At 66.1% G+C, this 53,882-nt stretch carries 58 protein-coding genes (2 of these 58 only partly in view); 33 read left to right on the top strand and 25 right to left on the bottom strand.

Going from position 1 to position 53,882, the window contains the following annotated elements; all coding sequences use genetic code 11:
- Positions 1-697, top strand: the 3' portion of a protein-coding gene (gene glnA, locus CLN94_RS12070) for a type I glutamate--ammonia ligase (RefSeq protein ID WP_096434205.1). The gene continues 713 nt to the left of window position 1, outside the view; the window shows 697 of its 1,410 coding nt (coding positions 714-1,410); the start codon falls outside the window, past its left edge; it ends in the stop codon at positions 695-697.
- A 150-nt stretch (positions 698-847) separates the two neighbouring features.
- A complete protein-coding gene (gene fabD / locus CLN94_RS12065) occupies positions 848-1,789 on the top strand; it encodes an ACP S-malonyltransferase (protein ID WP_096434204.1) in 942 nt (313 codons plus the stop codon).
- A 5-nt stretch (positions 1,790-1,794) separates the two neighbouring features.
- On the opposite strand, the gene CLN94_RS12060 is transcribed toward fabD, so the two are convergent.
- Positions 1,795-2,442 carry a DUF2726 domain-containing protein gene (locus CLN94_RS12060; RefSeq protein ID WP_179300306.1) on the bottom strand — a complete coding sequence of 216 codons (648 nt, stop codon included), beginning with the start codon at positions 2,440-2,442 and terminating at the stop codon, positions 1,795-1,797.
- Between the two features lie 173 nt (positions 2,443-2,615).
- On the opposite strand from CLN94_RS12060, the gene fabG reads away from it, so the two are divergent.
- The 23 genes from fabG (at position 2,616) to cysE (ending at position 22,259) form a co-directional block, all read left to right on the top strand.
- Positions 2,616-3,353 carry a 3-oxoacyl-ACP reductase FabG gene (fabG, locus tag CLN94_RS12055; protein WP_096434202.1) on the top strand — a complete coding sequence of 246 codons (738 nt, stop codon included), beginning with the start codon at positions 2,616-2,618 and terminating at the stop codon, positions 3,351-3,353.
- A gap of 202 nt (positions 3,354-3,555) precedes the next feature.
- Positions 3,556-3,789, top strand: coding sequence for an acyl carrier protein (locus CLN94_RS12050; protein ID WP_096434201.1), 234 nt, complete (start codon positions 3,556-3,558; stop codon positions 3,787-3,789).
- 66 nt (positions 3,790-3,855) lie between these two features.
- On the top strand, positions 3,856-4,410 hold the full coding sequence (thpR, locus tag CLN94_RS12045) for an RNA 2',3'-cyclic phosphodiesterase (RefSeq protein ID WP_096434200.1): 555 nt from the start codon (positions 3,856-3,858) through the stop codon (positions 4,408-4,410).
- A gap of 130 nt (positions 4,411-4,540) precedes the next feature.
- On the top strand, positions 4,541-5,803 hold the full coding sequence (gene fabF, locus CLN94_RS12040) for a beta-ketoacyl-ACP synthase II (protein ID WP_096434199.1): 1,263 nt from the start codon (positions 4,541-4,543) through the stop codon (positions 5,801-5,803).
- A complete protein-coding gene (gene mltG / locus CLN94_RS12035) occupies positions 5,803-6,951 on the top strand; it encodes an endolytic transglycosylase MltG (protein WP_096434198.1) in 1,149 nt (382 codons plus the stop codon). Before fabF ends, mltG begins: the two co-directional genes overlap by 1 nt.
- A 218-nt stretch (positions 6,952-7,169) precedes the next feature.
- A complete protein-coding gene (locus CLN94_RS12030; RefSeq protein ID WP_096434197.1) occupies positions 7,170-7,496 on the top strand; it encodes a hypothetical protein in 327 nt (108 codons plus the stop codon).
- On the top strand, positions 7,420-8,793 hold the full coding sequence (locus CLN94_RS12025; protein WP_096434196.1) for a DNA-packaging protein: 1,374 nt from the start codon (positions 7,420-7,422) through the stop codon (positions 8,791-8,793). The genes CLN94_RS12030 and CLN94_RS12025 overlap by 77 nt, the downstream gene beginning before the upstream one ends.
- Before the next feature lie 174 nt (positions 8,794-8,967).
- Positions 8,968-10,146, top strand: coding sequence for a phage portal protein (locus CLN94_RS12020; protein WP_096434253.1), 1,179 nt, complete (start codon positions 8,968-8,970; stop codon positions 10,144-10,146).
- A gap of 1 nt (position 10,147) precedes the next feature.
- Positions 10,148-10,381 (top strand): GTA head formation protein, RCAP_rcc01685 family, encoded by a 234-nt coding sequence (locus CLN94_RS12015; protein WP_096434195.1) that lies wholly within the window; start codon positions 10,148-10,150, stop codon positions 10,379-10,381.
- Positions 10,382-10,391: 10 nt separating this feature from the next.
- Positions 10,392-10,949, top strand: a complete 558-nt coding sequence (locus CLN94_RS12010) for an HK97 family phage prohead protease (protein ID WP_096434194.1) — start codon at positions 10,392-10,394, stop codon at positions 10,947-10,949.
- A gap of 40 nt (positions 10,950-10,989) precedes the next feature.
- On the top strand, positions 10,990-12,189 hold the full coding sequence (locus CLN94_RS12005; protein ID WP_096434193.1) for a phage major capsid protein: 1,200 nt from the start codon (positions 10,990-10,992) through the stop codon (positions 12,187-12,189).
- A 199-nt stretch (positions 12,190-12,388) separates the two neighbouring features.
- Positions 12,389-12,982, top strand: coding sequence for a head-tail connector protein (locus CLN94_RS12000; protein WP_096434192.1), 594 nt, complete (start codon positions 12,389-12,391; stop codon positions 12,980-12,982).
- Positions 12,982-13,320: a head-tail adaptor protein gene (locus CLN94_RS11995; protein ID WP_096434191.1), complete on the top strand. Its 339-nt coding sequence runs from the start codon at positions 12,982-12,984 to the stop codon at positions 13,318-13,320. The genes CLN94_RS12000 and CLN94_RS11995 overlap by 1 nt, the downstream gene beginning before the upstream one ends.
- A complete protein-coding gene (locus tag CLN94_RS11990) occupies positions 13,317-13,724 on the top strand; it encodes a DUF3168 domain-containing protein (protein WP_096434190.1) in 408 nt (135 codons plus the stop codon). Before CLN94_RS11995 ends, CLN94_RS11990 begins: the two co-directional genes overlap by 4 nt.
- 81 nt (positions 13,725-13,805) lie before the next feature.
- Positions 13,806-14,219, top strand: coding sequence for a phage major tail protein, TP901-1 family (locus CLN94_RS11985; protein WP_096434189.1), 414 nt, complete (start codon positions 13,806-13,808; stop codon positions 14,217-14,219).
- Position 14,220: 1 nt separating this feature from the next.
- Positions 14,221-14,547 carry a gene transfer agent family protein gene (locus tag CLN94_RS11980; protein ID WP_096434188.1) on the top strand — a complete coding sequence of 109 codons (327 nt, stop codon included), beginning with the start codon at positions 14,221-14,223 and terminating at the stop codon, positions 14,545-14,547.
- The gene (locus tag CLN94_RS11975) at positions 14,544-14,768 is read left to right on the top strand and encodes a rcc01693 family protein (protein ID WP_096434187.1); all 225 of its coding nucleotides are present in this window, start codon (positions 14,544-14,546) and stop codon (positions 14,766-14,768) included. The genes CLN94_RS11980 and CLN94_RS11975 overlap by 4 nt, the downstream gene beginning before the upstream one ends.
- Positions 14,769-14,770: 2 nt before the next feature.
- Positions 14,771-15,433, top strand: coding sequence for a phage tail tape measure protein (locus tag CLN94_RS11970; protein WP_096434186.1), 663 nt, complete (start codon positions 14,771-14,773; stop codon positions 15,431-15,433).
- A 10-nt stretch (positions 15,434-15,443) separates the two neighbouring features.
- On the top strand, positions 15,444-16,076 hold the full coding sequence (locus tag CLN94_RS11965; RefSeq protein WP_096434185.1) for a DUF2460 domain-containing protein: 633 nt from the start codon (positions 15,444-15,446) through the stop codon (positions 16,074-16,076).
- Positions 16,076-16,966 (top strand): DUF2163 domain-containing protein, encoded by an 891-nt coding sequence (locus CLN94_RS11960; RefSeq protein ID WP_096434184.1) that lies wholly within the window; start codon positions 16,076-16,078, stop codon positions 16,964-16,966. Before CLN94_RS11965 ends, CLN94_RS11960 begins: the two co-directional genes overlap by 1 nt.
- Positions 16,963-17,400, top strand: a complete 438-nt coding sequence (locus CLN94_RS11955) for a C40 family peptidase (RefSeq protein WP_096434183.1) — start codon at positions 16,963-16,965, stop codon at positions 17,398-17,400. Before CLN94_RS11960 ends, CLN94_RS11955 begins: the two co-directional genes overlap by 4 nt.
- Before the next feature lie 12 nt (positions 17,401-17,412).
- Complete coding sequence (locus CLN94_RS11950) at positions 17,413-21,354, top strand: baseplate multidomain protein megatron (RefSeq protein ID WP_096434182.1); 3,942 nt, start codon at positions 17,413-17,415, stop codon at positions 21,352-21,354.
- Positions 21,355-21,437: 83 nt separating this feature from the next.
- Positions 21,438-22,259, top strand: a complete 822-nt coding sequence (cysE, locus tag CLN94_RS11945; protein ID WP_096434181.1) for a serine O-acetyltransferase — start codon at positions 21,438-21,440, stop codon at positions 22,257-22,259.
- 67 nt (positions 22,260-22,326) lie between these two features.
- Here cysE and CLN94_RS11940 read toward each other — a convergent pair whose 3' ends face one another.
- The 7 genes from CLN94_RS11940 to CLN94_RS11910 form a co-directional block, all read right to left on the bottom strand.
- Entirely contained in the window at positions 22,327-22,665 is a 339-nt protein-coding gene (locus CLN94_RS11940; protein ID WP_179300305.1) for a carboxymuconolactone decarboxylase family protein, read from the bottom strand.
- Between the two features lie 144 nt (positions 22,666-22,809).
- Positions 22,810-24,102, bottom strand: a complete 1,293-nt coding sequence (locus tag CLN94_RS11935; RefSeq protein WP_096434179.1) for a pyruvate dehydrogenase complex dihydrolipoamide acetyltransferase — start codon at positions 24,100-24,102, stop codon at positions 22,810-22,812.
- Between the two features lie 12 nt (positions 24,103-24,114).
- A complete protein-coding gene (locus CLN94_RS11930; protein ID WP_096434178.1) occupies positions 24,115-25,479 on the bottom strand; it encodes a pyruvate dehydrogenase complex E1 component subunit beta in 1,365 nt (454 codons plus the stop codon).
- 13 nt (positions 25,480-25,492) lie between these two features.
- Positions 25,493-26,512 carry a pyruvate dehydrogenase (acetyl-transferring) E1 component subunit alpha gene (pdhA, locus tag CLN94_RS11925; protein ID WP_096434177.1) on the bottom strand — a complete coding sequence of 340 codons (1,020 nt, stop codon included), beginning with the start codon at positions 26,510-26,512 and terminating at the stop codon, positions 25,493-25,495.
- Positions 26,513-26,674: 162 nt separating this feature from the next.
- Positions 26,675-26,968, bottom strand: coding sequence for an FtsB family cell division protein (locus tag CLN94_RS11920; RefSeq protein WP_096434176.1), 294 nt, complete (start codon positions 26,966-26,968; stop codon positions 26,675-26,677).
- 159 nt (positions 26,969-27,127) lie between these two features.
- Entirely contained in the window at positions 27,128-28,021 is an 894-nt protein-coding gene (locus tag CLN94_RS11915) for a fructose bisphosphate aldolase (protein ID WP_096434175.1), read from the bottom strand.
- A 201-nt stretch (positions 28,022-28,222) separates the two neighbouring features.
- Positions 28,223-29,419, bottom strand: coding sequence for a phosphoglycerate kinase (locus tag CLN94_RS11910; RefSeq protein ID WP_096434174.1), 1,197 nt, complete (start codon positions 29,417-29,419; stop codon positions 28,223-28,225).
- A gap of 156 nt (positions 29,420-29,575) precedes the next feature.
- Here CLN94_RS11910 and CLN94_RS11905 point away from each other — a divergent pair, with 156 nt between their 5' ends.
- On the top strand, positions 29,576-30,082 hold the full coding sequence (locus tag CLN94_RS11905; protein ID WP_096434173.1) for a peptidylprolyl isomerase: 507 nt from the start codon (positions 29,576-29,578) through the stop codon (positions 30,080-30,082).
- The gene (locus tag CLN94_RS11900) at positions 30,075-30,659 is read left to right on the top strand and encodes a peptidylprolyl isomerase (protein ID WP_096434172.1); all 585 of its coding nucleotides are present in this window, start codon (positions 30,075-30,077) and stop codon (positions 30,657-30,659) included. Before CLN94_RS11905 ends, CLN94_RS11900 begins: the two co-directional genes overlap by 8 nt.
- Before the next feature lie 155 nt (positions 30,660-30,814).
- On the opposite strand, the gene tyrS is transcribed toward CLN94_RS11900, so the two are convergent.
- On the bottom strand, positions 30,815-32,065 hold the full coding sequence (tyrS, locus tag CLN94_RS11895; protein ID WP_096434171.1) for a tyrosine--tRNA ligase: 1,251 nt from the start codon (positions 32,063-32,065) through the stop codon (positions 30,815-30,817).
- Between the two features lie 59 nt (positions 32,066-32,124).
- Between tyrS and CLN94_RS11890 the strand changes: the two genes are divergently transcribed.
- A complete protein-coding gene (locus CLN94_RS11890; protein WP_096434170.1) occupies positions 32,125-33,252 on the top strand; it encodes an anhydro-N-acetylmuramic acid kinase in 1,128 nt (375 codons plus the stop codon).
- On the opposite strand, the gene CLN94_RS11885 is transcribed toward CLN94_RS11890, so the two are convergent.
- From CLN94_RS11885 to CLN94_RS11860, 6 genes are all read right to left on the bottom strand, one after another.
- The gene (locus CLN94_RS11885; RefSeq protein WP_096434169.1) at positions 33,236-33,862 is read right to left on the bottom strand and encodes a DUF2238 domain-containing protein; all 627 of its coding nucleotides are present in this window, start codon (positions 33,860-33,862) and stop codon (positions 33,236-33,238) included. The two genes, CLN94_RS11890 and CLN94_RS11885, sit on opposite strands and share 17 nt — an antisense overlap.
- A gap of 144 nt (positions 33,863-34,006) precedes the next feature.
- Complete coding sequence (eno, locus tag CLN94_RS11880) at positions 34,007-35,281, bottom strand: phosphopyruvate hydratase (RefSeq protein ID WP_096434168.1); 1,275 nt, start codon at positions 35,279-35,281, stop codon at positions 34,007-34,009.
- 118 nt (positions 35,282-35,399) lie between these two features.
- Positions 35,400-36,266 carry a DMT family transporter gene (locus CLN94_RS11875; protein WP_096434167.1) on the bottom strand — a complete coding sequence of 289 codons (867 nt, stop codon included), beginning with the start codon at positions 36,264-36,266 and terminating at the stop codon, positions 35,400-35,402.
- A gap of 92 nt (positions 36,267-36,358) precedes the next feature.
- Complete coding sequence (locus CLN94_RS11870; RefSeq protein WP_096434166.1) at positions 36,359-37,057, bottom strand: endonuclease/exonuclease/phosphatase family protein; 699 nt, start codon at positions 37,055-37,057, stop codon at positions 36,359-36,361.
- Between the two features lies 1 nt (position 37,058).
- Positions 37,059-38,480, bottom strand: a complete 1,422-nt coding sequence (locus CLN94_RS11865; RefSeq protein WP_096434165.1) for a protein adenylyltransferase SelO — start codon at positions 38,478-38,480, stop codon at positions 37,059-37,061.
- A 112-nt stretch (positions 38,481-38,592) separates the two neighbouring features.
- On the bottom strand, positions 38,593-39,528 hold the full coding sequence (locus CLN94_RS11860) for a nucleoside hydrolase (RefSeq protein WP_096434164.1): 936 nt from the start codon (positions 39,526-39,528) through the stop codon (positions 38,593-38,595).
- Positions 39,529-39,699: 171 nt separating this feature from the next.
- On the opposite strand from CLN94_RS11860, the gene CLN94_RS11855 reads away from it, so the two are divergent.
- On the top strand, positions 39,700-40,482 hold the full coding sequence (locus CLN94_RS11855) for a hypothetical protein (protein ID WP_143598922.1): 783 nt from the start codon (positions 39,700-39,702) through the stop codon (positions 40,480-40,482).
- A gap of 63 nt (positions 40,483-40,545) precedes the next feature.
- Here the strand turns inward: CLN94_RS11855 and CLN94_RS11850 are convergent, their stop codons facing one another.
- The 4 genes from CLN94_RS11850 to CLN94_RS11835 form a co-directional block, all read right to left on the bottom strand.
- Entirely contained in the window at positions 40,546-41,541 is a 996-nt protein-coding gene (locus CLN94_RS11850; RefSeq protein ID WP_096434162.1) for a Fe(3+) ABC transporter substrate-binding protein, read from the bottom strand.
- A gap of 109 nt (positions 41,542-41,650) precedes the next feature.
- Positions 41,651-42,394, bottom strand: a complete 744-nt coding sequence (gene tpiA / locus CLN94_RS11845) for a triose-phosphate isomerase (protein ID WP_096434161.1) — start codon at positions 42,392-42,394, stop codon at positions 41,651-41,653.
- Between the two features lie 42 nt (positions 42,395-42,436).
- The gene (locus CLN94_RS11840; protein WP_096434160.1) at positions 42,437-42,799 is read right to left on the bottom strand and encodes a HesB/IscA family protein; all 363 of its coding nucleotides are present in this window, start codon (positions 42,797-42,799) and stop codon (positions 42,437-42,439) included.
- Between the two features lie 7 nt (positions 42,800-42,806).
- On the bottom strand, positions 42,807-43,169 hold the full coding sequence (locus tag CLN94_RS11835) for an SUF system Fe-S cluster assembly protein (RefSeq protein WP_096434159.1): 363 nt from the start codon (positions 43,167-43,169) through the stop codon (positions 42,807-42,809).
- 219 nt (positions 43,170-43,388) lie between these two features.
- Between CLN94_RS11835 and CLN94_RS11830 the strand changes: the two genes are divergently transcribed.
- The 4 genes from CLN94_RS11830 to CLN94_RS11815 all read left to right on the top strand — a co-directional run bounded on the left by CLN94_RS11830 (position 43,389) and on the right by CLN94_RS11815 (position 47,094).
- Positions 43,389-44,240, top strand: a complete 852-nt coding sequence (locus CLN94_RS11830; protein ID WP_143598921.1) for a WYL domain-containing protein — start codon at positions 43,389-43,391, stop codon at positions 44,238-44,240.
- 64 nt (positions 44,241-44,304) lie between these two features.
- Positions 44,305-45,360 (top strand): peptide chain release factor 1, encoded by a 1,056-nt coding sequence (prfA, locus tag CLN94_RS11825; RefSeq protein ID WP_096434157.1) that lies wholly within the window; start codon positions 44,305-44,307, stop codon positions 45,358-45,360.
- Complete coding sequence (gene prmC / locus CLN94_RS11820) at positions 45,357-46,214, top strand: peptide chain release factor N(5)-glutamine methyltransferase (RefSeq protein WP_096434156.1); 858 nt, start codon at positions 45,357-45,359, stop codon at positions 46,212-46,214. The genes prfA and prmC overlap by 4 nt, the downstream gene beginning before the upstream one ends.
- A gap of 283 nt (positions 46,215-46,497) precedes the next feature.
- A complete protein-coding gene (locus tag CLN94_RS11815; RefSeq protein WP_096434155.1) occupies positions 46,498-47,094 on the top strand; it encodes a DUF4167 domain-containing protein in 597 nt (198 codons plus the stop codon).
- A 66-nt stretch (positions 47,095-47,160) separates the two neighbouring features.
- Here the strand turns inward: CLN94_RS11815 and rsmA are convergent, their stop codons facing one another.
- The 6 genes from rsmA to lptF form a co-directional block, all read right to left on the bottom strand.
- Complete coding sequence (gene rsmA / locus CLN94_RS11810) at positions 47,161-48,003, bottom strand: 16S rRNA (adenine(1518)-N(6)/adenine(1519)-N(6))-dimethyltransferase RsmA (RefSeq protein ID WP_096434154.1); 843 nt, start codon at positions 48,001-48,003, stop codon at positions 47,161-47,163.
- 114 nt (positions 48,004-48,117) lie between these two features.
- A complete protein-coding gene (gene pdxA / locus CLN94_RS11805; RefSeq protein WP_096434153.1) occupies positions 48,118-49,107 on the bottom strand; it encodes a 4-hydroxythreonine-4-phosphate dehydrogenase PdxA in 990 nt (329 codons plus the stop codon).
- A complete protein-coding gene (locus CLN94_RS11800) occupies positions 49,104-50,339 on the bottom strand; it encodes a peptidylprolyl isomerase (RefSeq protein WP_096434152.1) in 1,236 nt (411 codons plus the stop codon). The genes pdxA and CLN94_RS11800 overlap by 4 nt, the downstream gene beginning before the upstream one ends.
- A gap of 39 nt (positions 50,340-50,378) precedes the next feature.
- The gene (locus tag CLN94_RS11795; RefSeq protein WP_096434151.1) at positions 50,379-52,556 is read right to left on the bottom strand and encodes an LPS-assembly protein LptD; all 2,178 of its coding nucleotides are present in this window, start codon (positions 52,554-52,556) and stop codon (positions 50,379-50,381) included.
- Entirely contained in the window at positions 52,556-53,674 is a 1,119-nt protein-coding gene (gene lptG / locus CLN94_RS11790) for an LPS export ABC transporter permease LptG (protein ID WP_096434150.1), read from the bottom strand. Before lptG ends, CLN94_RS11795 begins: the two co-directional genes overlap by 1 nt.
- Positions 53,671-53,882 carry the 3' end of an LPS export ABC transporter permease LptF gene (gene lptF / locus CLN94_RS11785; RefSeq protein ID WP_096434149.1) on the bottom strand. It continues 916 nt past the right edge of the window, so only the last 212 of its 1,128 coding nucleotides appear in the window; its start codon lies beyond the right edge, outside the window; the stop codon is at positions 53,671-53,673. The genes lptG and lptF overlap by 4 nt, the downstream gene beginning before the upstream one ends.

Raw genomic sequence — 53,882 nt, 5'->3', positions numbered from 1 at the left:
GTACAAATACGTCATCCACAACGTCGCTCATGCCTATGGCAAGACCGCGACCTTCATGCCGAAGCCGATGAAAGGCGACAACGGCTCGGGGATGCACGTGAACATGTCGATCTGGAAAGACGGCAAGCCGCTCTTCGCCGGCGACAAATACGCTGACCTGTCGCAGGAAGCGCTGTACTTCATCGGCGGCATCCTGAAGCACGCGAAGGCGTTGAACGCGCTGACCAACCCGTCGACCAACTCGTACAAGCGTCTGATCCCGGGCTTCGAGGCTCCGGTTCTGCGCGCCTACTCGGCCCGCAACCGCTCGGGCTGCGTCCGTATTCCGTGGACCGAATCGCCGAAAGCCAAGCGTGTGGAAGCCCGCTTCCCCGATCCGTCGGCGAACCCCTATCTGTGCTTCGCGGCGCTGATGATGGCTGGCCTCGACGGCATCAAGAACAAGATCGATCCGGGCCCGGCTTCGGACAAGGACCTTTACGACCTGCCGCCGGAAGAGCTGGCCGCGATCCCGACCGTTTGCGGTTCGCTGCGTGAAGCTCTGGAAGCTCTGGAAGCCGACATGGACTTCCTGCTGGCCGGTGACGTGTTCACCAAAGGTCAGCTCGAGGGCTACATGGCGCTCAAGTGGGAAGAAGTGTACGCCTACGAGCACACCCCCCACCCGGTCGAGTACCAGATGTACTACTCGTGCTAATCAGCACGGTAGTTACGGGAAAGGGCGCCTTCGGGCGCCCTTTTTCGTTGCGCTGCGGCGTTGAATTCCGGGCACCGGGCGGCCCAAGATATTGTGTCAGGCGCCTGCGCGCGCTAGACCCGGCGTCAAGCGACATCAGAGGAGGGTGGCATGACCCGTGCATTCGTATTCCCCGGTCAGGGCGCGCAGACGATCGGAATGGGCAAGGCGCTGGCCGAGGCCTATCCGGCAGCCAAGGCGGTTTTCGACGAGGTTGACGCGGCTCTGGGCGAAAGCCTGTCGAGCCTGATCTGGGAGGGCGACATCGCCGAGCTGACGCTGACGGCGAATGCCCAGCCCGCGCTGATGGCGACCTCGATCGCGGCGCTGCGCGCGCTGGAGGCCGAGGGTTTCTCGGTTGGGGATGCGGCTTTCGTGGCGGGCCATTCGCTGGGCGAATATTCGGCGCTTTGCGCGGCGGGCGCGCTGAGCGTGACCGATGCGGCCAAGCTGCTGCGCATCCGCGGTGCGGCGATGCAATCGGCGGTGCCGGTGGGCGTCGGCGCGATGGCGGCGCTGCTGGGTCTGGGCTTTGATGACGCGACCCGCATCGCGGGCGAGGCCGCGGCTGCCGGGCCCGGCAATGAGGTCTGCCAGGCCGCGAATGACAATGACCCCGCGCAGGTGGTGGTTTCGGGACACAAGGCGGCGGTCGAACGCGCGGTGGAAATCGCCAAGGCGGCGGGCGCGAAGCGCGCGGTGATGCTGCCGGTCTCCGCACCCTTCCATTGCGCGCTGATGCAGCCTGCGGCCGACGCCATGGCCGAGGCGCTGGCGGGCACGCAGATCAACGCGCCGGTGGTACCGGTCGTGGCCAACGTGCGCGCCGAAGCCGTTTCCGACCCCGAGCTGATCCGTCAGCTGCTGGTCGAGCAGGTCACCGGCTCGGTGCGCTGGCGCGAGTCGGTCGAGTGGATGGTCGGCCAGGGCGTCACCGAATTCTGGGAAATCGGCGCGGGCAAGGCGCTCTCGGGGATGATCAAACGCATCGCCAAGGAAACTGCGCAGGCCAATATCGGCACCCCCGAAGACATCGCCAAGCTGAAAGGCTGAGGCCCTCAGCTTTCGCGTGACAAAGGCGGCTCGCGACGCAACGAGGCCGCGAGCGGAAGATCCGCGACAGAGTTCAGCCTGTCGCGGATCAGCGCCTCATCGGCATCGGGCGGCAGTTCGATCAGTGTGATACCGGCCTTGCGCAGCGCCTCGCGCTTGACGGCATCGCGCATGAAGGCGTTGGAATTCAGGTGATGGCCGCTGCCCTGATATTCGATAGCCGCCACCATGAGGCCGCGACGGTCGATGATCGCGAAATCGAGCCGTTTGGCGTTGATCGCCCGGTTCGCTTCAAGCCCGTAATTGGGCTTGCCATCTGCGTTGGCCGCACAAAGCAGTTCGCCCAAAGCAACCTGGATCAGCAGGCGATGCCCTTGCCCGAGTTCGCGAACAAGCTTTTCGAGGATCGGAAGCAGCCGTGCCTCGGATTTGTTCAGGAGCGGCACGCGTTGAAACGCGGCCTCTGCTACAAGCTGCAGGTGGTCGGGGGATTTCAGGGCTTTAGGGACGAATGGCGTGCTTCGGGTTGAAGAGACGTGGGATCGGCGGCGGCGCTTGATGGATTTGATACCGATTTCAGCGAGAAGTCTGATGAAGCCGATTGCTACGACGGCTGCGAACGCCAGGCTGAGCGTCCGCATCACATTATCCATTCCAGGGAAATCCATTCGCGCACCAAATCAGTTTTGAAATGCCGCCAGTTTCCGGCGGATCGCTGGAATCTTCAAGTCACCGTTGAGGGCGGCAATCGTACCTCGGCTCTTCAAAGGCTGGCGGCGGAGAGACTTCGTTGCTATGACGTCCGGGAAGAGGTGAAGGAGTGGTCATGTTCGATCTGACTGGGAAATCGGCGCTGGTGACGGGCGCTTCGGGGGGGATTGGTGCCGAGGTTGCCAAGGCGCTGCACGCGGCGGGGGCGAATGTTGCGCTCTCGGGGACGCGGGTGGAGCCGTTGGAGGCGCTGGCGGCCGAGTTGGGCGAGCGGGCTTTCGTCTGCCCGGCGAACCTGTCGGATCCGGAGTCGGTCGAGGCGCTGCCGAAAGCCGCTGCTGCCGCTATGGGCGGGCTCGATATTCTGGTGAACAACGCCGGGATCACGCGCGACAACCTGTTCATGCGGATGTCGGATGACGAGTGGCAATCGGTGATCGACGTGAACCTCACGGCGTCTTTCCGGCTGATGCGGGGCGTGCTGCGCGGCATGATGAAGGCGCGCTGGGGCCGTATCGTCAACATCACCTCGGTGGTGGGCGCGACGGGTAACCCGGGCCAGGGCAACTATGCCGCTGCCAAGGCGGGGCTGGTGGGGATGTCGAAGTCGCTGGCGACCGAGGTCGCGAGCCGTGGCATCACCGTGAACTGCGTCGCGCCGGGCTTCATCGCCACCGCGATGACCGACAAGCTCAATGACGAGCAGAAGGGGAATATCCTCAAGCAGATCCCCGCGGGCCGCATGGGCAGCCCCGAGGAAATCGCGGCTGCGGTGCTCTATCTGGCCAGTCCGGAAGCGAGCTATGTCACTGGCGCAACGCTTCACGTGAACGGCGGGATGGCGATGATCTGAGCCGGCTTCCCCTGCGTCCAGAGGCCGCTTCAAAAGGCGCGAAAAGCGTGTTGCCATCGGGCAAGACTGTGCTAGAAGCGGGCTGGACGGCCGGGGGAGGACCCGCCTGCCGGCGGCCTTGCGCAAGCGGGGCGCTTGAACCGCTCGGAACGAGCAAGGATATCAGACAGGGCCCAAGGGTCCGCGAGATTGAGGAACGAACATGAGCGATATCGCTGATCGCGTGAAGAAGATCGTCGTTGAGCATCTGGGCGTGGAAGAGGACAAGGTCACCGAAACCGCCTCGTTCATCGACGACCTGGGCGCCGACAGCCTCGACACCGTCGAGCTGGTCATGGCCTTCGAAGAAGAATTCGGCATCGAGATCCCGGATGACGCCGCCGAAACCATCCAGACCTTCGGCGACGCGGTGAAGTTCATCACCGAAGCGTCCTGATCCCTTCGGATCTGAGAATGCAGGCGGCGTCCCCTTGGGGCGCCGCTTTTCGTTTCGGGGGGCGGGATGCGCTGTTTCGTCGGAATCGGGCTGTCGGAGCTGGTGCTTGATGCGGTCGAGCACTTGCAGGAGGGCCTGCCTATCGGGCGGGTGGTGCCGCGCGAGTCGCTGCACCTGACGCTGGCCTTTCTTGACGATCTGGAACCATGGCAGATCGAGGCGCTGCACGAGGGGCTGGCGGATATTCACCTGCCGGCGCCCGCGCTGCGCTTTGGCGGGCTTGAGTTGTTCGATCCGGAGCACCCGCGGCTTTTGGCGCTAGCGGTGGAGCCGGTGCCCGAACTGGTCGCGCTGCAGCGCGCTGTGGCGCAGGCGGCGCGGCGGGCCGAGATCGCACTGGAGCGGCGCCGGTTTCGCCCGCATGTCACGCTGGCGCGGTTTCGCGCGCGGATGGAGCCCGGTGAGGCCTGCCGCCTCGCGCAGTGGCTCGAGGCGCGCGGGCAGGCGCAGGCTGAGGCGCCGCTGCCCGGAATGACGGCCGAGGGCGCTACGCTTTATGCCTCGGAGTTGCGCCCCGAGGGCGCGCGCTACACCGCGCTGTCACACTATCCGCTGGGGTAATCGGCGCGCGTCTGTGCTGAACGCTTAGGCAGCGCGCCGCCCGGCGCGGGTGCAAACGTCGCCAATGCGTTGCGTGGCCGCGCGCGGGCGTGTATCAGAGCAGGGATTGTTTTCACTGACGAGGTAAAGCATGCGTCGCGTTGTTGTCACGGGTCTCGGTATGGTTACGCCGCTTGCGTGCGGTGTCGAGGAAACCTGGAAGCGGTTGCTGGCAGGGCAGTCCGGCGCCGGGCCGATCACGCGGTTCGATGCGTCGAACGTGACCACGAAATACGCCTGCGAGATCCCGGTTGGGGATGGCTCGGACGGGACGTTCAACCCCGACGACTGGATGGAGCCGAAAGAGCGCCGCAAGGTCGATGATTTTATCCTCTACGGGATGGCCGCGGCCGATCAGGCGGTGCGCGATGCGGGCTGGATGCCCGAGGACGAGGAAAGCCGTCTGCGCACGGGCGTGATGATCGGCTCGGGGATCGGCGGTCTTTCGACGATCGCGGAAACGGCCGTTCTGATCAAGGAACGCGGGCCCAAGCGTGTCTCGCCCTTCTTTATCCCGGGGTCGCTGATCAACCTGATCTCGGGCCAGGTCTCGATCCGCTATGGTTTCAAGGGGCCGAACCACGCGGTGGTGACGGCCTGCTCGACTGGTGCGCATGCGATTGGCGATGCGGCGCGGCTGATCCAGTGGGGCGATGCCGACGTGATGCTGGCGGGCGGCGCGGAAAGCCCGATCTCGGAAATCGGGATCGCAGGCTTCAACGCCTGCAAGGCGCTTTCGACCAAGCGCGCGGACGAGCCGACCAAGGCTTCGCGCCCCTATGACGAGGATCGCGACGGGTTCGTGATGGGCGAGGGCGCGGGTGTTGTCGTGCTGGAGGAATACGAGCACGCCAAGGCGCGCGGCGCCAAGATCTATGCCGAGGTTCTGGGTTATGGCCTGTCGGGCGATGCCTATCACATCACGGCGCCGGCCGAGGATGGCGATGGCGGGTTCCGCTCGATGCAGGCGGCGCTGAAGCGCGCGGGGATCACGCCGGATGCGGTGGATTACATCAACGCGCATGGCACCTCGACCATGGCCGATACGATCGAGCTGGGCGCGGTGGAGCGGCTGATGGGCAATGCGGCGGCGAAGGCCACGATGTCGTCGACCAAATCCTCGATCGGCCACCTTCTGGGGGCTGCGGGCGCGGTGGAGGCGATCTTCTGCATCCTCGCGATCCGTGACCAGATTGCGCCGCCGACGCTGAACCTCGACAATCCGGCGGTGCAGCCCAAGCTCGACCTTGCGCCGAATGCCGCGCGCAAGCGTGAGATCAACATCGCGCTGTCGAACTCCTTCGGCTTTGGCGGCACCAATGCCTCGCTGGTGATGGGCAAGGTCACCGACTGATGTGGCGTAACATCGTTTCGACCTTTCTGACGCTGGCGATTGTCTTGCTGGTGGCGGCCTTCGGCTTGCTGGCCTGGGCGCAGCGGGAATATCGCGCGCCGGGGCCTTTGGCCGAGGCGATCTGTTACCGCGTGGACAAGGGCGCGACCATCGGCAAGGTGGCCGGCGCGCTGACGGAGGCCGGGGCGATCTCGTCGGAATACCTGTTCCGGGCAGGGGCGGATTACTCGAAAAAGGCGCATCTTCTGAAGTTCGGCTCCTATCTGATCGAGCCGCATAGCTCGATGGAGCAGATTGTCGATCAGCTGACCGTCGGTGGCCCGGCGACCTGCGGCAATGAGCTGAACCTGCGGATCGGTGTGCGCGTGAATGATGCGGTCCTGCGCGAGCTGGACCCGGCGAGCCGCGATTATGTCGAGGTGGCGAAGTGGCGCTTTGCCGAAGAGCCCGCGCCCGAGGCGCTGGCAAAGGCGCGCGACAAGGGCGACCTGCGGCTGCGCGTCACGCTGGCTGAGGGTGTGACCAGTTGGCAGGTGGTCGAGGGGCTGAAGGCGATTGCCGAGCTTGAGGGCGAGATCGCAGCGGTTCCGCCCGAGGGAAGCCTTGCGCCCGACAGCTATGCGATCGAGAAGGGCACGACGCGGCAGTCGATCCTGGATGAGATGGCCGCGCGTCAGGCGAAGATCCTGGCCGAGGCCTGGGAGGGCCGCGACGCCGATCTGCCCTATCAGACGCCCGAAGAGGCGCTGGTGATGGCCTCGATCATCGAGAAGGAAACCGGCGTGCCGGACGAGCGCGGGCAGGTGGCGAGCGTTTTCGTCAACCGGCTGCGTCAGGGTATGAAGCTGCAGACCGACCCGACGGTGATCTACGGGGTGACGAACGGGCAGGGTGTGCTGGAGCGCGGGCTGCGCCAGTCCGAGCTGAAGCGCGAGACGCCCTACAACACCTATGTCATCGACGGGCTGCCGCCGACGCCGATCGCGAATCCGGGGCGGGCCTCGATCGAGGCGGCGATGCATCCGGAGGCGACTCAGTACCTGTTCTTCGTGGCCGATGGCTCGGGCGGGCATGCTTTTGCCGAGACGCTGGCCGAGCATAATCGCAACGTCGCCAAATGGCGTGCGATCGAAAAACAGCAGCAGTGACGTCAGCGCGCCTTTGAAATCATTGAAAAAAACCCGCGTTCCGCGCGGGGTTTTTCATCTCGCAAAATACAACCTTGGATTTAGAACTTGACATCGTGAACGCTCTAAGGTAGATATATGGCATGCTAGGAGAAGTGGGCAAGCGCCGCGGGGAAACCCGTTGGCGCTTCTTCATTTCGCTCGTGCGGACAACGGCATGAGAGGCGGGTTCAGAACAGATGGATAGTACTTTCCCACAGGAGGAAGGGCTGCTTTCGGCACTCTCGCTGGAAGCAACGGAAGAGCTGTTTCACGGCGCGGTCGCGGATTTGACGGCCGCGCTCAAGGAAATCCGACAGGGGGATGTGAGCGAGGCCAAGGCCGCGCGTCAGGCCGTGCGCGAGCTTCGGGCCGCCCTGTCAACGGCAATGGAAGAAAGGAACCGTGTTGAAAAACTCCGCAGAGATGCTGCCGGGGTCGTCCGGGATCATGCGCTCGACTTCGACGCCGCACGAACTGAGATCGGGCGCCGCCTGGCTTGCCTCCGCGACGCCGGAGGATGTTGACGCGTTTCTGGCGGGGCTGGATGAGAATTCGCTTCTGGCCCTGCCGTGGTTGTTCGAGTTCTGGGCGCTGCCGCATCAGCTGCCGCCCGCCGGGGCCTGGAAGAGCTGGGTCGTGATGGGCGGGCGCGGTGCGGGCAAGACGCGGGCCGGGGCCGAGTGGGTGCGCGCGATGGTTGAGGGTGCGCGCCCGCTCGACCCCGGCAGGGCGAAACGCATGGCACTGGTGGGCGAGACCTTTGATCAGGTTCGCGAGGTGATGATTTTCGGCGATAGCGGGATACTGGCCTGCTCGCCGCCCGATCGCCGCCCGGTGTGGGAGGCGACGCGGCGGCGGTTGGTCTGGCCGAATGGCGCGACTGCGACGGCGTTTTCGGCCTCGGAACCTGAAGGGCTGCGGGGGCCGCAATTCGATGCCGCCTGGGTGGATGAACTGGCCAAGTGGAAGAAGGCCGAGGACACCTGGGACATGCTGCAATTCGCGCTGCGGCTGGGCGATCATCCGCAGCAGGTGATCACCACGACGCCGCGCAATGTGGGGGTGCTCAAGACGATCCTGAACAACCCCTCGACGGTGGTGACCCACGCGCCCACAGAGGCGAACCGTGCCTATCTGGCTGAGAGTTTCCTGGAAGAGGTGCAGGCGCGCTATGGCGGCACGCGGCTTGGTCGCCAGGAGTTGGACGGAATGCTGCTCGAGGATGTCGAGGGGGCGCTCTGGACGAGCGCGCAGCTTGAAGCCGCGCGGGTCGAAAGCCTGCCGGAACTTGATCGCACCGTTGTGGCGCTGGACCCGGCGGTGACGGCGCATGCCGGGTCGGATGAATGCGGCATCCTCGTGGTCGGGGCGGTCACGCGCGGCCCGGTGCAGGACTGGCGCGCCTATGTGCTCGAAGACGCTTCGGCGCGGGGCCGGCCCACCGATTGGGCCCATGCCGCGATCGCCGCGATGGAGCGCCATGGCGCCGAGCGTCTCGTGGCCGAGGTGAACCAGGGTGGTGACCTGATCGAGACCGTGTTGCGCCAGATCGACCCGCTGGTGCCCTTCAAGGCGCTGCGGGCCGGGCGTGGCAAGAGCGCGCGGGCCGAGCCGGTGGCGGCGCTTTATGAACAGGGCCGCATCTGTCACCTCGCCGCGGCGCGGCTGGGCGCGCTGGAGGACCAGATGTGCCGCATGACGGTGCAGGGCTATCAGGGCAAGGGCTCGCCCGACCGGGTGGATGCGCTGGTCTGGGCGGTGACCGAGCTGATGATCGAGCCTGCGGCGCATTGGCGGCGCCCACAGGTGCGCAGGCTCTAGCGCCCCCTGGCTTTCATCGAGCCGGAAATACTCCGCAGGGGTGCGGGGGTGCGAAATCCCCGCGGCGCGGCGATTGGAACGGATTACGAAGGGTCGGGATTTCCCGGCCCTTTTTCTTTGGCTGAGCGCCCTTCGCCCGATGCGGTGGGCGGGCGGTGCGATGAGGAGAAGGCAATGGGAATGAAGTTTTTTCGCAAGACGGCCGTCGAGACGGTTCCGGAGGTCAAGGCCTCCAAGACCGGGCGGATCGTGGCGATGGCGAGCGGGACGGGGCGGGTTGCCTGGAGCCCGCGTGACACCGCCTCGCTGACGCGGTTGGGCTTTACCGGCAATCCGATCGGGTTTCGCTGCGTGAAGCTGATCGCCGAGGCGGCCGCCGCGCTGCCGTTGGTGTGCCAGGATGCGGAGCGCCGCTATGAGATCCACCCGGTGGTGGACCTGATCCGCCGTCCGAACCCGGGGCAGGGCAAGGCCGAGCTGTTCGAGGCGCTGTATGGCCAGCTGTTGCTGTCGGGCGATGGCTATCTGGAGGCGGTGAGCGCCGAGCCGGGCCTGCCGCGCGAGCTGCATGTGCTGCGTTCGGACAGGATGAGTATCGTGCCGGGTGCCGATGGCTGGCCGGTCGCCTATGACTATTCGGTCGGCGGTCGCAAGCATCGCTTCAACATGGGGCTGGGGCCGGAGGCGATCTGTCACATCAAGAGCTTCCACCCGCAGGACGACCATTACGGGCTCTCGCCGATGCAGGCGGCGGCCACGGCGATGGATGTGCACAACTCGGCCAGCGCCTGGTCGAAGGCGCTTCTGGACAATGCCGCGCGGCCCTCGGGGGCGATCATCTACAAGGGGGGTGACGGGCAGGGCACGCTCAGCCCCGATCAGTATGACCGGCTGGTCTTTGAGCTGGAGACCCACCATCAGGGCGCGCGCAATGCCGGGCGTCCGATGCTGCTTGAAGGAGGGCTCGACTGGAAGCCGATGGGGTTCAGCCCCTCGGACATGGAGTTCCATCAGACCAAGGCGGCCGCCGCGCGCGAGATCGCCGTGGCCTTCGGGGTGCCGCCGATGCTGTTGGGTATTCCGGGCGAGGCGACCTATGCGAATTACGCCGAGGCACATCGGGCGTTCTATCGCCTGACGGTGCTGCCGTTGGTGACGCGGGTGGCGGCCTCGGTTTCGGAATGGCTGTCGCTGCATCTGGGCGCGCAGATCATGCTCAAACCCGACCTCGACCAGATCCCGGCGCTGGCGGCCGAGCGTGACCAGCAATGGAAGCGCGTGGGCGGGGCGGATTTCCTGACCAATGCGGAGAAACGTGCGCTGCTGGGCCTGCCGCCGCTGGCGGAGGGCTGAGATGGGCACCGGCGGGTCGCGCTTTCTGAAAGAGCCCTTCGAGGTCCACGAGCAGCGCTTCGAGGCGACCGAGAAGATCATGGAGCTGCAATTCGGCCAGGTCGAGAAGCGGCTGGAGCGGATCGAGACGATGATCGAGGGTCTGGAGCGGCGCCTGTGGATGACGGTCTACGGGGTCGTGGCCGTGATCCTGACGCAGGCGGTCCAGGGCGTTCTTGAATTTGCGCCTAGATAAGGAAAATCAAATGAATACTGATGATTACGGTCTTGAGTTGAAGTTCTGCAAGCAGGAGGCTCAGGTCACCTTGACCGAGGGTCGGGTGATCGAGGGCTATGCGAGCCTGTTCGGTCTGGCCGATCAGGGCGGCGATGTCGTGCTGCGGGGTGCCTATCGCGCCAGCCTTGAGCGGCTGAAGGCGCGGGGCGGCTCGGTCAAGATGCTCTGGCAGCACGATCCGGCGCAGCCGATCGGCATCTGGGATGAGATCCACGAGGATGAGCGCGGGCTCTACGTCAAGGGGCGTCTGTTGCCCGACGTGGCGCGTGCACGAGAAGCGGCGGCGCTGATCGAGGCGGGGGCGATCGACGGTTTGTCGATCGGCTATCGCACGATTGCCGCCGAGAAGGACGCAAAAGGCCAGCGGCTTCTTGCGGAACTGGAGCTTTGGGAGGTGTCGCTCGTGACCTTCCCGATGCTCCGCGAGGCGCGGGTGGCGGCGAAGGGCGAAGGCCTTGATGCCGCGATCTGGCGTGATCTGGCGGAGGTCTTGCATGAGGCCACCGCCGAACTGGCTGACCGCTGAGCGGGCCCAGCCTCTTTGAGCCACTGAGAATGGAGTGAAGATGAAGACCGAGACCAAGGCTCGGGCCGGGACGGGCATGTCCGAGGCCCCTGACCCGGCGGCTGAGGTGAAAACCGCGCTGGCCGGGTTTCTGAGGGAAATCAAAATCTTTCAGAAAGAAGTTAAATCCAAGTTCGAGCAACAGGAAGATCGTTTGACCATGATGCAGACCAAATCCATCACCGCCGGGCGTCCCGCCCTTTCCATCGCCGCCACCGAAGAGGCGCCGCACCAGAAGGCCTTTGCTGCCTATCTGCGTTCGGGCGACGACGACGGCCTGCGTGGCCTGACCCTCGAGGGCAAGGCGCTCAATACCGCGGTCGCGGCGGAGGGCGGCTATCTTGTCGATCCGCAGACCGCGGCGACCATTCAGGGCGTGCTGCGCTCGACCGCGTCGATCCGTTCGATCGCCAATGTCGTCAATGTCGAGGCGACCTCCTATGACGTGCTGGTCGATCATTCGGAGCTGGGCTCGGGCTGGGCGACGGAAACCGCCGCGCTGACCGAGACCGCGACGCCGCAGATCGAGCGTGTCTCGATCCCGCTGCACGAGCTGGCCGCGATGCCGAAGGCCTCGCAGCGCCTGCTCGATGACTCGGCCTTTGATGTCGAGACCTGGCTGGCCAAGCGCATCGCCGAGAAATTCGCCCGCGCCGAGGCCGCGGCCTTCGTGAATGGCGACGGCGTCGACAAGCCGACCGGCTTCCTGACCCATTCGAAGGTTGCCAATGACATCTGGGCCTGGGGCTCGCTGGGTTATGTCGCGACCGGCGCGAACGGCGATTTCTCGGGCGCCAACCCGGCCGATGCAATCGTCGATCTGGTCTATGCGCTGGACGCCGAATACCGCGCCAATGCGAGCTTCGTGATGAACTCGAAAACCGCGGGTGCGGTGCGCAAGATGAAGGATGCCGATGGCCGCTTCCTCTGGACTGACGGTCTGCAGGCGGGCGAGCCGGCGCGCCTGATGGGCTACCCGGTGGTGATTGCCGAGGACATGCCCGACATCGCCGCCGACGCGACCGCGATCGCCTTTGGCGATTTCGGTGCGGGTTACACCGTGGCCGAGCGCCCCGAGATGCGCGTGCTGCGCGATCCCTTCTCGGCCAAGCCGCATGTCATCTTCTACGCCTCGAAGCGCGTGGGTGGTGACGTCAGCGACTTCGCGGCGATCAAGCTGCTCAAATTCGCCGTCTTGTAAGGCGGTGGACGGGGTCGGGGGGCTGATGGCTCCCCGGTTCTGAGCCGGAGCTGTTTCGGCTCAGGGCGGGCGCGGGCTGGTCGCCGTCGCCTAGCTGCTCCCTCCGTCCGAGCGGCGGTGGCAGGGCTTGCGCCCGATCTGCCAGAGAGGCCGGTTTCCGCGAAGGGCCCGGCGCACACGCGACTTTCGGAGAGTTTTCATGATGCTGAACGAATTGACGGCGGTGGACGCGGCAGCGCTGCCGGTGGCCGAGTTCCGGGACCATTTGCGGCTTGGGACGGGCTTTGCCGATATGGGCGCCGAGGATGCCGCGCTCGAGGCCTATCTGCGGGCCGCGCTTGCGGCGATCGAGGGGCGCACGAGCAAGGTTCTGATTTCGCGCGATTTCTCGTTGTCGCTGGAGCATTGGCGCAATGACATGGCGCAGCCATTGCCGGTGGCGCCGGTGCGCGCGGTGTCGGAGATGCGGCTTGTGGCGCGCGATGGCAGCATCGAGGTGATCGACCCGGCGCGCTACGTGCTGGTCGAGGATATGGCGCGGCCGCGGCTGACGGCCGGGTCTGGGGTGTTGCCGGCGATCCCGCTGGCGGGGCGGGTCGAGATCGACTTTACCGCCGGGTTCGGCCCGGTCTGGAGCGATCTGCCGGTGGATCTGGCGCAGGCGGTGTTCCTGCTGGCGGCGCAATATTTCGAGGCACGCCATGACGGTGCGGGCACGGGCAGCGAGATGTCGTTTGGCGTGATGGCGCTGATCGAGCGCTGGCGCACGGTGCGGATTCTGGGGGGGCATTGATGGCAGTCCCGAACCTGAACCGGAAACTGGTGCTGGAGGCGCCCGAGCGCCTGGCCGATGGCGCGGGTGGCTTCGCGTTGAGCTGGGTCGCGCTGGGGGAACTTTGGGCCGAGGTGACGCCCGGCACCGGCGTCGAGCGCGCGGGCGAATTCGTGACGCTGGCCTCGGTGCCCTTCAAGATCGTGGTGCGGGCCGCGCCCGAGGGTTCGCCCCGGCGGCCTCTGCCGGAACAGCGCTTGCGTGACGGGACGCGGATCTTTCGCATCCTCGCCGTCGCCGAGGCGGATGCGGCGGGTCATTACCTGACCTGCTTTACCCGAGAGGAGGTCGTGGCATGAGCTATGCGGTGAGCGCGGCGCTTCAGGCCGCGGTCTATCAGGCGCTTGTGGCCGATCCGGCGCTGGATGCGCTGGTGGGCGGCGCGATCCATGATGCGGTGCCGCCGGGCCCGGTCAGCGGGACCTATGTCTCGCTCGGGCCCGAGGATGCGGTCGATGCCTCGGACAAGAGCGGGCCGGGGGCGGTGCATGAGTTCGTCGTCTCGGTGATTACCGATGCGGCGGGGTTCCAGAGCGCGAAAGAGGTGGCGGCGGCGATCTGCGACGTGCTGATCGACGCGCCTCTGGTGCTGTCGCGTGGCGCGCTGGTGGGGCTGTGGTTCCTCAAGGCCAAGGCGCGGCGTGTCGAGACCGGTGAATCGCGCCGGATCGACCTGACGTTCCGGGCGCGCGTCGAGGGCTGAGCCCCGGCGAGATGCGCGCCTGTCGCGGCCCGGCGTGATGCCGCGGGCCGTTCCAATTTCATGACTTAACGGAGACCTCTCATGGCTGCCCAAAACGGCAAGGACCTTCTGATCAAGCTCGACCTTTCGGGGGCGGGGCAATTCGAAACCATCGCGGGGCTGCGCGCCTCGCGGATCAGCTTCAACGCGGAGACGGTCGATGTGACCTCGCTGGAAAGCCAGGGTGGCTGGCGCGAACTGCTGAGCGGGGCGGGCGTGAAATCGGCCTCGATCTCGGGCTCGGGCGTGTTCAAGGACGCGGCGACCGATGAGCGCGCGCGCCAGATCTTTTTCGACGGCGAGCGCCCGGAATTCCAGGTCATCATCCCGGATTTCGGCATCATACAGGGCGCCTTCATGATCTCGGGGATCGAGTATTCGGGCAGCTACAACGGCGAGGCGACCTATGAGGTCACGATGGCCTCGGCGGGCGCGCTGAGCTTCGTGGCGATCTGAGATGGCGAACCCGATGGCTGGTGAGGTCGAGGTGGTGCTCGATGGCGTGCCGCATGTGGCCAAGCTGACGCTGGGCGCCCTGGCCGAGCTTGAGGCGGAGTTGGCCGAGAGCGATCTGCTGGGGCTGGTGGCGCGGTTCGAGGCGGGGCGGGTTTCGAGCCGTGACGTGCTGGCGCTGCTGGTTGCCGGGTTGCGTGGCGGCGGCTGGCAGGGGCGCGCGGCGGAACTGCGTTCGGTCGAGATCGGTGGCGGGCCGGTGGCTGCGGCGCGGATCGCGGCGGAGCTCTTGGCGCGCGCCTTCTCGGTGCCGGGCGGGGCCGGGGAATGAGCCGCGGCGGGCTCGATTGGCCGGGTCTGATGCGGGTCGGGCTGCGGGGTCTTGGGCTGCGGCCCTGGGAGTTCTGGCGGCTGACGCCGGCGGAGCTGGCACTGATGCTTGGGCAGGTCGCGGGCCCGCCGCCACTGACCCGGGCGCGCCTTGAGGCGCTTTCGGCGCAATGGCCCGATGGTGCGCCCGTCGTGGCGCCTGACAATTCTGAAAGGATGTGAAGATGGTCGAGGTGGACGGGCTGGATGGATTGAGCCAGCAGGCGGCCGCGCTGGAGAAAAACCTTGGTGGAGCCGAGGTGATGACGGCGGCTTTCAGCGATGAGCTGCTGCGGATGCGTGACAGCATGGTGTTCACCAGTCGCGAGGTGGGCACGCTGTCGAACAGCCTCGGGCGCAGCCTGAAGCGCGCGTTTGACGGGGTGGTGTTTGATGGGATGAAGCTCTCGGATGCGCTGCGCCAGGTCGGCGAGAGCCTGTCGCAGACGGTTTACAACATCGCGATGCGGCCGGTGCAGAACGCGCTGGGCAGTGCGCTGGCGAGCGGGCTGAACGGCATGCTGAGCGGCGCTTTTCCCTTTGCCAATGGCGGGGCCTTTGCGCAGGGGCGGGTGATGCCCTTTGCCAAGGGTGGGGTGGTCAGCGCGCCCACGACATTCCCGATGCGCGGTGCGACCGGGCTGATGGGCGAGGCGGGCCCCGAGGCGATCATGCCGCTCACGCGGACGGCGGATGGACGGCTGGGCGTGCAGGCGCAGGGCTCGTCGCGCCCGGTCAATGTGGTGATGAACATCTCGACCCCCGATGTGAGCGGTTTCCAGCGCTCGCAAAGTCAGATTGCCGCGCAGATGGGCCGGATGCTCGCGCGGGGCGATCGCAATCGTTGAGGAGGGAGCAATGGCATTTCATGAAATCCGCTTTCCGGCGAACCTGAGTTTCGGCTCGGTCGGCGGACCCGAGCGGCGCACCGAGATCGTGACGCTGGCAAATGGTTTCGAAGAGCGTAACAGCCCCTGGGCGCATTCGCGGCGCCGTTACGATGCGGGGGTTGGGCTGCGCTCGCTCGATGACGTGGCCGATCTGATTGCGTTTTTCGAAGCGCGCGGCGGGCAGTTGCACGGGTTCCGCTGGAAGGACTGGGCCGATTACAAATCCTGCGCGCCCTCGGGGGCGCCCCATTACGAGGATCAGTTTATCGGCATAGGCGACGGGGTCACGCGCAGCTTTCAGCTGGCCAAGACCTATGTCTCGGGTGGCGTCGAATATACGCGCCCGATCAAAAAGCCGGTGCTGGGTACGGTGCGGGTGGGCGTTCAGGGCGACCATCAGGCCGAGGCTGTGGCCTGGGAGATCGACCTTGGCACTGGTGTCGTGACCTTTCACGACGCGCCGGCGGAAGGCACGCGGATCACGGCGGGCTTCGAGTTCGACGTTCCGGTGCGTTTCGATACCGATGGCATTCAGGTCTCGGTTGCCTCGTTCCAGGCGGGCGACCTGCCGCAGGTGCCGGTGCTGGAGGTGCGGATCTGATGGGGTATTCCGAAGAGCTGAAGGCACATCTGGCCTCGGGGGCGACGACGATCGCGCGAGCCTGGGCGGTGACACGCCGCGACGGGCAGGTGCTGGGGTTCACCGATCACGACGTGGCGCTGGATTTCGACGGGATCCGTTTCGCGCCCGATACCGGTATGACGGCGAAGGCGTTGAGCCAGAGCACGGGCCTGTCGGTCGACAACTCGGAGGCCTTTGGCGCGCTGAGTTCGGCGGCGATCAACGAGGCGGACCTGCTGGCGGGGCGCTATGACGGGGCCGAGGTGCGGGCCTGGCTGGTGAACTGGGCCGAAGTTTCAGAGCGCGCGTTGGTGTTCCGCGGCCATCTGGGCGAGATCACGCGCGGCGCGGGCGCGTTCACGGCCGAGCTGCGCGGGCTGAGCGAGCTGTTGGCGAACGAGACCGGGCGCATCTATCACGGGCGCTGCGGCGCGGTGCTGGGCGATCGGGGCTGCGGCTTTGACCTGAGCACGCCGGGCTGTTCGGTCGAACTGGCGCTTGAGGGGGTCGAAGAGGCGCAAGTCTTTCGTTTTGCCGCGCTGCCGAGTTTCGATGATCGCTGGTTCGAGAAGGGGCGCCTGCGCGTGCTTTCGGGGGCGGCCAAGGGGCTGGTCGGCGTGATCAAGAACGACCGGCTTTCCGGGACGGGCGCGCGCGAGGTCGAGCTGTGGCAACGTCTTGGTGCGGATGTCGCGCCGGGTGACATGGTGCGGCTGGAGGCGGGCTGCGACCGGCGCCCCGAGACCTGTAAACTGAAGTTCCACAACTTCCTCAATTTCAGGGGCTTCCCGCATATTCCGGGCGAGGATTGGCTGATGTCCTATCCGACCTCGGCGGGGGCGAATGACGGCGGGAGCCTGTTTGCATGATCTCGCAGGGAGAGCGGGCGGTCGGGATTGCGCGCGGCTGGATCGGCACGCCCTATCTGCACCAGGCCTCGGTCTGTGGTGTCGGTACGGATTGCCTTGGGCTGATCCGGGGGATCTGGCGCGAGATCTACGGCGCGGAGCCGGAACAGATCCCGCCCTACACGGCGGATTGGTCCGAGCCGAGCCGCGTTGAGACGCTCTGGCAGGGCGCGCGGCGCAACCTCATCGAGCTGCCCGAGGGCGCGCACGAAGCGCCGGGGCAGGTGCTTCTGTTTCGCATGCGTGCCTCCGGGGTTGCCAAGCATCTGGGCGTGCTCTCGGGGATCGGGGGCGAGGCGCGTTTCATTCATGCCTACACGGGCCATGGGGTGATCGAGTCGCCTTTGCCCGTGCCATGGCGGCGCCGGATCGTGGCGCGTTTTCAATTTCCGTAAAGGAGCCAGCGAATGGCGACGATTTTGCTTTCGGCGGCGGGGGCCGCAATTGGCGGTGGGTTCGGAGGGACGATCCTGGGCATGTCCGGTGCGGTTATCGGCCGGGCGGTCGGGGCGACGCTGGGCCGCGCGATTGACCAGCGTATCTTAGGTGCGGGGTCGGGCTCGGTGGAGACCGGGCGGATCGACCGATTCCGCCTGACCTCGGCCACCGAAGGCGAGGCGGTCGGCATCGCCTGGGGGCGCAACCGGCTCGGCGCGCAGGTGATCTGGGCTACGCGCTTCCTTGAGACGCGCAAGAAAAAGAGCGGCTCAAAGGGCACGCCGACGCCGAGCACCACGAGTTACAGCTATTCGGTGAGCCTTGCGCTGGCGATCTGCGAGGGGGAGATCCTGCGCGTGGCCCGTGTCTGGGCCGATGGGATGGAACTGGACCCGTCGACGATGACGATGCGCGTCTATACCGGCAGTGAAGACCAGTTGCCGGACCCCAAGATCGCTGCGGTCGAGGGGCTGGACAATGCGCCCGCCTATCGAGGCATTGCTTATGTCGTCTTTGAGGACCTGCAGCTGGCGCCTTTTGGGAACCGTGTTCCGCAGTTCACCTTCGAGGTGATCCGCCGCGCGCAGGGGGAGGTCTTGCCCGAGGTGCCCGATCTCGCGGGTTCTGTGCGCGCGGTCTCGATGATCCCGGGAACGGGGGAATATGCGCTGGCGACCTCAAAAGTGGCGATTGCGGGGATTGCCGATGCCGCCTCGGGGGACGGGTTCGTCGGGCTGAGCGCGCAGAGCGAGGTGGTCAATCAGCATGTCACGGGCGACCTGAGCGATTTCTCGGTGAGCCTTGCGGCGTTGGATGAGGAACTGCCCGCCTGTGAAAGCGTTTCGCTGGTGGTGAGCTGGTTCGGCAATGACCTGCGCTGTGGCAGCTGCGAGATCCGCCCCAAGGTCACAGATGCGCAGGTCGATGGTGTGAAGATGCCCTGGGTTGTGTCGGGGTTGACGCGGCATCAGGTGCCCGAGGTGCCGTTGTTCGAGGATAAGCCCGTGTATGGTGGAACGCCCGCCGATGCCTCGGTGATCGAGGCGATCCAGGCGCTGCACGCAGCGGGCAAGGCGGTAACTTTCTATCCGTTCGTGCTGATGGACCAACTGGCAGGGAATGGCCTGCCCGATCCCTGGGGCGAGAGTGAAGAGCAGGCGGCTTTGCCTTGGCGTGGTCGGATCACGCTCTCGGTGGCACCCGGGCGCGAAGGTAGCCCGGATCGCTCGACTGCGGCAGAGGCAGAAATCGCGGCGTTCATCGGGCAGGCGCAGGTATCGGATTTTGCGGCTTCGGGCACGACGGTCACCTATACCGGCCCCGAGGAATATTCTCTGCGTCGGTTCGTGTTGCATTATGCGCATCTGTGCGCGCTGGCAGGCGGTGTGGAGGCCTTTTGCCTTGGCTCCGAGCTGCGCTCGCTGACGCAATTGCGGGGCTCTGGCGACAGTTTTCCGGTCGTCGAAGCGCTGAAAGAGCTGGCCGCCGAGGTTAGGGCGATCTTGGGGCCTGCGTGCAAGATCGGCTACGCGGCGGACTGGAGCGAGTATTTCGGTTATCAGAGCCCCGAGGGCGATCGCTATTTCCATCTCGATCCACTCTGGTCCGACGCCAATATCGACTTCATCGGGATCGACAATTACGTGCCGCTCTCGGATTGGCGCGATGGTGAAGATCACGCGGATGCGGGTTGGGGGTCGATCTATGATCTCGACTATCTGCAGTCGAATATCGAAGGCGGAGAAGGGTTCGACTGGTATTACGCGGGCGCCGAGCATCGCGATGCGCAGATCCGCACGCCGATCACCGATGGCGCCTATGATGAGCCTTGGATCTGGCGCTACAAGGATATCCGCAGTTTCTGGGAGAACCGCCACTATCCGCGTATCGGGGGCGTGCGCTCCGAGGCGCCGACCGTCTGGGAACCGCGCTCGAAGCCGATCTGGTTCACCGAGTTGGGATGTGCGGCGGTCGACAAGGGCACGAATGAGCCCAACAAGTTCCTCGATCCCAAAAGTTCGGAATCGAGCCTGCCGCGTTATTCGAACGGGCGCCGCGATGAAGTGATCCAGATGCAATATCTGCGGGCGATGCTCGACTATTGGGGCCGTGCAGAACACAACCCGGTCTCGGATATCTACGGCGGGGCGATGATCGACCTTTCCAAGGCGCATGTCTGGGCCTGGGATGCGCGTCCCTATCCGCAGTTCCCGGCGCTGGGCGATCTTTGGTCGGATGCCGGGAATTACCCACGTGGACACTGGATTTCGGGCCGTTCGGCGGCGCAGCCCCTGTCGCATGTCGTCGCCGAGATCTGTGCGCGGGCCGGTCTGTACCATATCGACGTGTCCGGGCTTTACGGGGTCGTGCGCGGCTTTGTTGCCCAATCCGGCGTGTCGGCGCGCGGGCTCCTGCAATCGCTGATGCTTGGTTACGGCTTTGAGGCGGTCGAGCGCGATGGGCTGGTCGTCTTTCGTATGCGCGAAGGCCGGATCTCCGCACATCTGACGCAAGAGGATCTGGCGCTGGGCGAGACGGATGGGTTGCTGGAAACGCTGCGCGCGCCCGATGCGGAAATGGCCGGGCGGGTCCGTCTGAGCTACACCGAGGCGGATGGCGAATATGCGACGCGCGCGGTCGAGGCGATTTTTCCGGATGAGGAGGCGACGTCTGTCGCAATGTCGGAGCTTCCGCTTGTTCTTACACGCGCTGAGGCCCAAGGGACGGTCGAGCGTTGGCTTGCCGAGGCACGTGTCGCGCGTGACGGGGCGCGGTTTGCTCTGCCGCCGTCGCTCGGCCATCTGGGGGCGGGCGATGTGGTCGCGCTCCGGACCGACGAAGGCACGCGGCGCTATCGCATCGACCGGGTCGAGCAGGCCGGGGCGCTTACGATGGAGGCGGTGCGGGTTGAGCCGGCCGTCTACCTGCCTTCGGATGAGACCGAGGGGGCGGTCACGCTGCGCGGCTTCGTTCCGCCTGTGCCGGTGACGCCGGTGTTCCTGGATCTGCCGCTGATGAGCGGGGCCGAGGACCCCTACGCACCGCATCTGGCGGTGACGGCGCAGCCTTGGCCTGGGTCGGTCGCGGTCTATTCGGCCTCGGAGGACGCGGGTTATACGCTGAACAGCTTGCTCGATCAGGGTGCTGTCATCGGGCGCACGCTCTCGCCGCTGCATGCGTCGCGCACCGGGCTTTGGGACAAGGGCGCGGCTTTGCGGGTCCGCATGGCCGGGGGCGAGTTGGAGGCGGCCTCGGAAGCGCGGGTGTTGGCGGGGGCGAACCTGATGGCGATCGGGAATGGCGTGGATGACGATTGGGAGTTGTTCCAGTTCTGCGATGCGGAGCCAATCGAGGCCGGGGTCTGGGATCTGGGAACGCGCCTGCGGGGGCAGTTGGGGTCGGATCGGTTGATGCCCGAAGTCTGGCCCGAAGGCTCTGTCATCGTTCTTCTGGACGGCGCGCCGCAGCAAATCATGCATACGCCGGGGATGCGAAACCTTGCGCGGCATTATCGGATCGGATCGGCACTGCGGGGCTACGAAGACCCGAGCTATGTACATCAGCAGCGGGCCTTTTCGGGGATCGGGTTGCGGCCTTTGTCGCCCTGTCACCTGCGGGCCAAGCCGACGGCCGAGGGCTGGGAGTTCACTTGGATCCGGCGGACGCGGATTGGCGGCGACAGCTGGGATGGGATCGAAGTGCCGCTGGGCGAGGTGAGCGAGAGTTACCTCTTGCGAGTGCGCGAAGGCGGGGCGGTGCGCCGAGAGCTGCAACTACCTCTGACGGCCTGGTCTTACGAGGCGGCGCTGGCAGCTGCCGACGGCATCACCGGTGCTTTTGACGTGGAGGTCGCGCAGGTCTCGGATGTCTATGGGCCGGGGCTGTTTGCCAGCGTTTCGGTCGGCATCTGATTTTCAACTTTCGTTCGCTAAGGGCTTCCCCTATGCCTTGCGGGGCCTATGTGATAGGCTTCGCAAGGACTAAGGAGGCTGCGATGGCCGAACGGAATGCGAAACTGGCTGCCCTCGATCCGGTCTGGTCGCGGATTTGCGACGAGGCGATTGAGGCTGTGCGCAATGAGCCGCTTCTGGGCGCGCTTATTCATGCCGGGCTCTTGCATCACCCGACGTTGGAACGCGCGCTGGCTTATCGCTTTTCACTCAAGCTCGCCTCGGGCGAGATGAGCGAACAGATTCTGCGCGAAATCGCCGACGAGGCCTATCGGACCTCGCCGGAGCTGGGGCAATCGGCACGCGCCGATCTGGTCGCGGTGTTCGAGCGGGACCCAGCCTGCCATCGGCTTCTGCAACCGATCCTGTTCTTCAAGGGCTATCAGGCGCTTCAGGCCTACCGTATCGCGCATTGGCTCTGGAAACAGGGGCGCAAGGACATGTCCTATTTCATCCAGATGCGCACCTCGGAAATGTTCGGTGTCGATATTCACCCGGCCGCGCGCATCGGCAAAGGCGTGATGATCGACCACGCCCATTCCATCGTGATCGGTGAGACGGCGGTGGTTGGCGACAATGTCTCGATGCTGCATTCGGTGACTCTGGGTGGTACCGGCAAGGAAGAGGAAGACCGTCATCCCAAGATCGGCAATGGTGTGCTGATCGGGGCGGGGGCGAAGGTGCTTGGCAATATCAAGATTGGTGACAATACCCGGATCGCGGCTGGGTCTGTCGTGCTGAATGACGTGCCGTGCTGCAAGACCGTGGCGGGTGTTCCGGCAAAGATCGTGGGCGACGCGGGTTGCGACCAGCCCTCGACCGAAATGGACCAGACGCTGCGCAAGGGCTGCGGCGCATCTGAATAATCAAATGAAATCAAAAGGCGGGCCCGCGGTGTGAACCGGGGCCCGCCTTTTTAATTTCAGATTGGCGTCAGGCGCTCATCTGATCATAGGCCTCAAGCGCCTTCATCCCATACATCAGCGCGGGGCCGCCGCCCATCAGCACGCTGACGTTCACGGTTTCCTCAATCTCGGGGCGGGTCGCGCCCGCGGCGATGCAGGCCTGAATGTGGATGCCGATGCAGTAGGAGCATTGCCGCGCGATCCCGATCGCCAGCGCGATCAGCTCTTTTTCCTTGGTGCCCAGAGCGCCCGGCGCGAGCGAGGCGCCGTGCAGCGCGGCGAAACCTTGCTGGGTCGCACCCTGTTTGGCGGCATAATCGCCCATCTCGGCGCGGATGGTTTCGAGTTCAGATTTCCAGTCGTCCATGGCTTTGTCCTTTCCGTGACAATGCATCTGCAGCATCTATAGCAAATCCATGTGAAACTTCTTTGATCTGGTCTAAAGACGCATGAAAAAGCCCCCGATTAAGGGGGCTTTTCTGTGAGTGCTGAGTCTTTGGGCGATCTGGCCTCAGGCCAGCATCGTCAGCGGGTTCTCGAGGTTCTCGACGATCGCCTTGAGCAGCTCCGCCCCCAGCGCGCCGTCGATGACCCGGTGATCGACCGAGAGCGTCATCGACATCATCGTCGCCACGCCGATCGAGCCATCCTCTGTCACCACGGGCTTTTTCACGCCCGAGCCGACCGCGAGGATCGCGCCATGGGGCGGGTTGATGACGGCGTCGAAATTGTCGATGCCGAACATGCCGAGGTTCGAGATCGCGAAGCTGCCGCCCTGATATTCATGCGGCGCAAGCTTGCGGTCACGGGCCCGCTTGGCGAGGTCTTTCATCTCGCTCGAGAGCTTAGAAAGCGACTTGCTCTCGGCATCTTGCAGCACCGGCGTGAACAGCCCGCCTTCGATCGCGACGGCCACCGCCACATCCGAGGCCTTCATCTTCAGAACCCGATCGCCCGCCCAGACGGCATTGGCATTCGGCACCGCCTGCAGCGCCAGCGCGCAGGCCTTGATGATGAAATCGTTCACCGACAGCTTCACGCCGCGCCCTTCGAGCTGCTTGTTCAGGTCGCTGCGGAACGCCATCAGATTGTCGAGCGCAACTTCGCGCCGCAGGTAGAAATGCGGGATCGTCTGCTTGGCCTCGGTGAGGCGCGCGGCAATCGTCTTGCGCATCCCGTCAAGCGTAATTTCCTCGTAGCTGCGGCCCTCGTAAAGCCGCGCGACCGAGGCTGCCGAGGGCGCCTGAGGAGCCGGAGTCGCAGCGGGGGCCGCCGCCAGGGCGGGCGCTGCCGCTGCCGGAGCAGCCGCAGGTTTCGCGCCGTCCACATCGGCCTTCACGATCCGACCTTTCGGGCCAGAGCCCTTGACGCCGGCAAGGTCAATGCCCTTTTCGGCGGCGATGCGCCGTGCGAGCGGTGAGGCGAAAACGCGTTTCCCGTCAGCGGCTTGCGGTGCGGCAGGTGCCGGTGCGGCCGCTGCTGCGGGGGCAGGCGCAGCCGTGGGGGCCGGGGCGGGTGCTGCCGCCGTAGGCGCGGAGACGACTGCCGCCGAGGCATCCTCGCCCTCTTCCAGAAGCACCGCGATCGGCGTGTTCACCTTGACCCCCGAGGCGCCAGCCTCGATCAGGATCTTGCCGATCACACCTTCGTCGACGGCTTCGAACTCCATCGTCGCCTTGTCGGTCTCGATCTCGGCCAGAATGTCGCCCGCCGAGACGGTATCGCCCTCTTTCACCAGCCATTTCGCCAGCGTGCCTTCCTCCATCGTGGGGGACAGCGCGGGCATCAGAATTTCGGTTGCCATGGTCTCTCTCCCTTAGCGATAGGTCACGGATTTGACGGCGGCCACCACCTCGTCCGAGGTGATCAGCGCCAGCTTCTCGAGGTTCGCCGCATAGGGCATCGGCACGTCCTTGCCGGTGCAGTTGATGACCGGCGCATCGAGATAATCGAAGGCGCGCTCCATGATCACGGCGCTCAGGTGGTTGCCGATCGAAGCGACCGGGAAGCCCTCTTCGACGGTGACGCAACGGTTGGTCTTCATCACCGAGGCGATCACCGTGTCATAGTCGATCGGGCGCAGCGTACGCAGGTCGATCACCTCGGCCGAGATCCCCTCGGCGGCGAGCTTGTCGGCGGCCTCCAGCGCATGCGCCATACCGATGCCGAAGCTGACGATGGTCACATCCGAACCCTCGCGCCAGATCTTGGCCTTGCCGAAGGGGATGGTGAAATCGTCGAGCACCGGCACCTCGAACGAGCGCCCGTAGAGGATCTCGTTTTCCAGGAAAATAACCGGGTTCGGGTCGCGGATCGCCTGTTTCAGCAGGCCTTTCGCATCGGCTGCCGAATAGGGCATGACCACTTTCAGGCCCGGGATCTGCGCGTACCACGCCGCGTAATCCTGCGAGTGCTGCGCGCCCACGCGCGCCGCCGCGCCATTCGGGCCGCGGAACACGATCGGGCAGCCCATCTGGCCCCCCGACATGTACAGCGTCTTGGCGGCCGAGTTGATGATGTGGTCGATCGCCTGCATCGCGAAGTTGAAGGTCATGAATTCGACGATCGGCTTCAGTCCGCCAAAGGCCGAGCCCACCGCGATCCCGGCGAAACCATATTCGGTGATCGGCGTGTCAATCACGCGCTTGGCGCCGAACTCGTCCAGAAGGCCCTGGCTGATCTTGTAGGCGCCCTGGTATTCGCCGACTTCCTCACCCATCAGATAGACGCCCGCGTCGCCGCGCATCTCTTCGGCCATCGCCTCGCGCAGCGCCTCACGGACCGTCATGGTCTTCATTTCGGTGCCTTCGGGCCAGTCGGGCGAAGTGTCGCGCGCGGGCATTTCGGGCGCTGCCGCCGCAGCCGGGGCCGCAGCTTCGACCGGGGCAGGGGCCTCAGCTGCGGGCGCGGCCGCAGCCGGAACCGCATCGGCGCTTTCGCCTTCTTCGACCATGATCGCGATCGGGGTGTTCACTTTCACCCCCGCCGAGCCTTCCGGCACCAGGATGCGGCCAAGGATGCCTTCATCCACCGCCTCGAATTCCATCGTCGCCTTGTCGGTCTCGATCTCGGCGATAATATCGCCCGCAGCGATCGTATCGCCTTCTTTTTTAAGCCATTTCGCCAGCGTGCCTTCCTCCATGGTCGGCGACAGGGCGGGCATCAGAATTTCGGTAGCCATCGGTTGTTCCCCCTCAGCCCTTGACGCTTTCGGCGTAAATATCGGTCCAGAGCTCTTCCAGCGGCGGCTCCGGGCTTTCCTTGGCGAATTCGGCGGATTCGTTGACGATCGCCTTGATCTCGCGGTCGATCGACTTGAGGTCATCCTCGGTGGCGTGCTTGCCGGTCAGCAGCAGGTCGCGCACATGTTCGATCGCGTCGCGCTCTTCGCGCATCTTCTGCACCTCTTCGCGGGTGCGGTATTTCGCCGGGTCCGACATCGAGTGGCCACGGTAGCGATAGGTCTTCACCTCGAGGATGTAGGGGCCTTCGCCCGCGCGGCAATGCGCCACCGCGCGCTCGCCCGCATCCTTGACCGCCAGCACGTCCATGCCGTCGACCACCTCGCCCGGAATGCCAAAGGCCTCGCCGCGCGTGTAGAGATCGGGGGTCGAGGTCGAGCGCTTCTGCGCCGTGCCCATGGCATATTGGTTGTTCTCGATCACGAAGATCACCGGCAGCTTCCACAGCGCCGCCATGTTGAAGGTCTCGTAGATCTGGCCCTGGTTCGCCGCGCCATCGCCGAAATAGGCAAAGGTCACGCGGCCGTTCTCAAGGTATTTGTCGGCGAAGGCGAGGCCCGCGCCCAGCGGCACCTGCGCGCCGACGATGCCATGGCCGCCGTAGAAATGCTTCTCTTTCGAGAACATGTGCATCGAGCCGCCCTTGCCTTTGGAATAGCCGCCGATGCGCCCGGTCAGTTCCGCCATCACACCCTTGGCGTCCATCCCGCAGGCCAGCATGTGGCCGTGGTCGCGATAGGAGGTGATGCGCTTGTCGCCCTCTTCGGCGGCGGCTTCGAGCCCGACCACCACGGCCTCCTGGCCAATATAGAGGTGACAGAAGCCGCCGATCAGGCCCATGCCGTAAAGCTGGCCGGCCTTTTCCTCGAAACGCCGGATCAGCAGCATGTCGCGGTAATAGGACAGCAGGTCTTCTCCGGAAATATTGGGTTTGGCGGCAGGCTGTTTCGCCTCGCCCTTACGCGGTGTCATGGGGTGTTCCTCCCGAAACAAACGGATAGTTCAACGTTAAACTAGTTATTAGCGCATTGCGCGCGCCGTTGCAATCATTCCTGCTGACGTGGCGTCGGCGCAGGCCAAATCTCGCCGGAAGCGCGTTTTGCGCCCAGCGTGAGACAGGAATTTCGGGAAGGATCAGCGGATGACGATCTCGTCGCTGCGCATCGTGCCAAGCACGTCGCGGGCGCGTTCATCGAGCAGGTCGAGATCGAGATAGGCATCCGAGAGCCGATGCGTGAGGTTTGCCATACGCTCGACTTCGCTGCGCAGCGCATCGCGCTCGCGGGTCATCTCGACGATCTCGGCCTCGATCTGGACGCGGCGAAAGATGCCCGAGCCGCCCTGGATCGCCGACATGGCGAAATAGGCGCAGGCCAGCATCGCGCCCAGCACGGCGACCATCGTACGAAGATCCAGACGTTTACTCATGCTCTCACTGCCTCGGATGCGCCTCTGACGGGCGTTTCGGGGATCATGCCACAGGTGATTCGCAAAGGGAATCCCCCGCGCGGGGGCTGTGGCGGATTTCTTCTGGCGCAACGCAAAACGCCCGCCAAAGCGGCGGGCGCCAGCGTGATATCGGGCCGATCAGCCGGCGATCGAGGCCGCGTAGATCGACTGGATCGCAGCGCCCAGCATCGTGTCGAATTCCGCATCCGACTGCTGCGCGCTCAGCCCCTCGGTCAGCGCGCGCGAGAACGAGGCAATCATGCCGGTGTTCTTGGCCAGCATCGCGTTCGCGTCGTCGCGCGAATAACCGCCCGAGAGCGCCACGACCTTCATCACGCGCGGATGGTCGACCAGCGGCTTGTAGAAATTCGGCTCGGCGGGCAGCGTGAGCTTCAGCATCACTTGCTTGTCGGCGGGCAGCTTGTCGAGCTCGGCCAGAAGGGCCGCGCGCAGGATCGCCTCGGCCCCGGCCTTGTCGGCGATGGAAATCGTCACCTCGGGCTCGATGATCGGCACGAGCCCATGCGAAAGAACCTGATTGCCCAGCTCGAACTGCTGCGCGACGACGGCCTTGATGCCCTCTTCATTCGCGGCCGAGATCACCGAGCGCTCCTTGGTGCCGAAGATGCCCGCCTTCGCAGCGCGCTCCAAAAGCGCATCGAGCCCCGGGATCGGCTTCAGCATCTGGCAGCCGTTGACCTCGTCGGCGAGGCCCTTGTCGATCTTGAGGAAGGGCACGACGCCGCGCTGTTCCCAAAGGTAGGTCGCGGTCGGGATGCCGTCGATCGCGCGGTCCATCGTCTGCTCGAACAGGATCGCGCCGATCACTTTGTCACCGGTGAAGGCGGGCGATTTGATGATCCGGCCGCGCATCTGGTGGATCAGGTCGAACATCTCGGTTTCGTTCGAATAGGCGTCTTCGGTGATGCCATAGAGGCGCAGCGCCTTCGGCGTCGAGCCGCCCGACTGGTCGAGCGCGGCGATGAAGCCCGCACCTTTTTGCATCTGTTCGGTCTGCTTGGCGTTCGACATCTTCGGTCCCCCGGAATGGAATTGGTTTCGGCCTCGGGCCGTCGCCCCCGCAGATAGCGACTCGGACGCGGCGGTGCAATTCTGGTGGCGCTAACGCGCGTGGCGCTCAGCGCTTTTCCGCGGCGCCGCGCGGGCAGGGTGCTAAGAAAAAGGGCGAACCCGATGGTCCGCCCCGATTTCGTTCCACCAGTTGCCCGTGGCTCAGTCGTCCTGATCCAGCGCCGCCACGCCCGGCAATTCCTTGCCTTCCATCCATTCGAGGAAGGCCCCGCCCGCGGTCGAGATATAGGAGAACTTCGCCGCAGCCCCCGACTTGTTCAGCGCCGCGACCGTGTCGCCACCGCCCGCGACCGAAGTCAGCCCGCCCGCTTCGGTCAGCTCCGCCGCCCGCGCCGCCGCCGCATTGGTCGCGGTATCAAACGGCGCGATTTCAAAGGCGCCCAGCGGGCCGTTCCAGATCAGGGTCTTCGAGGCCTCGAAGACGCGGATGATCTCGGCCACGGCATCGGGCCCGGCATCAAGGATCATCGCGTCGGACGGGCAGGCGGTCGCGGCGACCACTTCGTTCTCGGCCCCCGCCTTGAACTCGCGCGCAACCACCACATCCGAGGGCAGCACGATCCGGCAGCCTGCCGCCTCGGCCTTGCCGAGGATTTCGCGCGCGGTCTCGGCCATGTCATGCTCGGCCAGCGACTTGCCGATGTCGATGCCCTGCGCGACGAGGAAGGTATTCGCCATCCCGCCGCCGATCACGAGGTTGTCGACCTTGGCCACGAGATTGCCCAGCAGGTCGAGCTTGGTCGAGACCTTGGCGCCGCCCACGACCGCCGTCACCGGGCGTGCGGGGTTGCCAAGCGCCGCCTCCAGCGCCTTGAGTTCGGCTTCCATCAGGCGCCCGGCCGCCGAGGGCAGCAGATGCGCCACGCCTTCGGTCGAGCTATGCGCACGGTGCGCCGCCGAGAAGGCATCATTCACGTAAACCTCGCCCAGAGCCGCCAGCGAGGCCGACATCTGCGGGTCATTCTTTTCCTCGCCCGCATGGAAGCGGGTGTTCTCCAGCAAGAGCACCTCGCCCTCGGCCAGCGCCGCGACCGCACGCTTGGCGGGGCCACCGATGCAATCCTCGGCGAAGCGCACCGGGCAACCCATCGCCGCTTCCAGCGCCGGAACCAGAGGGCGCAGGCTCATCTCGGGGACGACCTTGCCCTTGGGGCGGCCGAAATGCGCCAGCAGAACCGGCTTGCCGCCTTGCGCCATGATGAACTTGACGGTGGGGGCGATCTTTTCGATCCGCGTCGCATCGGTCACCACGCCGTTTTCCACCGGCACGTTGATATCGACGCGCACAAGCACCACCTTGCCCGCCAGATCCATCTCGTCGAGCGTTTTCCAAGCCATCGTCAATCTCCAGGTTTCGCAAGGTGGGGGCCGTGGTCGCACGGCGGGTGCAAATTGCCCCGAAGGGGCGCGGGCGTCAACGTCTCGTGATCCGTTTCACCTTCCCATTGCCCGCGCGCTTGCCTAAAGTCCCTCCAAATTCCGAGGAGACCATTCATGGCCGAAATCAAAGACCCCGAGAATACCATCATCATCGAGCTGAGGGACGGCCCCGTCGTCATCGAGCTGCTGACCGACATCGCCCCCGGTCATTGCGAGCGGATGAAACAGCTCGCCCGCGACGGCGCCTATGACAACGTCGCCTTCCACCGCGTGATCGAGGGCTTCATGGCCCAGACCGGCGACGTGGAAAACGCCAATATGGAAAAAGACTACAACCCGCGCCGCGCCGGCACGGGCGGGTCGCAATACCCCGACCTCAAGGCGGAATTCTCCGGAATCCCCCATGATCGCGGCACCTTGGGCGCGGCGCGCTCGATGAATCCGCATTCGGCGAATTCGCAATTCTTCATCAACTTCGCCGACAACCACTTCCTGAACCGCCAGTACACCGTCTACGGTCGGGTGATCTCGGGGATGGAGCATGTCGACAAGATCGCGCGCGGCGAGCCGCCGGCGAGCCCCGACCGCATGATCTCGGTGAAGGTGGCTGCTGATGCGTAAGCTTCTCGCTTCCGTCCTCCTCGCCTCGCTTGCCACCGGCGCCTTCGCCGAAGGCTCTGGCGTGCCCGACACCGCCGGTCCGAACCTCGTTCTGGAAATCGGCGGGCAGGTCTCGGGCAAGGTCGTGATCGACCTGCTGCCCGATGTCGCACCCAAACATGTCGAGCGGATGATCCAGCTTGCCAAGGATGGCGCCTATGACGGCGTGATCTTCCACCGCGTGATCGAGGGCTTCATGGCCCAGACCGGCGACGTGCGCTTCGGCAAACGCGGCGGCGATACCACGATGGCGGGCGTTGGTGGTTCGGATTACCCCGACCTGCCGCTCGAAGCCTCGAACCGCAGCTTCCAGCGCGGCATGGTCGGCATGGCGCGCGCCGCCGATCCGAACTCGGCCAACTCGCAATTCTTCATCATGACCGACCCGGCGACCTCGCTCGACGGGCAGTACACGCTGTTCGGCCATGTCGTCGAAGGGCTTGAGGTCGTCGACCAGATCAAGAAGGGCTCGCCCTACGCCAATGGTGTGGTCAGCGAAGACCCCGATTACATCGTCTCGGCCACGGTCGAGGAATAAGGGGCAGGGGGGCGCTGCCCCCTTCGGCGCTCGCGCGCCTCACCCCCCGGAGTATTTCGGGCTCGATGAAAGCCAAAGGGCGCCCCAGTTTCCCGCGGGCGCCCTTCTTCATTTTGCCGGAAATATCCCGGGGTCCGGGGCGGCGCCCCGGAAGCTCAGCCCAGTTCCACCAACGCGTGGCGTTTCTTGCCTGCGCTCAGCTTCACCGGCGGGTCGAAATCGGCTGCGGTGAACATGCGGCCCGCGTCGGTGCAGGTCTCGTCATTCACCTTCAGCCCGCCCTCGGCGATCAGGCGTTTGCCGTCCTTGCCGGATTTCGCCAGCCCCGAGCGCACCACCAGCTGCGCGAGGCTGATACCCTCACCCAGCTCGTCCGCGCCCAGCGTGAGCGTCGGCAGGTCCTCGCCCACGCCGCCCTTTTCAAACACCTCGCGCGCGGTGGCCTCGGCGGCCTCGGCTGCGGCGCGGCCATGGCAAAGCGCGGTGACCTCATTGGCGAGGATGATCTTGGCGGCGTTGATCTCGGAGCCCTCAAGCGCGCCGAGCCGGTCGCATTCGTCGACGGGCAGCTCGGTATAGAGCTTGAGGAAGCGGCCGACATCGGCGTCGGTGGTGTTGCGCCAGAACTGCCAGAACTCGTAGGGGCTCAGCATGTCCTCATTGAGCCAGATCGCGCCGTTTTGCGACTTGCCCATCTTCTTGCCGTCCGAGGTGGTCAGCAGCGGCGAGGTCAGGCCGTAGATCTCCTGGTCGAGCACGCGGCGCGTCAGGTCGATCCCGTTGACGATATTGCCCCACTGGTCCGAGCCGCCCATCTGCAGCAGGCAGCCATAGCGGCGGTTCAGTTCGAGGAAGTCATAGGCCTGCAGGATCATGTAGTTGAATTCGAGGAAGCTGAGCGATTGCTCGCGGTCAAGCCGCGACTTCACCGATTCAAACGACAGCATCCGGTTCACGCTGAAATGGCGCCCGATGTCGCGCAGGAAATCGAGGTAGTTCAGCCCGTCGAGCCATTCGGCATTGTTCAGCATCAGGGCGCCCGAGGGCCCCTCGGCATAGTCGATGTATTTCGCAAACACCTTCTTGATGCCCGCGATATTGTCGTCGATCTGCTCGGTCGTCAGCAGCGGGCGCTCATCGGCGCGAAAGCTCGGGTCGCCCACCTTGGTGGTGCCCCCGCCCATCAGCGTGATCGGCTTGTGGCCGGTCTTCTGCAGCCAACGCAGCATCATGATCTGGATCAGCGAGCCGACATGCAGCGATTTTGCCGTCGCGTCAAAGCCGATATAGCCCGGCACGGTGCCCTTGACCAAAGCCTCGTCCAGCCCCTGATAATCGGTGCAGTCGGCCAGAAAGCCCCGCTCGATCATCACGCGCATGAAGTCTGATTTCGGATGGTAGGTCATCGTGCTTGTCCCTCTCTTGCGCGCATGTCTATATCGGTCAGGCAGGGCGAGGGGAAGCCATGACGAAGCTGAAAACGCAATGGGCCTTGGGGACGATGTCGGGCACGTCGCTCGATGGCGTGGACGCGGCTTTCCTGCGCGGCGACGGGCGGCGGATCGAGGGCTTCGGCCCGACCGGCTATCGCCCCTACACCGAGGCCGAGCGCGCGGTGCTGCGTGCGGCGCTCGGGCGCTGGCCGGGTGAGCCGGGCGTGGCCGAGGCCGCCGAGGTCGTCGAGACCGCCCATGCCGAGCTTCTGGCCCGGATGATCGCCGATCACCCCGACTGCGCGCCCGAGGTGATCGGGTTTCACGGCCAGACGCTGGCGCACGACCCGCTCGGTCTGCAAGGCGCGCCGCGCACGCATCAGGCAGGGGACGGGGCGGTGCTGGCGGAATGCCTCGGTGTTCCGGTGGTCTGGGATTTCCGCTCGTCCGACGTGATGCTGGGCGGGCAGGGCGCGCCGCTCGCGCCCTATTTCCACTTTGCCTGCGCGCAATATGCCGGGATGGTGGCGCCGGTCGCGTTGCTGAACCTTGGCGGCGTCGGCAATGTCACCTGGCTCGATCCGCGCGCCGAAGAGCCCGAGCAGGCGGGCGCGATCCTCGCCTTCGATACCGGCCCCGCGAATGCGCCGCTGAACGATCTGATGGCCGCGCGCCTTGGCATGGCCTGCGACGAAGGCGGTGATCTGGCGCTGCAAGGCAGGGCGGATGCGGCGGTCGTCGCAGGCTTCCTGACCCATCCCTATTTTCTGAAAATGCCGCCCAAGTCTTTGGACCGGAACGATTTCCATGGCATCCTCGACGCCGTCGCCGATCTGTCCGATGCCGATGCGGCGGCGACGCTTACGGCCTGCGCCGCGGCGGCTGTCGAGCGCGGTGCCGAGCATTTCCCGACCCTGCCAGAGGCGATCTATGTCGCGGGCGGCGGGCGGCTCAATGCCGCGCTGATGGTGGAACTCGCGCGCCGGTTTTCCTGCCGGGTCGAGCCGATCGAGGATCTGGGCCTCGATGGCGACATGCTCGAAGCGCAGGCCTTTGCCCATCTCGCGCTGCGCGTGGCGCAGGGCCTGCCGACCTCAGGGCCCGCGACCACGGGCGTTGCCGCGCAGGTAGGCGGCGGCCGGCTCAGCCAGCCGGGCTAAGGCTGCGCTCGCGCCAGGCCACCGCCAGCATCGCGATCACCGCGCCCGCGCCGTTGAACACAAGGTCGAGCGCGGTGTTGAAATAGCCGCCCACGCCCGTGTCCTCGACCATCACCACCGCCGAGAACTCGATGATCTCGTTCACCGCGCCCAGCCCCATCGCGGCGAGCGCGGGGTAGGTGTAACTGGTCCAGGTGCCGCGCACGGTCGGGAAATGGCGCACCAAGAGGTGCCAAAGCACCCAGGCCGTCACCCCGAAGCCAAAGCCATGCACGACCTGGTCATATTTCAGAATCGTCATCTCGCCTTGCCCGTCCGAGATGATCGGGATCAGCTGCACGCCGTAAAGCACGCTCTCGCCCACCGGCACGCCGCCCCCCGCCATATGCAGGAACCCCCAGCCCGAGAGCGCCCAGAGCATCGCCGGCGGATACTCGGCCGAGCGCAGGCTCGATCCGATCAGCCCGATCAGGATCAGCATGGTGACGATATAGACGACAAACTCCATGTTGCCGATGGCGAGGAACCAGGCGGAAAACCCGATCACGTAAAGCGCAGTGAATATCCCGATCTGCTTTTCGGCGGGGGTGATATGGCTTGGGAGCGGCATGGCAAACCTCCGGGGCTTTTCCCCAAGATGGGCGCTTTGGCCCGCCGCGCAACCCCGCGCTTTCATCGAGCCGCAAATACTCCCCGCGCGGAGCGCATGAAAAAGGGGGCCCGAAGGCCCCCTCTGATCCGCTCTGTGCCGCGATCACTTCAGGATCGAGCGGCCCGCATATTCCGCCGAAGCGCCCAGCATTTCCTCGATGCGGATCAGCTGGTTGTATTTCGCCAGCCGGTCCGACCGCGCCAGCGAGCCGGTCTTGATCTGGCCGCAGTTGGTGGCAACCGCGAGGTCCGCGATGGTCGCGTCCTCGGTCTCGCCCGAGCGGTGCGACATCACGTTGGTGTAGCGTGCGCGATGCGCCATCTCGACCGCCTGCAGCGTCTCGGTCAGCGAGCCGATCTGGTTCACCTTGACCAGCATCGAGTTGGCGACGCCCGCCTTGATGCCCTCGGCCAGACGCTTGGGGTTGGTCACGAACAGGTCGTCACCGACCAGCTGAACCTTGTCGCCCAGTTTCTCGGTCAGGATCTTCCAGCCCGCCCAGTCGTCTTCCGACATGCCGTCCTCGATCGAGATGATCGGGTATTGCGCGCAGAGCTTGGCGAGGTATTCGGCGTTTTCTTCCGAGGTCAGGCTCAGGCCCTCGCCCTTCATCTCGTATTTGCCGTTCTTGAAATACTCGGTCGAGGCGCAGTCGAGCGCGAGATAGATATCCTCGCCCGGCTTGTAGCCCGCTTTCTCGATCGAGCTCAGGATCAGGTCCAGCGCCGCGGTGGTCGAGGCGATGTTCGGCGCAAAGCCGCCCTCGTCGCCAAGGCCGGTCGACAGGCCCTGCGCGGTCAGCTCTTTTTTCAGCGTGTGGAACACTTCCGAACCCATGCGCACCGCGTCGCGGATATTGCCCGCCGAGACCGGCATGATCATGAATTCCTGAATGTCGATCGGGTTGTCGGCATGCTCGCCGCCGTTGATGATGTTCATCATCGGCACCGGCAGGATGCGCGCCGAGGTGCCGCCGACGTAGCGATAAAGCGGCTGCGAGGTGTAATCGGCAGCGGCCTTGGCGCAGGCCAGCGACACGCCGAGGATCGCGTTCGCGCCCAGACGGCCCTTGTTCTCGGTGCCATCGAGCTCGATCATCGCGCGGTCGATCTCGACCTGCTCGGTGACATCCTCGCCCACGAGGTTCTCGGCGATCTCGCCATTCACGGCCATGACGGCATCGAGCACGCCCTTGCCCATGTAGCGCGACTTGTCGCCGTCGCGGCGCTCAACGGCCTCATGCGCGCCGGTCGAGGCGCCCGAGGGAACGGCGGCACGGCCCATGGTGCCGTCTTCGAGGATCACGTCCACCTCGACGGTCGGGTTGCCGCGGCTGTCGAGAATTTCGCGCGCGTGGATATCGATGATCGTGCTCATAATGTCCCCCGTCTGGGTCAAAGCTGCATTTTCGCGGCCTCTATAGACCGGCGCCTGCGCTGGGAAAAGGGCGGATCGCGTGCAAAAGCGCCGCTTTGGCGATGTTAGCGACGAAAGCTCAGCGGCGCCGGGCGCGCGCCTGCCGCCAGAGCGTGTAAAGCCCCGACGCCACGATCACTGCGCCGCCCCAAAGCGTCGCCTGATCGACCGGTTCGGAAAACACCAGCCAGCCGATCACCAGCGCAAACAGAAGCCGCGTATAGCGGAACGGCGTGATCACCGAGACCTCACCGATCCGCATCGCCGCGATCAGCGCGTAATAGCCGCCCGTGCCGAACAGGATCGCCCCGCCGATCTGCGCCCAGTCCATCGCCGCCGGCGCCACGAACCCATTGCCGCGCAGCCACATCAGAAAGAAGCCCGCCGGCACCACCGAGGCAAAGCCATAGGTCGCAAGCTGCAGCGACGAGATGGTTTTCGGCACCCGCCGGGTAATCACGTCGCGCGCGGCCAGCCCGATCACCGCCGCCACCGCCAGCAGCGACAGCACCGAGAAGCCCTCGGTCCCCGGCCGGATCACGATCAGCACGCCGATGAAGCCCACCACGATCGCCGACCAGCGCCTCCAGCCGACCTGCTCGCCCAGAAACAGCGCCGCGCCCAGCGTCACCGCCAAAGGCGTCGCCTGCAAGATCGCCGAGGCCTGTGCCAAGGGCGTAAACGCGATCGCGCAGACAAAGGCCATGGTGCCGATCAGCTCGGTCAGGTTGCGCCCGATCACCGCGCCGCGCAGCAGGTCGCCCGAGATCAGCCGCTCGCGCCGGTAGATCGCGAGGCTCGCGTACAGCATCGCGCCGCCCGCGCCCAAAAGCGCCAGCACCTCGCCCACGGGCAGGCGCTCGGACAGCGATTTGACGAACATGTCCTCGAGCGCGAAGCCCGCCATCGCCAGAACCATCAAGAGGCTGCCGCGCACGTTTTCCATGGGTTTTCCTGATCAGGCGGTCAAATCCGAATGTCCCTCATGGCAAGGGCGCGGGGGCGCGGCAAGGGCGCGATTGTGCGCGCTACAATCGCCTAGATCAGCAGCCCGTCGAGATCGGCCCAGATCGGCAGGTGATCCGAGGCGCGCCGCGCGAGCGCACTGTCGAACACCCCCATCCGCTGTACCCGCGCCCGCCCGCAGGTCACCAGCCGGTCGAGCTTGCCGAAGGGGCGTCGCGCCGGATAGCTCGGCCCGGGCGTGTGGATATGAAATCCGGTCAGCGCCTCGAACCCATGGCGCGCGCGCCATTCGTTGAAATCTCCGATCGCCAGCGCCGGATGCGGGGCGGCCTCGGCCAGAACCTCGGCGATCCGCAGCCATTGCGCGCGCCGGTCCATCCGTCGTAGCCCCAGATGCGCCCCGATCAGCGTGAACGGCGTGCCCGAGACGGGCGCGACCCGCGCCACCAGCGCGCCGCGCGGCTCAAGGCCCGGCAGGTCAAGGCCCCGCGCCTCCAGCACCCGCAGCCCGCGCCGCACCAGCATCGTCTGCCCGTGCCAGCCGAGCGAATTCGGCCCCGTGCGCGGATGCGGCAGCGGGATGAAATCGCTTTCCTCCTCGATCAGCCGGGCGGGCAGGGCGGCCGGGCGCGCGCCCAGACGCAGGTCGACCTCTTGCAGCGCGATCACATCGGCTTGCAGCGCATTGATCACCGCCATCACCCGATGCGGGTCGCGCCGCCGGTCCGAGCCCACGCATTTATGCAGGTTGTAAGAGGCGATCCGGAGCATCTCAGGTCCCGCAGAAGGTCCGCGTCACCGCTTCGGACGCGAGCGGCGCGGCCTCATACCGGGCCAGCGCGGGGTCGGGGCGGTAGGGCTCGGCCAGCGCCGCCTGCAACTGCCTGAACGGGCCCATGTCGCCCGCAACCGCCGCCGCGATCATCTCTTCGATGCGGTGGTTTCGCGGGATGCGCACCGGGTTCGCCGCCGCCATCACCGCCTCGGGGTCGGCCTCTTGCGCCAGCCTTGTCCGCCAGCCCTCGGCCCATTGGTCGAAGGCCATCGGATCGGTGAATTCGTCGCGTGCCCACCCGGTAGAAAGTCCCCGGAAGCTGCGGGTGAAATCCGCGCGCTCGGTCGCCATGCGGTTCAACAGGCTCTCGATCAGCGGCAGATCCTCGGACCCGGCCGCCGCGATCCCGATCTTGCGCCCGAAACGATCGAGCCAGGCCGCCTGGAAGGCCGGCACGAAACTGTCGACCGCCTCGGTCGCAGCCTCGATCGCCGCCTCACCTTCGCCGATCAGCGGCAGGAGGCTCGAGGCCAGTTGCGCCAGGTTCCAGGCCGCGATCTGCGGCTGCGCGCCGTAGGCATAACGCCCGTGCCCGTCGATCGAGGAAAACACCTTGGCCGGATGGTAATGATCCATGAAGGCGCAGGGGCCATAGTCGATGGTCTCGCCCGAAACCGCCATGTTGTCGGTGTTCATCACGCCATGGATGAACCCGACCGAGAGCCACCCCGCCACCAGCCGCGCCTGCGCCGCCGCCACCGCCCGGATCAACCCCAAGGGCCCCTCGGCGCCCGGATAATGGCGCGCGATCACGTGATCCGTCAGGAGTTGCAGCGCCTCGGTGTCGCCGCGCGCCACAAAATACTGGAAGGTGCCGACGCGGATATGGCTCGCCGCCACCCGCACCAGGACCCCGCCCGGCCGCGCGAACCCGTCGCGCACCACCGCCGTGCCGGTCGCCACCGCCGCCAGCGCCCGCGTGGTTGGCAGGCCAAGCGCCGCCATTGCCTCGGACACGACATATTCGCGCAACACCGGCCCCAGCCAGGCCCGCCCGTCGCCCCGGCGCGAAAACGGCGTCTGGCCCGCGCCCTTCAGCTGGATGTCGAACCGCGCCCCGTCAGGCGCCACGACCTCGCCCAGCAACACCGCCCGCCCGTCGCCAAGCTGCGGCACCCAGCCGCCGAACTGATGTCCCGCATAGGCCTGTGCCAGCGGCTCGGCGCCTTCGGGCAGGGCCGCGCCCGACAACATCGCCAGCCCCTCGGGTCCGGCAAGCCAATCGGCATCGAGCCCCAGCCGCGCGGCAAGCCCGCGGTTCAGCGCCAGAAGCGCGGGCGCGGGCGGCACCTCGGGCGCCACGCGTTCAAAGAACCGCCCCGGCAGGCGGGCATAGGAATTGTCGAACCTCGGGGTCATCGCGTGCTCCTTTTCCAAGATATAGGGCGGCCCGCGCGCGCTCCCAATCCTTCACATTGCGACAAATATCCCGGGGGAGGCCGCAAGGCCGGGGGCAGCGCCCCCTCGGGGCTCAAAGCCGCGCGATCCGCTCGGTCAGGAGCGCATAGAACCCCTCGGCATCGACCGCGCCCATCACCATCGCATTCGCGGGCCGGTCGGTCACGCGCCACCAGTCGACCACGGTCATCCCCATCGTCAGCTCGGATCCGGTCTCGATCTCGACATTCACATGGCGGCCGGAAAACAGCCCCGGCTCCAGCAGATAGGCGATCACGCAGGGGTCGTGCAGCGGCGCGCCGTCCGATCCGTATTTCGCCATATCGAAACGCTCGTAGAAATCGGTCCAGCTCGCCACAGCATGGCCCGCGCGGGTGCCAAGCGCGCGAAACGCCTCGATCCGCGCCCGCGTGGTCAGTGCCTGATGCGTCACATCGAGCGGCATCATCGCGATCTGTGCTCCGGATTTCATCACAATATCAGCCGCTTGCGGGTCGACGTAAATGTTGAACTCGGCCGCGGGCGTGACATTGCCCACCTCGAAATAGGCGCCGCCCATGAGCACGATCTCCGCGACGCGCTCGACGATCTCGGGGGCGCGCTGAAACGCCATGGCGATATTGGTGAGCGGTCCCAAGGGGCAAAGCGTCACCGAACCCGCAGGCTCGGTGCGCAGGGTCTCGATGAGGAAATCGACCGCATGTCCGGGCGCCAGCGGCATCTGCGGATCGGGCAGGGCGATCCCGTCCAGCCCGGTCTTGCCATGCACATATTCGGCGGTGACCAGCGCGCGTTCGATCGGGCGCTCGCAGCCCGCGAACACCGGCAGATCGCTGCGCCCGGCCAGCTCGCAGACCTTGCGCGCGTTCAGTTGCGTCAGCGCCAGCGGCACGTTGCCCGCGACGCAGGTGATCCCCAGCACCTCCAGCTCGGGGCTGGCCAGCGCCAGCAGGATCGCGACCGCGTCGTCCTGCCCGGGGTCGGTGTCGATGATGATCTTGCGTGCCATGGGCGCCTCCTGTTCGCGGGCAGAGTGGCGCGCAGCCGCGGCGATGTCCAGCGCCGCGCTTTGCTGTTCGCATTCGGGAAAACCGGGGCTATACTCGCGCTCAAGACCCTGAAGTCTTGGCCGAAGACCGGGCAAACCGGCATTGCGCCAGAGGCAGACCCGACGAGCGGCATGAACGAGGCAGTGACCCATATCTTTCTGGCCAATGCGGCGATGCCGCGGCTCTGTTCCGCCTTCGCGCGGAGCCTGCCTGCGAATGCGCGGATCATCGCGCGCGCCGGGCTGGGGCCTGTGCTTGAGGCGCCCGCGCCGGGCGGCGGGGTGCTTGTGGATCACAGCCTGCTGGGCGCGCCGAAACAGGGCTGGGACAGCGGTTTTGCCGAGGTCGGCACGCGGGCCGAGGGGCTGGCCGCGCAGCTTGCCGGGCCGGTCGGGCGGCTCGTCGTGCCGCTGGCCAGCTATGAGGCGCTTTATCCTGCGCTTTGGCGCAGCTTGGCCGCCGAGCGGGTGATGCCCGCCTTCGACGCCTGCGCCCCCGCGCTGGCCGCCCGCGCGCGCGGCTGGGTCGAGATCCTGCGCGAGATCGTTCTGGCCTTGCGCCCGGCCGAGTTGATCCTTTTGCCCGCGCCGCGCGATCAGGCCGAGCTGGGGCAGGCGCTTTTGCCCGGTCTGGCCCTGCGTCAGGCGCCGTTGCGCGGCGCGCAACTGCCCGATACCGCCTTGGCGATGGTGCAACGGCTGCACGGCCAGGGGCTGCGTCCGCCGCGGCGCCAGATGGGGCGGCTCTTGCAGTTTCACGCGCGCCTGCCGCAGCCCGCGCCGATTGCGGGGTTCTCGGGGCTCGACGCGGCCCGCCTGCGGCTGCGTTTCGAGGCCGAGCTGCAGCGCCTCGCGCGCCATCCGCGGGTGCGGATCGGCGCCGCGCAAGACCCCGCGCGTCTCGCCGCCGAATAACGCCTGAACAAAAATGGCCCCGGATTGCTCCGGGGCCGTGACGTCTGGGCGCGGGACGCGGGCTCAGCCGTCGAAATTCACCTCTTCGATCAGCTTCAGCGCGGCGGGGCGCAGATTGGCGATCTCGACGAGGCTCAGCGCGTCGGCGGTGAACTCGCCCCAGCTTGCCACCAGTTCGGAGCGTTTCACGCCCTCTTTCACCGGGAATTCGTGGTTGGTTTCGGCATAGATTTCCTGCGCGTGATCCGAGGCGAGGAATTCCATCAGCTTCAGCGCCTCGTCATGGTTCGGCGCGGCCTTGGTCATCGCGATGCCCGAGATGTTCACATGCGTGCCGTCGCCCTCAAAGGTCGGGAAGGTGATATTCACCGAATTCGCCCAGTCGATCTGTTCCGGGTCGGCCACCATCTGGCCCATGTAATAGGTGTTGCCGAGGCTGATGTCGCATTCGCCCGACCAGATCGACTTGACCTGGCTACGGTCGTTGCCTTCGGGCTTCTTGGCGAGGTTGGCCTTCACGCCTTCGAGCCAGCCGCGGGTCGCCTCTTCGCCGTGATGGCCGAGATAGGCGGCGGTCAGCGCGACGTTGTAATCCGAGGTGAAGGAGCGGGTGCAGATGCGGCCTTTCCACTTCGGATCGGCGAGGTCTTCGTAGGTGGTCACTTCGCCCTCGGCCACGCGCTCTTTCGAGGCATAGACGATGCGCGCGCGCGAGGTCAGGCCGAACCACTGGCCTTCGGCATCGCGCATCGCTGCCGGGATCGCGGCGTTCAGGACATCGGAGGCGACCGGCTGGGTCACGCCCGCCTCGACCAGTTGCAGCAGCCGCGCGATATCGACCGTCATCACCAGATCGGCGGGCGAGCGCGAGCCCTCGGCCACGAGGCGCTCGACCATGCCCTTGTCGACGAAGGCCACGTTGACGGCGATGCCGGTCTCGGCGGTGAAGGCGTCAAACAGCGGCTGCACCAGTTCGGGCTGGCGGTGCGAATAGACGTTCACATCGGCAAGCGCCGGGGTGGCGGCGAGGGCGGTCAGAAGAAGGGCTGCGCGTTTCATTTGCGACTCCTTTGGTCAGGTATTGGCGCCTTTCTACTGTCGCAGGAGGGCTCGGTCAATACCTGAGTGGAGTAATCGGAAATAAAGTGCCGACCCCGCGCGCGGCGCCTCAGGCCGCCTCAAGCGCCGCGACGATCGCGCCGAAATCCGCGGCTTTCAGGCTCGCGCCGCCGACCAGCGCGCCATCGACATTCGAGGTCGCAAAGATTTCGGACGCGTTCGAGGGCTTGACCGAACCGCCATAGAGCAGGCGCATCGTCGCGCCCTCGGCGCCAAAGCGCGCGACAAGCCGGTCGCGCAGGAAATCATGGACCTCGGCGATCTGGTCGAGGCTCGGGATGCGGCCGGTGCCGATCGCCCAGACCGGCTCGTAGGCGATGACGCACGTGGCGCCGGTCAGCCCCTCGGGCAGCGAGCCCTCTAGCTGCGCGCCGATCACCGCCAGAGTCTCGCCGGCGTCGCGCTGGGTCTCGGTCTCGCCAAGGCAGATCACCGCGACCAGCCCGGCGGCCAGCGCGGCCTCGGTCTTGGCGCGCACCACCGCGTCGGTCTCGCCATGATCGGCGCGACGCTCGGAATGGCCGAGGATCACGTGGCTCGCGCCCGCGTCCTTCAGCATCTGCGCCGAGATATCGCCGGTATGTGCGCCCGATTGCGCCGCGTGGCAGTCCTGACCGCCCACCGCGATCCGCCCCGCCGCCGTCATCGCCATCGCCGCAACCAGCGTCGCGGGCGGGCAGAGCAGCACCTCGCAGCCCGACGCGGGCCGATCTGTCAGCAGCGCCGCGACCTCACGCAGATCCGCCTTGAGGCCATTCATCTTCCAGTTCCCTGCGGCCAGCTTGCGACGCATGGAGTCCCTCCCGTTCTTATTGGCCCCAAAGGGCGGGCGCGTTCAGCCCGCCTCGGGCATATCCTTGAATTTGACGGATTCACCGCAGCCGCAGCTTTCGGTCACGTTCGGATTGCGGAAGGTAAAGCCGCTTTCCAGAAGCCCGGTCTGATAGTCGATCTCGGTGCCGATCAGGAACATCTGCGCCAGGGGCGCGATCAGCACGCGCGCCGGGCCATCCTCGACGACGATATCGGCGGGGCCGGCCTCTTGCGCGATCTCCATCGTGTATTCCATGCCCGCACAGCCGCCTTTCTTGACGCCGATGCGGAAGCCCGCGGCGCTTTCACGCTCCATCAGCCGCGCGATCTGCGCGATGGCGGCGGGGGTCAGGGTGACGGGCGGTTTGTCGGAAGGCAGAAACATGGCGGCCTCACATGAACCCAAGCTCGAGCCGCGCCTCGTCGGACATCATGTCCATGCCCCAAGGCGGATCGAAGACCATCTCGACATTCACCTCTTTCACGCCCTCGACGCATTCGACGGCATTCTGCACCCAGCCCGGCATCTCGCCGGCGACGGGGCAACCCGGCGCGGTCAGGGTCATGATGATCGAGACCTCGTTTTCCGGGTTGATGTCGATCGTGTAGATCAGCCCGAGGTCATAGATATTCACCGGAATTTCCGGGTCGAAGACCGAACGGCAGGCCTCGACCACGGACTCGTGGAGCGGATGATCGGTGCTGGAAGGCTGGATCAGCGGCGCGCCTTCAAGCGGCGGGGTGGCATCGGTCATCGGAATGGTCCTGTCTTGCGGGCGCAGAGGGCCCGGCGAATTGTCGAGTGAATATATAGGATTTCTCGGCGCAAGCGTAAAGGCCACCCGCTGCGCCAAATCGGCGCGAGGAAAAGTCGGGCAGGGCGGAGGCAAAGGCCACCATTGCGGGGCATATTTCGGACTTCGGATTGAAGAGGTTTCGGGATTACTCTTGCGTCATTGATCCGGAGATTCTTCATGAGCATTCTCGACTATTTCTTTCGAACCGTCCCGCAACTGGAAGACCCCGCACCGAGTTTCAAGAGGCCTGCCAAAGTCGTCGTTCCACCCGGTTCCGTGCTCGATCCGGAGCCTGACGATGCCGGCGCGCCCGTCGAGATTTGTCGTCGCTATTACATCGAGCCGTTTTTCCTGATGATCGACTACACCGATGCCCAGGGTAACCCTTCGTGTCGGCGTGTGACGATGCGGGTGATCGAGGAGCGCCACGGACTTTACTACCTGCAGGCCTTTTGTCACGAGCGTCAGGCCATGCGTAGCTTTCGTGTGGACCGGATTTCCGACATCATCAGCCAAGACGGAGAGGTCGAGCCCGCGGCTCCCTGGTTTGATGAAATCCTCGCGAGCGCCGAGGTCGAAGAATTCGACGATTCCGCCAGAAAGCCTGCGCGCCGCGCTCCGCGTCAGCCCTATACCATATTGCGCCAGCATGTGGCGCAGGCGCTGACGCTTCCGGTGGCGGCAGCGCGTTCGGATGATTTCCTGCACCCGGCCGAGATCGAGCAGATCCTGCTTTATTGCGAGGATGAGGCCTGCGACTTGCGGGATCAGGGGCAGCTAGATGGGCTGGACGCCGGGATTTTCGACAAGATAGAGCGAACCGTCCGCCGTCTTCGTCCGACCCGCGATGATGTGGCGGAGGCCTTCGAGGCTGTCTCTGGCTGGGAGCAGGCGCGGGTGGAACGACTGGCAAAATCTCTCGCGCGCACGGTTCGGGCGGATGGTCGGGTCGATGCGCTGGAACGGGATCTCATGGCCGAGTTGCGCGAGGTCGGTGCGCGGCAATTCGGATTTGGCTGGAATAGCTAGTGTCCCCGACGCCAGCGGATCGCGCTTGACGGAGGGGCCGGTTCCGGCCAAACCCGGGGCCATCATGTTGCCAGCCGATAAACTCGATCAGATCCTGCAGCGCTTCGGTTTCCTTGAGGCGCAGCTTGCCGCCGGGGCGGACCCTTCGGCGATTGCGCGGATTTCGCGCGAATATTCCGAGCTGAAGCCCGTCGTCGCGGAAATCGAGGCCTTCCGTCAGGCCGAAGCTGATCTGGCCGAGGCCGAGGGCTGGCTGAAGGACCCCGAGATGCGCGCGCTGGCCGAGGAAGAGCTGCCGGTTCTGCGTGCGCGCCTGCCCGAGATGGAGGCGCGGCTCAGGCTTGCGCTTTTGCCGAAGGACGCGGCCGATGCGCGCCCGGCGATCCTCGAAATCCGGCCCGGGACCGGCGGCGAGGAAGCGGCGCTGTTCGCGGGCGACCTGTTGCGCATGTATCAGCGCTATGCCGACCGCAAGGGCTGGCGCCTTGAGCTGATGGAGCTGGCGCAGACCGAGCTGGGCGGGATCAAGGAAGCGGTCGCACGGATCGAGGGCGAGGGGGTGTTTGCGCGGCTCAAGTTCGAATCGGGCGTCCACCGCGTGCAGCGCGTGCCTGAAACCGAAGCGGGCGGGCGCATCCATACCTCCGCCGCGACCGTCGCGGTTCTGCCTGAGGCCGAAGAGGTCGATATCGACATTCCCGCCGCCGACATCCGCATCGACACGATGCGCAGCTCGGGCGCGGGCGGGCAGCACGTGAACACCACCGACTCGGCGGTGCGCATCACCCACCTGCCCAGCGGCATCGTGGTGACGAGCTCCGAGAAGTCGCAGCACCAGAACCGCGCCAATGCGATGGCCGTTCTGCGCGCGCGGCTCTACGAGCTGGAACGCGACCGCGCCGCCAAGGAGCGCGCCGACAGCCGCAAGGCGCAGGTGGGCTCGGGCGATCGCTCGGAGCGGATCCGCACCTATAATTTCCCGCAGGGCCGGATGACCGACCACCGCATCAACCTGACGCTTTACGCGCTCGGTCAGATCATGGAGGGCGATCTCGACCCGGTGATCGACCCGCTGATCGCCGAGGATCAGGCCGCGAAACTGGCGGAGATGGAGGGATGAGCGCGCAGGCCGCGCTGGTCGCGGGTACGCGCCGTCTGGCCGCGGCCGGGATCGAAGGCGCGCCCGCCGATGCCCGCAGGCTTCTGGCCCATGCGCTTGGTGTTGCACCCGACCGCCTCACGCTGGTGCTGCAAGATGCGATGTCTGATGCGGCGCAGGCCGCTTTCGACGCCGCGATCGAGGCCCGCCTCGCGCGCCGCCCTGTCTCGCAGATCGTGGGCGAGCGGATGTTCTGGGGCCGCGCCTTCAAGGTCACGCAAGACACGCTCGACCCGCGCCCCGAGACCGAGATCCTCGTCGCCGCCGCGCTGGAAAAGCCTTTCGTTAAGGTGATCGACCTGGGCACGGGCACCGGCTGCATCCTGATCTCGCTGCTGAAATCCATGAATTTCGCGGCGGGGCTGGGGGTAGACCTCTCGCCCGCAGCCCTCGCGGTCGCGCGCGAAAATGCCGAGCGCCATGGCCTTGGCAACCGCGTGCGGTTTCAACAGGGTAACTGGTTTGCGGGCGTCGAGGGGCGGTTTGACCTGATCGTCTCGAACCCGCCCTATATCGGGGCGGATGAGATGGCCGGGCTTTCGCCCGAGGTCCACGACTGGGAGCCGCATCTGGCGCTGACGCCGGGCGGCGACGGGCTCGATGCCTATCGCGCGATCGCGCGCGGCGCGGGGAGCCGGCTGATGCCGGGCGGGCGGATCTTGCTGGAAATCGGGCCGACGCAGGGGGCTGCGGTCGCGGCGCTGCTGGCCGCACAAGGCTTTGAACGTATCGCGATCCGACCCGATCTCGATGGCCGCGACCGCGTGGTCGAGGGCTGGAAGCCCGTGGATGAAATCGGCTGCGGCTGCGCCTGATTGGCAGGCATCGGCGAGATTTCAGCCTGTTTCTTCAAGATCCCGGCGGATTTGCGCGAAAATCCGCAGCGAAAACGCCACAGCCGTGTTTTTCCGCCTTGTCACCCGCAGCGCAACATGGTTATTCGAATGCAGCGCAGGGCGGAAGTTCGCTCCCCCGCGCGGCTCAGCTTTACATAGCCGGCCCGGATCTGATGCCAAGGCATCGCCCTCCCGGACAGGTCACCGCACAGGCCTTGCAGCCAGACCCATCGCGCCCAGAGCGCATTACGAACGAAAGCTCATGAGATCTTCGAAATCCCGTTCGCGTAACAAGTCGAACCGTCAGCGTTCGATCGGCAATATCGTCAACCGCGTCTTCGATTCCAACGGACCCGAGGGCAAGGTGCGCGGCACGCCGCAGCAGATCATCGACAAATATCTCGCGCTGGCCCGCGACGCGCAGCTTTCGAATGACCGCGTGGCCGAGCAGAACTTCCTCCAGCACGCCGAGCATTACACCCGTATGCTGGGCGAGGCGCAGCGCGAGCTTGCGCGCGAGCAGGAAGAGCGTCAGCGCCAGAACCAGCAAAATCATCAGAACAACGGCCAGAACGGCGGGCGTGATCGCGGCGAGAGCCGGAACGACGATCGCCCCGAGGCCGAGGCCCGCGCGCCCTTGCCCGAAGTGTCGGGGGACGACGATGCCGCCTCGACGCTGGTCGAGACGCCCGAAAGCCGCGACAGTGCCGAAGAGGCTCCGAGCGAGCCGCAAGACAAACCCAAGCGCGAGAAAACCCCGCGCACCCGTCGCGGTCCGCGCAAGCCCAAGGGCGAGGCGCAAGCCGATGGCACGGGCACTGACGCACCGGCCCCCGAGGCGCCCGCCGAGAGCGAGTGATCCGGCCCCGAAACAACAAAAGCCGCGCCCCAGAGCGCGGCTTTTTCGTTTGTTCGGCGCGGGTGCTCAGCCCCGCGCGACCAGCCGCGCCAGTGTGCAGAATTGCTCCAGGCTGACCCGTTCGGCGCGTTCGGTGGGCGCAATACCCGCCTCTTCCAGCAGCGCCTCGATCCGCGGATGCACGCCTTTCAGCGACGCGCGCAGCATCTTGCGGCGCTTGTTGAAACCCGCCGCCACGACCCGCTCAAGCACCTTGGCATCGGCCGGAAAGCGCGGCTCGGGCAGGGCGGTCAGATGCACCACTGCCGAATGCACCTTGGGCGCGGGCTGGAAGGCCTCGGGCGGCAGATACATCACGATCCGCGCATCGCAGCGCCATTGCACCAGAATCGCCAGCCGTCCGTAATGGTTGTCGCCCACTTTCGCGGTAATCCGCTGGGCGACCTCTTTCTGGAACATCAGCGTCAGGCTCTGCCAGAACGGCGGCCATTCCGGCGGCGTCAGCCAGCGCACCAGCAACTCGGTGCCCACGTTATAGGGCAGGTTCGCCGCGATCCGGATTGGCGGCGTCAGATGCGCCGAGACATCCACCTCCAGCGCATCGCCATTGATCACCTCAAGCCGCCCCGGATAATGCGCCGCGATCTCGGCCAGCGCCGGCAAGCAGCGCGCGTCCTTCTCAACCGCCAACACCCTGCGCGCGCCCTCGGCCAGCAGCCCGCGCGTCAGCCCGCCGGGGCCGGGCCCCACTTCAAGCACATCGCAATTGCGCAGATCGCCCGCCGCGCGCGCGATCTTGGCGGTCAGGTTCAGGTCCAGCAGAAAGTTCTGCCCGAGGCTCTTTTTCGCCACCAGATCATGGGTCTGGATCACCTCGCGCAGGGGCGGAAGCCCGTCGATCGCCGCCATTCTCGCCGCCTCCTTCACGTTGCCGCAAATATCCTCGGGGGTCCGGGGGCAGACAGCCCCCGGCCTGCCCTCGGGATATGTGACACGGCTCGAAAGGGCAAGCGCCGCCGCGGCTCAGAGCCCGCGCGCCGCCCTCATCCGTGCCGCCATCCGCAGGGCGGCGATCAGGCTCGCGGGGTTCGCCCGGCCTTGGCCCGCGATGTCATAGGCGGTGCCGTGATCGGGCGAGGTGCGCACGAAGGGCAAGCCCAGCGTCACGTTCACGCCCTCATCGAAGGCCAGCGTCTTGATCGGGATCAGCGCCTGATCGTGATAGGCGCAGATCGCCGCGTCATAGCGCGTCCGCGCGGCTGCGTGGAACAGCGTATCGGCCGGATGCGGGCCGGAGACCGCATGGCCCTCGGCGCGCAGATCCGCGATCAGGGGCGCGATCCAGTCGATCTCTTCATGGCCCATCGCGCCGCCTTCGCCCGCATGCGGGTTCAGCCCCGCAATCGCGATACGCGGGTTTTCCAGCCCGAAATCGCGCGCCAGCCCGGCGGCAGTGATCTCGACCGTCTCGCGCAAGAGCGCGGGCGTAAAGGCGCGCGGCACCTCGGACAGAGCAATATGGATCGTCGCGGGCACCACGCGCAGCGTGTCGCAGGCCAGCATCATCACCACGCGCGCCCCGCCCGCGAGATGCGCGAGATATTCGGTATGGCCCGGAAAGGCGAAGCCCGCACCGTCCTTCAGCGCCTTCTTGTTGATCGGCGCGGTGCAGAGCGCCGAGGCCTCGCCGCGCATCGCCAGATCCGTGCCGTGCCGGATCGCCTCGATCACGCCCGTGGCATTGGCCGGATCGGGCTGGCCGGGCAGGGCGGCGGCGGCAAATTCCAGCGGCAAGACCGGCAGCGCCGAACCGGCATGGCTCATCGCCTCGGCGGGCTCGGAGATTTCGCGGATCTTCGTGCCGCGTGGCAGATGCGCGGGGTCGCCGATCCAGACGAAGGGCAGCGACGCGCGCAGCTGTTCCCAGGCGCGGGCGGCGATTTCGGGGCCGATGCCCGAGGGATCGCCGCAGCTCAGCGCGACGGGGCGTTCGAACGGGGCGGGGTGGCTCATGGCCGGGTGATCACCGCCGTCTCGAGCTGATCGGCAAAGAAATTCTCGGCCAGAACGCGCAGCCGCTCGTTCACCAGCCGCTCGCGCGTGCCGTTGCGATCGAGGGCGGCCTCTTCGCCCACCAGCGTCGGCGCGCGCTCGCAGAGCATCAGCAGCATGTCATTGCCGCCGCGCGCGATCACGCGGGTCTCCCCGATATCCATCGCGGCCAGCGCGGCGCCGATCTCGGGGTCGATGCTGCCCGCAGGCGCGCTTTCGACCAGCAGGCGATCGGCGGGCTGCCCTTCGGCAAGGCCGTAAAGATCGTTGCAGCGGTCAATCTCGGCGATGGTCTTTTGCGCCGCAGTCGCGGTCGCAGCCGCACCGGTCGGGCCAAGCGCGTAAAGCATGTAATCGAGCGTCATCGCCGGGGCGCCGGATTTGCCGCCATCCTGAATGCCGCGCAGCATGAACACCGCCACCGCGTTCGGCAGGCGGATCGGCTGGGTCGCGGTATCGGGCTTGAGGCGCAGCAGTACCGGGCGCAGCTCGGCCGGGAGGCCTTCGAGCGGCATCCAGTCGAGACGACCGCCGCGCGCTTTCGAGGGCGCCGAAGACACCCGCTCGGCCATCTCGGCGAAAGCCGCGGGCGAGCGCAGGGCCGAAGCCTCGCGCGCGATCGCCATGGCGCGGCCTTCTTCACCGGCGGGCGCGGGGATGATCATTTCCGACAGCAGCACCTTGGTGCCCTGGCCCAGATCGGATTCCGCCAGCAGCGCGCGGTCGATATCGGCCTCGTGGATGTTGATCGAGCCACGGTATTTTTCCCGCACGACGGCACGCCAGGCGAGGCCCGCGCGCACGAAATCGCGGAAGCTTTGCGGCTCGACGCCGCCTTCCCCGATCGCTTTCAGGAATTGCTCGGTGTCGAGGTTCGCACGGCCGGCGAATTCGGCCATGCCGGCGGCGATCTCGTCTTCGCTGACCGAAAGACCCATCTGCTTGGCGATATCGAGGCGCAGACGATCCTCGATCAGCGCCTTCTCGGCGCCTTCGCGCAGGTCGCCGGGCGCGCGCAAGAGCTGCATCAGCCGCATGCGCTGGTTGATTTCAAAGCCGGTGATGCCATGGCCGTTCACGGTGATCTGCGGCGCAAAGAGATTGCCCTGCACATAGCCTTGCGCCTCGACGCGTGCCCCCAGTCCGAGGCTCGTCGCGATCACCAGGGCGAGAAGGGGAAGAAATCGCTTCATTGGTCCGTCCGTGCTCGTCTTGTCGTTTCGGGCCGCGCCTTAGCGCGCGCAGACCCGCCGTGTTGCATTTCGTGCATCGCCGCCCGCGCCGAAGCCCGCCAGCGCGACCGAGATGCCGATCCCGGTTTCGGGCTCCACACTAGACGAGGAAGTGAAGCGGCGCGAGAGGGAAAGATCGACCGTGATGCATTCATTGGCATATTGCAGCCCAAGAGAGGTGCGGCTGGCGCGATCCTCGGTCAGGTCATAGCGCGCCGAGAGCTTGCCCGACCAGCCCGGCGCGAACAGCCATTCGGTGTCGAGCATCAGCTCCGAGAGGTCTTCGAGCCGCCCTTCGGCCGCATTCGCCTCCATCCAGAGGTAGCGCGTCGCGATATCATAGGCCTCGCCGTCATAGCCCAGCGTGAATTCGTTGCGCGAAATCGAGAGGTCATCGTCGAAGAGCGCGCGGTTGGCGACGGTCAGGCCCGACGCGGTGGCGAGATTCGCGCCCAAAAGCCAGTCCGAGCGCGTGCCCGAAAGCCCCGAGCCCGACGAGAACTGCCCGAGATCGTCGAGCCGGAACACGCGCCCCGCCGTCAGCCCGAGCGACCAGCCCGACTGGTCGTGGCGGGTGTAGCTCAGCCCGAGATTCGCCCGCGTGCCCGCCTCGCGCGCGTCGCCGCCCGGAAAGCGCGACAGCGCGAACAGGTTGCCCTCGTCGAATTCGGTCAGCAGGCTGTCCTCGTTGGGCGAGGCTTCGGGGTCGTCGCCGCTCCAGACCAGCTGCAGGATCGGCTCGATCACATGCGCCGCGCGCCCCGAGGTCGAGATCCAGGGCCAGCGCAGTTCCACCGCCGCCGAGGGCAGGGCGCGCGTGATCGTGCTGTCATAGGCCGGATCGGTGCCGACGCTGATCGCATCGAGCGCCAGCTCGGCCTCGGCCGTAGCCAGAATGCCGCCGGGCAGGAGCCAGTTGCGCCGCCAGTCCGCCACCATCGACAGCCGGCCGCTGTCGCGCCCGTCCGCAACCCCGTCGCCATCGCCATCCAGCACCGAGTCCGAAGCGCGCCGCGCCGTCGCCAGCTGCCAGTCCAGCGTCAGCTCGCCGCCGATCCCGGCCGGGCGGAACACGTCGATCCATTGCGCCGTGGCCGAGGCCATCGGCTGGGTCGAATTGCTTTCGCCCTCACGGATCGAATGGGTGTTGCCGATGCGCGCCCAGATCAGCTGATCGCGCTTCACGCGTTCGATCTCGATGCCGGACCAGAGGCGGTCCTCGTCGGAAATGTCGTAATTGAGCAGGTAGGACGGGTCGGAAACCAGCCGCAGCTGCGCGCTCAGGCGGAAATCCCGGGGCAGCTGGGCCGTCAGGTCGCCGAAGAGGTAGCCGCGGGTCTCATCGGGCTCGATCGAGTCGTCGCTCAGCGCGCCTTCGAGCAGCAGGTCGCCCCAGTCATAGGCGCGCCGATAGCGCAGCCCGAGCGTCTTGGTCTGCGAGGCCGCGACATAGGGCGTGAAGGTCAGGTCGGCGGAGGGGCCGAGCGTAAGGAAATAGGGCGTCTTGATCCCGAAGCCCAGAAGCGAGGTGGTGCGGAACTGGGGGCTGAGAAAGCCGCTCATGCGTTCAACGGTCGGGTCGGGCGCACGCAGGTAGGGCAGGTAGAAAATCGGCACGCCCATCGCGCGCAGCTGCGCCGACTCGAACGAGATCTGCCGCGTTTCGGCGTCATGGGTGACCTTGCGGGCGCGGATCTCCCACAGCGGCGTGGGGTTCTCGGCGCAGATTTCGCAAGACGAGGCGACAACGCGCTTGAGCACGGTATAGCGCCCCTTGCGGCGCTCGATCGTGTCGGCGGCCAGTTGCAATTCGCGCGCCAGCACCATGCGCGCGCCAGCCAGAAGCCCGTTTTGCAAGTCGCGCGACAGCTCGGCCTGATCGGCGACCAGCACATTGCCCCGCGCGCCCGGCTCGGTCAGCCGGATCGGCCCCTCGATCGAGAGTTGCTCGGTCGTGCTGTCATAGGTGACGCGGCGCGCGGTCATGCGGGTGCCGCGATAGAGCACCTCGACCGAGCCTTCCGCGATCAGCATGTTGGAGCCGGTCAGGATCACCCGGTTGGCCAGCAGCGCGGCGGGTTCTTCGGCGCGCGGTGCAATCGCGGCAAGCGTCAGCCCCCCCGCCAGCGCCAGAACGCCGAGGGACCGGGTGATTGCCGTTGCTCCGAGACGCGCCATCAGCCGTCCTCCAGATGCAGCACGAAAGCCAGCGGCACGATGACCGCGATCAGTGGCGGGGCCCAGGCGGCCAGCATCAATGGCACCTGACCGTTTCCGCCGAGAATCTGCGCGACGTAGCGCAGGAAGAACATGCCCAATCCGAGGCCAAAGGCCAAGAGCACCATCATCCCCATTCGCCCCGATCTTGCGTGGCGCATGGTGAAGGCGGCTGCGACCAGCACCATCGCCCCCAGAAAGATCGGCAGGCTGAGTTCGCTGAGGAACCAGACGCGGTGGCGCAGCGAGGAAAACCCGGCCGCATCGAGCGAGGCGATGAAGCCCGGCAATTGCCACAGCGCCACATCCTCGGGCTCGCCGAAACTTTCGCGGATGCGCGCGGCGGTCAGGTCGGAGTCGATGCGCAGGCTGTCGTGGCGGGTCGCCTCGAATTCGGGGTTGGTGGAGCCGCCGAGGTTCCAGTCCTTCACATCGGTCAGCGCCCAGGCGCCGGGCACCAGCTCGGCCGAGGCCGCGCGCAGCCGCCGCACCGGGCCCTGACCGGGCACGAAGATCAGGAAGGTGACATCGCTCAGCCGTGTCGCGTCGGCATTGGCCGAAGCCGCCTGGATCACCGCCTGCGCCGGGGTCTTGCCATCGGCGGCGAGCCCTGCGCCCTGACGCATCCAGACACCCTCGCGCCCGATCGAGATCGTGCTGCGGGTCTCCGATTTGCGCTCGGACATCAGTTGCTCGTAACGGTTCTTGGTGGCCGAAACGATGGGGTTGCCCATCGTCACCGCGATCATGCCGATCGCGACCGCCACCAGCACCGGCGCCACCAGCATCCGCAGCGCCGAGCGGCCGGCGGCGCGGATCACCACCAGCTCCGAGCTGCGCGCGAGCCCGATGAACAGCGTCACTGCCGCCAGCACCATCACCAGCGGCAGGATCTCATAGAGCGTCTGCGGCAGTTTCAGCAGCGCAAAGCGCGACAGCGCCCCGATCCCGTAATCGTCGCCCGAAAGCCTGCGGGCCAGCTCGGCGAGGTTGATCAGGAACAGGATCCCGGCAAAAGCCCCGCCGACGATGCCGAAGGCACGCAGGAAGCGCCGCGCGATATAGAATGACAGCGTCATGCCGGCACCTCCTGCGCGGACCGGCGCCGACGGCGCGGCAGGGCGGCGAGGCCCAGCATCACGACCCCCGCCGCAATTCCCAGAAGCGGCACGCCATAATAGAGCGGCCAGAGCTGCGCATCCTTGTTGACCTGCCCGGTCACGGCGTTCTGGATCAGGTTCAGCACGATCAGTGCCACCACCGCGATGCCGATCTCGCGCCACAGCC

The sequence above is a fragment of the Pseudothioclava arenosa genome (assembly GCF_002358085.1).
Classification (GTDB): Bacteria; Pseudomonadota; Alphaproteobacteria; order Rhodobacterales; family Rhodobacteraceae; genus Pseudothioclava; species Pseudothioclava arenosa.
This window is presented reverse-complemented; position numbering and strand designations above follow the sequence as displayed.

What these genes read in the sequence shown, in the direction of transcription:
- fabD (WP_096434204.1), top strand. Translation starts at nt 848, where the DNA reads ATGACCCGTGCATTCGTATTCCCCGGTCAGGGCGCGCAGACGATCGGA.
- CLN94_RS12060 (WP_179300306.1), bottom strand. Translation starts at nt 2,442, where the DNA reads ATGGATAATGTGATGCGGACGCTCAGCCTGGCGTTCGCAGCCGTCGTA.
- fabG (WP_096434202.1), top strand. Translation starts at nt 2,616, where the DNA reads ATGTTCGATCTGACTGGGAAATCGGCGCTGGTGACGGGCGCTTCGGGG.
- CLN94_RS12050 (WP_096434201.1), top strand. Translation starts at nt 3,556, where the DNA reads ATGAGCGATATCGCTGATCGCGTGAAGAAGATCGTCGTTGAGCATCTG.
- thpR (WP_096434200.1), top strand. Translation starts at nt 3,856, where the DNA reads ATGCGCTGTTTCGTCGGAATCGGGCTGTCGGAGCTGGTGCTTGATGCG.
- fabF (WP_096434199.1), top strand. Translation starts at nt 4,541, where the DNA reads ATGCGTCGCGTTGTTGTCACGGGTCTCGGTATGGTTACGCCGCTTGCG.
- mltG (WP_096434198.1), top strand. Translation starts at nt 5,803, where the DNA reads ATGTGGCGTAACATCGTTTCGACCTTTCTGACGCTGGCGATTGTCTTG.
- CLN94_RS12030 (WP_096434197.1), top strand. Translation starts at nt 7,170, where the DNA reads ATGGATAGTACTTTCCCACAGGAGGAAGGGCTGCTTTCGGCACTCTCG.
- CLN94_RS12025 (WP_096434196.1), top strand. Translation starts at nt 7,420, where the DNA reads ATGCGCTCGACTTCGACGCCGCACGAACTGAGATCGGGCGCCGCCTGG.
- CLN94_RS12020 (WP_096434253.1), top strand. Translation starts at nt 8,968, where the DNA reads ATGGGAATGAAGTTTTTTCGCAAGACGGCCGTCGAGACGGTTCCGGAG.
- CLN94_RS12015 (WP_096434195.1), top strand. Translation starts at nt 10,148, where the DNA reads ATGGGCACCGGCGGGTCGCGCTTTCTGAAAGAGCCCTTCGAGGTCCAC.
- CLN94_RS12010 (WP_096434194.1), top strand. Translation starts at nt 10,392, where the DNA reads ATGAATACTGATGATTACGGTCTTGAGTTGAAGTTCTGCAAGCAGGAG.
- CLN94_RS12005 (WP_096434193.1), top strand. Translation starts at nt 10,990, where the DNA reads ATGAAGACCGAGACCAAGGCTCGGGCCGGGACGGGCATGTCCGAGGCC.
- CLN94_RS12000 (WP_096434192.1), top strand. Translation starts at nt 12,389, where the DNA reads ATGATGCTGAACGAATTGACGGCGGTGGACGCGGCAGCGCTGCCGGTG.
- CLN94_RS11995 (WP_096434191.1), top strand. Translation starts at nt 12,982, where the DNA reads ATGGCAGTCCCGAACCTGAACCGGAAACTGGTGCTGGAGGCGCCCGAG.
- CLN94_RS11990 (WP_096434190.1), top strand. Translation starts at nt 13,317, where the DNA reads ATGAGCTATGCGGTGAGCGCGGCGCTTCAGGCCGCGGTCTATCAGGCG.
- CLN94_RS11985 (WP_096434189.1), top strand. Translation starts at nt 13,806, where the DNA reads ATGGCTGCCCAAAACGGCAAGGACCTTCTGATCAAGCTCGACCTTTCG.
- CLN94_RS11980 (WP_096434188.1), top strand. Translation starts at nt 14,221, where the DNA reads ATGGCGAACCCGATGGCTGGTGAGGTCGAGGTGGTGCTCGATGGCGTG.
- CLN94_RS11975 (WP_096434187.1), top strand. Translation starts at nt 14,544, where the DNA reads ATGAGCCGCGGCGGGCTCGATTGGCCGGGTCTGATGCGGGTCGGGCTG.
- CLN94_RS11970 (WP_096434186.1), top strand. Translation starts at nt 14,771, where the DNA reads ATGGTCGAGGTGGACGGGCTGGATGGATTGAGCCAGCAGGCGGCCGCG.
- CLN94_RS11965 (WP_096434185.1), top strand. Translation starts at nt 15,444, where the DNA reads ATGGCATTTCATGAAATCCGCTTTCCGGCGAACCTGAGTTTCGGCTCG.
- CLN94_RS11960 (WP_096434184.1), top strand. Translation starts at nt 16,076, where the DNA reads ATGGGGTATTCCGAAGAGCTGAAGGCACATCTGGCCTCGGGGGCGACG.
- CLN94_RS11955 (WP_096434183.1), top strand. Translation starts at nt 16,963, where the DNA reads ATGATCTCGCAGGGAGAGCGGGCGGTCGGGATTGCGCGCGGCTGGATC.
- CLN94_RS11950 (WP_096434182.1), top strand. Translation starts at nt 17,413, where the DNA reads ATGGCGACGATTTTGCTTTCGGCGGCGGGGGCCGCAATTGGCGGTGGG.
- cysE (WP_096434181.1), top strand. Translation starts at nt 21,438, where the DNA reads ATGGCCGAACGGAATGCGAAACTGGCTGCCCTCGATCCGGTCTGGTCG.
- CLN94_RS11940 (WP_179300305.1), bottom strand. Translation starts at nt 22,665, where the DNA reads ATGGACGACTGGAAATCTGAACTCGAAACCATCCGCGCCGAGATGGGC.
- CLN94_RS11935 (WP_096434179.1), bottom strand. Translation starts at nt 24,102, where the DNA reads ATGGCAACCGAAATTCTGATGCCCGCGCTGTCCCCCACGATGGAGGAA.
- CLN94_RS11930 (WP_096434178.1), bottom strand. Translation starts at nt 25,479, where the DNA reads ATGGCTACCGAAATTCTGATGCCCGCCCTGTCGCCGACCATGGAGGAA.
- pdhA (WP_096434177.1), bottom strand. Translation starts at nt 26,512, where the DNA reads ATGACACCGCGTAAGGGCGAGGCGAAACAGCCTGCCGCCAAACCCAAT.
- CLN94_RS11920 (WP_096434176.1), bottom strand. Translation starts at nt 26,968, where the DNA reads ATGAGTAAACGTCTGGATCTTCGTACGATGGTCGCCGTGCTGGGCGCG.
- CLN94_RS11915 (WP_096434175.1), bottom strand. Translation starts at nt 28,021, where the DNA reads ATGTCGAACGCCAAGCAGACCGAACAGATGCAAAAAGGTGCGGGCTTC.
- CLN94_RS11910 (WP_096434174.1), bottom strand. Translation starts at nt 29,419, where the DNA reads ATGGCTTGGAAAACGCTCGACGAGATGGATCTGGCGGGCAAGGTGGTG.
- CLN94_RS11905 (WP_096434173.1), top strand. Translation starts at nt 29,576, where the DNA reads ATGGCCGAAATCAAAGACCCCGAGAATACCATCATCATCGAGCTGAGG.
- CLN94_RS11900 (WP_096434172.1), top strand. Translation starts at nt 30,075, where the DNA reads ATGCGTAAGCTTCTCGCTTCCGTCCTCCTCGCCTCGCTTGCCACCGGC.
- tyrS (WP_096434171.1), bottom strand. Translation starts at nt 32,065, where the DNA reads ATGACCTACCATCCGAAATCAGACTTCATGCGCGTGATGATCGAGCGG.
- CLN94_RS11890 (WP_096434170.1), top strand. Translation starts at nt 32,125, where the DNA reads ATGACGAAGCTGAAAACGCAATGGGCCTTGGGGACGATGTCGGGCACG.
- CLN94_RS11885 (WP_096434169.1), bottom strand. Translation starts at nt 33,862, where the DNA reads ATGCCGCTCCCAAGCCATATCACCCCCGCCGAAAAGCAGATCGGGATA.
- eno (WP_096434168.1), bottom strand. Translation starts at nt 35,281, where the DNA reads ATGAGCACGATCATCGATATCCACGCGCGCGAAATTCTCGACAGCCGC.
- CLN94_RS11875 (WP_096434167.1), bottom strand. Translation starts at nt 36,266, where the DNA reads ATGGAAAACGTGCGCGGCAGCCTCTTGATGGTTCTGGCGATGGCGGGC.
- CLN94_RS11870 (WP_096434166.1), bottom strand. Translation starts at nt 37,057, where the DNA reads ATGCTCCGGATCGCCTCTTACAACCTGCATAAATGCGTGGGCTCGGAC.
- CLN94_RS11865 (WP_096434165.1), bottom strand. Translation starts at nt 38,480, where the DNA reads ATGACCCCGAGGTTCGACAATTCCTATGCCCGCCTGCCGGGGCGGTTC.
- CLN94_RS11860 (WP_096434164.1), bottom strand. Translation starts at nt 39,528, where the DNA reads ATGGCACGCAAGATCATCATCGACACCGACCCCGGGCAGGACGACGCG.
- CLN94_RS11855 (WP_143598922.1), top strand. Translation starts at nt 39,700, where the DNA reads ATGAACGAGGCAGTGACCCATATCTTTCTGGCCAATGCGGCGATGCCG.
- CLN94_RS11850 (WP_096434162.1), bottom strand. Translation starts at nt 41,541, where the DNA reads ATGAAACGCGCAGCCCTTCTTCTGACCGCCCTCGCCGCCACCCCGGCG.
- tpiA (WP_096434161.1), bottom strand. Translation starts at nt 42,394, where the DNA reads ATGCGTCGCAAGCTGGCCGCAGGGAACTGGAAGATGAATGGCCTCAAG.
- CLN94_RS11840 (WP_096434160.1), bottom strand. Translation starts at nt 42,799, where the DNA reads ATGTTTCTGCCTTCCGACAAACCGCCCGTCACCCTGACCCCCGCCGCC.
- CLN94_RS11835 (WP_096434159.1), bottom strand. Translation starts at nt 43,169, where the DNA reads ATGACCGATGCCACCCCGCCGCTTGAAGGCGCGCCGCTGATCCAGCCT.
- CLN94_RS11830 (WP_143598921.1), top strand. Translation starts at nt 43,389, where the DNA reads ATGAGCATTCTCGACTATTTCTTTCGAACCGTCCCGCAACTGGAAGAC.
- prfA (WP_096434157.1), top strand. Translation starts at nt 44,305, where the DNA reads ATGTTGCCAGCCGATAAACTCGATCAGATCCTGCAGCGCTTCGGTTTC.
- prmC (WP_096434156.1), top strand. Translation starts at nt 45,357, where the DNA reads ATGAGCGCGCAGGCCGCGCTGGTCGCGGGTACGCGCCGTCTGGCCGCG.
- CLN94_RS11815 (WP_096434155.1), top strand. Translation starts at nt 46,498, where the DNA reads ATGAGATCTTCGAAATCCCGTTCGCGTAACAAGTCGAACCGTCAGCGT.
- rsmA (WP_096434154.1), bottom strand. Translation starts at nt 48,003, where the DNA reads ATGGCGGCGATCGACGGGCTTCCGCCCCTGCGCGAGGTGATCCAGACC.
- pdxA (WP_096434153.1), bottom strand. Translation starts at nt 49,107, where the DNA reads ATGAGCCACCCCGCCCCGTTCGAACGCCCCGTCGCGCTGAGCTGCGGC.
- CLN94_RS11800 (WP_096434152.1), bottom strand. Translation starts at nt 50,339, where the DNA reads ATGAAGCGATTTCTTCCCCTTCTCGCCCTGGTGATCGCGACGAGCCTC.
- CLN94_RS11795 (WP_096434151.1), bottom strand. Translation starts at nt 52,556, where the DNA reads ATGGCGCGTCTCGGAGCAACGGCAATCACCCGGTCCCTCGGCGTTCTG.
- lptG (WP_096434150.1), bottom strand. Translation starts at nt 53,674, where the DNA reads ATGACGCTGTCATTCTATATCGCGCGGCGCTTCCTGCGTGCCTTCGGC.